Origin of the sequence: Moritella sp. (assembly GCF_013215705.1) — a bacterium.
GTDB lineage: Bacteria > Pseudomonadota > Gammaproteobacteria > Enterobacterales > Moritellaceae > Moritella.
Window position 1 is genome coordinate 1 of record NZ_JABSQR010000036.1, and the last position, 53,671, is coordinate 53,671.

Here is a 53,671-nt window from a genome sequence, read left to right on the forward strand (position 1 = left end):
GCTGGGACACCTCGAGTGTCACCGACATGAGTTGGATGTTTACTGATGCCGTCGCCTTTAATCAAGACATAGGCGGTTGGGACACTTCGAGTGTCACCGATATGAGCTCGATGTTTGCGGGTCATGAAAGTATGCCTAGCGCCTTTAATCAATACATTGGCGACTGGGACACCTCGAATGTCAGATCTATGAGTGGGATGTTTACTGATGCCGTCTTTAATCAAGATATTGGCAGCTGGGACACCTCTAGTGTCAACAGGATGGACGCCATGTTTAGGCGTGCAGTCGTCTTTAATCAAGACATCGGCGACTGGGACACCTCTAGGGTCGGCCTTATGCAACAAATGTTTTACGAAGCTCATTCATTTTCAAGAGACCTAACTGACTGGGATGTTAGTTGGGTCCGCCGCGTCTGGGACTTTGCAAACGACAGCGCATTGACAGAAGAACAACTACCGAATTTTATTCCTTCTAACCTTTGAGGATTAATAATCGGCTCCATGTCAGCTCATTAACTTTCGGTGCGCTAATACTGGGTATTGTCACGGAGATTGAGTGTCAATATGCCATTGTTGACGTGCTAATGCCAGCATGCTGACTTAGGGCTTGTTGTAGTGTACTGAGTTCTGTAATTCGTTCACTGACACTGCGTGTAGAGTAAATTTGTTTTTTATCAGCCCTGGCTGTATTCCAATTTTTACAAGGTAGCCCATTGAGTTCTCGTATTGTGCGTTCAACTTCAATACGAGAACTCTTTGCGCGCTAAACCCGCTAGGGAATTCGGCAAGGTCTAATGCATTATTCAGTCCCACTGGCTTCTTTTGCTTGTCTGTTTGCTGCAACGATACACCCGTCATTATTAGACAAAACCACAATGGGTTTATTACGCTAGTCTGGGCGAAACATGCATATCAACAATCAATAAGTCAGCATCAAAAATACCGACACCTTCCGTTGAATCACCACAGGCTTTACTAATAAAAGTGGAACTTGGATGCTCGATAAGAATTTCGTCTAAGGTACATATAAACTGGCTATATTCAGCTGTAGGGCTTCAAAACTAGTGATACTGGTACTTGCATAGATTGGAATTACACTCATAACAAACACTATTTTTTATACAGTTTCTGTTTTAGGTTGGTTATAAGGAAAACTCAAGAAGTGAGGTTTATTCCACCATTTGATTTGAACTCCTCCAGGGGAGAGAGAGATTAAATCTTACGGCTAAACTTCCGATAAATTCACTCCTCTTCGCCTACCGCGTTTTCGCAAATTTTTCACGTTTTGGACACAACGGTGGACACGCTACTATAGCTCAAGCCTTGCCAGTAAAGGATCGTGATGATCATTTAAAGATCGTTAATGTCAAAGTTGTGACACCTTTTGACACAAAGTGATAAACCCTTCTGATTTAATGAGGCGATAAATTGCAATTTACCCAAATCACCTTGGTTGAGCACCAATCCAAAGGCTTAACATATTTTATCATGCAAAATTTACCAACTGAGTTGATTATATTTATGCACTAAGAAAACGGCTAGACAGGGTGATTTTATACAGTGTTATTTGTATTTTGGTGAACGCAGTCTCGATTTGCCAAAAGGCAGTCAGGTTTATCTTGTAGTCTAAAATTAATGTCAATATAATCAGTTGTATAGATAGTCCTGTTATACAAATGTTAGGCACTAGGTGATATGAAATTAATACCGCACAGTAAATGTAGTTTCTTTGTTCAGTTGGATAAGTCTGAATGTAAAGAAAGGCTTAGTCGTCATATTGGAAAAGTGTCTTATAACAATTGGAAAAGAGAGCCGGTCTCTGCATTTAGTGGAAAACTGGATGTAGATGGCTTTAAAGTACGCAGAAATATTGATTACAAAAATGGTTTTATTCCAATATTATCAGGAATATTTGTACCAGAAAGTGATGGTACAAATATTGAAATTACTGCCAAAATGTCAACTGGTACAATCCTGTTAATGTCAGCTTTCTATAGTTTTATCTCGATTCCTTTGATGGGTGCTCTGTATACCGATTCTATTATGTTTAAAATTATTCCGATGTTTATGATGGTATTTGGGTGGGTTTTAATAAATACAGCCTTTTGGTATGAACAACCAAGATCAATATCTAAGCTAAAAGATCTTCTAAATGAAAAGTGCTAACAAGTTGCTGCATTCGGACTCGTCAACCTGTTACTTTTTTTGCCATAAACCCGGCAAAAACAGCGCCAGTTTAACTCACCGCTGAGCAAGGCGTTATACCTCACAGTTAAAAAGGAACTTTCGATGTTTAAGCTGGAAACTAGCCGTCTGATTCTTCGAGATATGATGCTCAGCGATGAAAGTAAATTTGTAGCTATGTCTCAAGATGCAAAGTTTCAGCGTTTTTATGATGAAAGTGACTGTGAACCAAATAAATATCGAGAACTCACCCAATTATTTGTTGCACAAGCTAATGAGCTTCCCCGTCAATCCTATCAATTGGCTGTCGAAAGCAAAGAAACAGGTATGTTTATTGGCACCGTTTGTTTACGATTAGAGGTAAATAAAGAAGCTTCTATGGGGTGTGCCTTTTCTAGAGAATCACAGGGAACTAAGCTTAGTTTTGAAGCAGCCCAAGCCCTAGCAAATTTTGGTTTTTTCGAATTAGGTGTACGTCGTATTTACGCAGAAACTATCAGCAAAAACTTCCCTGCTATAAAGTTATGTAAGTCACTAGGAATGAGACAAGAAGCTTACTTTAAAGAGCATCGCTTCTTCAAAGGTAAGTGGTGGGATACGACAACTTTAGCTGTTCTTAGTACTGAATGGGTCAAGGAATAATAAGCAATTCAAATCGCTGGTAACTCATTACTTATCAGTTATATGGTACATCGAAAACATAACAAGCAAATAAATCGGGACTAAAAACAGTTGGTTTTGCTCCTGCGTCGCTTATTTAGCCAACAATTATTTGTCTCTTAATGAGGCGTTGGTAGAACAAACAAGGTATGTCGTATGAATTGGTTATCCGCTCCTCAAATAAAGGGTAGGTACGTTACTCTAGAGCCACTGAGTATTGAACACATTGATGAGCTAAAAGAGGCTGTTTTGGATGGGGAGCCTTGGAAATTATGGTATGCAAATGTCCCGTCTCCTGAATTAATGAATGGATATGTAGATGAAGCAATTAAAGAATCACAAAAAGGTAATATTGCTTTTTCGGTAAGGTGTAATAAAACAAATAAAATTGTAGGGACAACCCGATTTTATAATGTTGATGCTAAAAATAAGCGAGCGATGTTGGGTTATACATGGTACTCATCATCTGTGAGACGCTCACCAGTTAATACAGAATGTAAATTACTTTTACTATTGCACATTTTTGAAAAGCATTCTGCAATAGCTGTTGAATTTAGAACTCACTTCTTTAACCACAATTCTAGAAAAGCCATAGAAAGGTTAGGAGCCAAACAAGATGGTATTATCCGCAACCATCAAATTTTAAAAGATGGATCGATTAGAGATACTGTTGTTTATTCAATCATTAACTCTGAGTGGCCAGCAGTAAAAAACAATTTGCAAAGCAAGTTCTGCTAACAATAAGAATAGGTGTTGCGCAGCCGACACCTTATTCGGGTGTTGAACAAGCCCGAGCCCTTCTTTATATAGTAAATTACGTGTTTGAGCTTGGTGGGTACTTCGCCTTTCGGCTAGCTCTTTCGTGTAATGTCAACGCACCTTATAAACCATCGCCACTTTGTCGCCATAAATTTAAATTTAACGTTTAACTCATTGATTTTAATTAACTTAAATTGTCGGTTATATATCCATTAGGTTACTTACGCTATATGGGATTGTATAATATTGTAAATAATCCATGGTTATTTAAGAGGACTGGCGCACGAAAATGTAAATTATGGTATGTGGTTGCGTTGTTAGTGTGAATTAAGGCTTTTTATCACTATAAATAGGACTATATATGCTAGATTAGGTCTTGTTAGGATTGAATGTTTATTTCAATAGCGATATTGCGAACAAGGTAGGTAGTGATGGACTGGATAATGTGCGTGCGAAGTTATATTAAGGTAGTGGAAGAGGGTAGTTTTAATGGCGCGGCTTATCAGCTTAATACTACAGGGTCTGCGATCAGTAAGCGTATAAACTGGTTAGAAGAGAAAGTGGGTGTGCAGTTACTTAAGCGAACCACGCGATCGCTTGATCAAACAGAAGCTGGTCAGCTATTTTACCAACGGTCACGATTGCAACTTGATCAGTGGATGTCGCTGGTGGATGAGGCGCGTTCGGTAAATCAAACGCCTACCGGGATATTAAAGATTGGTGCCACAACAGCCGTTGGCTCTAAGTTCATCATTAAATACCTCAATGATTTCTTACTGATGTATCCAAAAATCAAAATACAGCTGTTGACCACATCTCCGGGGCAAATGCCCGAGACTTATGTGGATGTTTTTATTAGTCGCGATTTGGAACAGTTAAATTCGCATAACTATAAAGCTATTGAACTGTTTAAAAACGACGCTAAGTTTTTTGCTTCGCCTGACTATATCGAGAAATATGGTAAGCCTGAAACCATTGATGATCTTGAATCTCATAACATGCTAATTTGGGGCGAAAGGCCAATACGAGAAGTGAAGCTATCGACGGGTAATCGCATTACTTTGCGGGGTAATTTTGCCACCACCAACCCTGAGGCTTTGTTCTATGGGGCTAAGTGCGGTATGGGTATCTTACTTGCCAGTCAGAAAATGCTTGAAGATTTAATTGAGGTGGGTGAATTGGTACAAGTATTACCTGATGTAACGGTCGATCATGGTTCGGTGTGTGCTTATTATCCAACCCTTGATTATGAACATACTCGTACGCAGTTATTTATCAAATATTTAAAAGAGCGAATACAGCTAAAGGGATAGAATTCGGTTGATCATACTGTTATGCAGTGTTAAAAGTTACATAAATATGTTTTCGTAGTTTTTTGATGTTAAGAATTTTTAGTTGTTAATGTTTCATGCTACTAATATTCCTTTTTGTATTAGGGAATATAAATTTATGTTAGATAATTCAGCACGTTATTCATCCATTGCTCTGGCTAAAGAAATTGAATCACCAGAAAATCCAGAAGGGTTAGAGAAGCGCGTTGCTTTGATACCGAGTGATGTAGGCCTGCTTGTTCAAGCGGGTATTAAAGTTTATGTTGAGTGCGGTGCTGGCGATGGCGTCGGTTTTAGTGATGACGAATATTTAAAAAATAATGCCATTATGCAAACGGCAGAAGACATTTATGTTAATAAATCACTGATCATTAAATTTAAAGGTCCAGCGCTTGCCTCTGTAGAGCAAATGAGTGAAGGCTGTACTTTATTCTGTATGGCTCATTTTCATTCCTACCCAGACCGCGCTAAATTGCTGCAAGATAAACGTATTAATGTGATTGCGATGGAAGAAATATGTGATTCACCTAAACATGAGCCTGATCATAAGATCCTTGCTCGTGTAGCGATGAATGCTGCATTAATACCTTTTATCAACGAGCAAAGTATAGGTGATTTACAAGTCAGAGTTATCGGTTGGAGTGAGCGACTACGCGGTGGTATCAAGCGCGCTGGAAACCGTTCAGCAGCTTCATTACAGGTCATTCAACCAACACTTGCATTTGACGAACTAGATGCTGTCGGCCCTAATGCGCTGTATTTCTATGACAGCCAGAGTTTTAACGATCAGCAAGACATATTGTTACAGCTACATAATGCGGGTACCCATATTTTTGATTTGAGTGAATTTGAACGTGAGCACGGACAACAAGCAATGTCAGCTTACCGTGACAGTCACCCGCCGCAAGAATTTGGTTTACGTCGTATCCAGTGTTTACACGAAACAGGTCAAGCTGGTGCTAGATATGGGCTGTCATTATTAAAAGAACGTAAACCGTCTGTGGATGTCGCCAATATTAAAGCGGTGATCCTTGGTTATGGTAATGTGGGGCAGGGTGCTTTAGATGAATTGCATCAACAAGGAGTCAAACATATCCATATATTAGGTCGTGCGCAGACCGCAAAAGAGAGTATTGGTTATTGGCTAAAAGATGTTGATATCGTGATTAATGGTGCCGAACAGCCTTCCGAGCTTAGAGGCAAAAATTTCTTAATCAGTAACCAGCATGTGAAAGAATTAATACCTGACAATTCTGTTATTATCGATTTAGTGGGTGGCAGCGCGACTAACCGTAGTCCGGTAGAACCTGTGATCGGTTGTAGCTTCTTGACTCAGCCTTATTTTATCCAAGACGGCGTGTTGATCTCATCGCTATGGGGTTGGCCAATGATGGGCATGATGCGTGAAACGGCGGTTCGCTATTCAGGGCAAATTACCGATGTATTGATTGGTCGTGAGAAATTGATTGATGGGCTTGATAAGTTAACGCCGGGTGTGAAACTCGCTCTGGTTTGTGGTCCTTTTTAATCACAAAGCCCCACACGTGGTGGGGCTGATTATTATTGTGAATAAAAATTGCGTATTGGCTCTAGTTCAACGTATTCAATAACGGTATTTTTAACCAGTTTCTGAATAGACTGCTTATCTGCAAATACAATCAGTATGTTACGTGTTGGTATCACATCAACGATAGCGAGATCATATTTCTTCACGAGTGCTGTCGCTGTACCTTTACCTCCCTTTTGATATTTTACATAATACCGATTCAACCTGTTGTCCTTTGTTATTTCGGTTATGTTTGTTGACTCTGTCACTGGCGTGGACTGATGTGAATAAGCCATCGGAACCACGAGTACCAGAGCCCAGAAAATACTGACATATCGAAGTTGAAAACGAACCCCTTGCTGTGCCATAGCTACTCCTTATTGGAAGTTTAATCCCCAGGTTTCTAAGCTCCCAGTATCTTGACTGTCCATATCGATGATCTTTAATTGCCAACGACCATTTGATTCATAGCCTGAGAAGTCGACATCATAAGTCGTATTCAGGTTTCTATCTGAACCACCGCTATTGTTGTGCAATATCGCTTTAGCACCTTCTGGTGACGTTAATATTACTTTTAAATCGCCAATGTAGCTGTGCTTGATATTTAGCTTAATACTCACCATTCCAGCATCGCCATTACGTTTAACATCTATGTTACTGACGACGCCGAAAAATGAATTATCTGGGATAACGACTCTTGTACTATTGGTATAATTTGTAGCACCGTCAGGGCCATCACAGCCTGCATCTAGATAGTCATTTGCCGCGGTCGCATTAATCAATCCATAGCCGGTTCTGTTGTCTCGACCTGCAACATCAATATCCGTTGCTGAAGCTTTTAATGCAGAGCGAATCTGTGCAGCACTACATTGAGGGTGATAACTCCAAACAAGACCCGCTACACCGACTGCATGTGGTGTCGCCATAGAGGTCCCGTTATAATATTGATAGTCTTCACCTGTCGTTGTGGACACTGTGACTTCTTGTTCTAGCATTGCTGATAGTTCAAGGCCAAGGGTTCTATCGACTGAAACTGAAACGATTGGATAACTATTGTTGTCATCTAATACAAACGGATTTTGCAAACCAGATAAGGCATCATTACTGTAGATTATTGCGGCTTGGGCGCCTGCATTATGACAAGCTTTTACAGGATCAATTTCTGGTCGATAACCAGTACGTTGATTCTCAATACGCTCAGTTAAACAAACTTTCCCTGTCATGTCGCCACAGTTATAATTGTTGTCTGAAATATCGCAGCGTGCGAGTTTCCCTGTATAAGAACCTGCAACAGGACTCGACTGATAATTGCCAGTGCCATCAAGCGTTTTGCGGTTGTGCGGAACAATGCCACGGTCAAAATAGCGTTGGCCGTTAATCACAATATCAGACAGGACACCTTCGCCAACGGTGACTGTTGAGAGAATTGCAACCCCTGGTGCTGCCACTTCAACTTGATCGGTGGCTTGGGAGAATGCGGCGTGGTGATTTTGATTATCTACCGCTGCAATTGACATAACAGAATCATATGAAGCTGGATAACTGTGTGCGGTGTTTCCAGAATTACCGGCAGCGGCAATAAGCAGGACACCATTATCAGATAGTTCTTGCAGCGCATCACGTTCTGTTCGGCTCGATTGACTGCCGCCTAAGCTCATATTAACGACATTGGCACTGTTCTGCGCGCAGGTATCAATTGCTTTGACTAGGCTGGATGAATAACCCCAACCAGATTCATTGAATACTTTCACAATATGTAAGTTTACATTTTGATTTGGCATTACACCGACAACACCGTCACCATTGGCTATCGCAGCGATGGTGCCAGCAACATGAGTGCCATGAGCATTATGATTACCTGGAGCGTTCCAACTGCCAGTGCCGCTATCATTGGTGCCTGAGACCTGATTTCCGCTTAGGTCGTTGTGAGTAAGGTCGTAGCCGGAATCAATAATACAAATGGTCCGATTTCCGGTATCACTATCGTTTAGACCTGCAGTATTAATCGCCCCTTGTCCCCAAGGAATGGACTCACTTAATAAAAAACGAGGCGGGTCGAATTCTACATATTCAACGTCAGTGTTGAGCTGTAAATTCGCAAGTGCTTGCGGTTCGATCTCGACACTATAAAGCGGTTTACTTCCGAGCTTCTCCACTTTTTTGGCGTTTACTCGTTCGAGAACTGATTCTTGAAGTCGCTTGGCGCCCCAAACGGGATTGAGTCCCATCATAGAAGGCGCATCAGCGTCGGTGTCTTTGAATTTAACGATGTATTTTATCGGTAAATCGAGTTCATCAAACTGAGGAAAAGCATTTGCATAGCTAATTCCTAAGGTTGAAATAGCTGTCGCTATTGCCATTGAGTTTAATAATTTATTTTTTTTATTGAGTTTGTTTTTCATGTTGCCCGGTTCCTTATTGAGCGAAAATTATTACCTGCTGTAAAATGGTCGTAATACTTTCCTATTCGACTTGCAGAACCTGAGTTATAGAATTATAAATTAAAATTATCAATGTTGGACATCATTTAAAGCGAACAGAATCGCATTAAATAATAATGAAAATGATTTTTATTGACATCTGGTGTACCTATTTAATAGTATCTATATTGTTTGTTCTTTGTGTGTTTATTGATCGCACTGGTCAGATGAGTTGTTGATTATGTTACTGATTTTAATAGTAAAATGTGAAGATTAATTAAAGGGGGTTGTGATCTTGGTTAAATATAAATCAGGGGGGGTGGTTGGTTATTTTAGTGGGACGTTAGAAGGCGAAGGGAGGAGGGGAAACCTGTTTAGAAGAGTGTACGTATCCCTTAGTATTGACAGGTGATACGTACTTATTTATTCGTTTATCTAGCAGTCACTACCATAGCGCTGCGTAATATAAGTCTCAAAATCATCGCATAATTGACCATCCGAAACGTGATTGTCAGCAATGGTCTCGGCACCATCAACAATACTGATTTTTGCGTTTAATGCTGCTGGTTTAATTCGAGTTCTGTTCTGCGCAGCCTCGATTTTTGCTTGTTCTTGTAGCCAAGCCTGCTCACTGGTTTTATTACAGGTTTCAGCAAGGTAAGCGGCAGAGAAACCTTCGCCAGTTAAGCTACGTAGGGTTGCATCGTGACTAATGCTGTTACCCGGTTTCCAGTAATGCTCAGCCAGTAACGGACCAATTGCTGGATTATCGGTTAGGTAGCCAAATTCTTTAATAAAGTAAGCGCGAGTTTGATACACAGCCATGTGCGCAAGTAGGTAACCTTGGTAAGAACAAGCGGCTTCTTGCGATAGCAAATGTGGAACCGCTAGTAATGGTCGCGGACTTGCTGCTAGGCCAAGAATACGTTGCTCAGTATCACGGGCTAGCGTCGTTAAGTATTCAGGCGTTAACAAGTCTTCATCAGCGCTATACACAGCCCATTCAAAATAAGGCACCACTAAGATACTGCGTTCTTGATAAGCTTTAAACGGCTGTTTTGCTGCAATTAATGCTTGGATTACCTCGTCTGGCACCACTTCACCATCGGTGTTATAAGCATATTGTTTAAGCCAGTCACCGTCGTTTAATAAGCTATCGCAGAACATAGATTGGGTTTCTGCATATGCCATTGATGTTGGTGCAAACTCTTGTGAGAAACACGGCGAGTTTAATTTAATATTGGCAAAGTGAGCTGCATGGCCACCTTCATGGAACAAGGTATTGATGCCATCATAACCACTGCCGATTTGATCGGGCTTCGCGTTACTGGTGAAATTTATTTTACCCGCTTGCCACTTATCTTCAGCATAAAACGACGGGATCGGACCGTGGCAGAAACCATTTTGGTATTTACCCGGTCGGTCTAACAAATCGAGGGTCAAATCAGCTTGTGAGTAATCGATATTTAGACGACCGAATGATTCCATCCAACGACGTAATGATTTTGAGAACGGCACATAAGGGTCAAGTTGACGTGCGGCATCACCAGCATACATAAAGCTAAAATTATGGCCTTGAATCGCGCTGTCGCCTTTAGTCTCGGCCAAATTTTGGATGCTACTTTGGTTTTGTTCACGTGTACGTAATTCAAAGTCATCTAAAACAGTGAACAGTTGCTCTGGTGTCATCTGCTCGGTTTTATTGACTTTGTAATCAAAGAAGTTACGGAAGCCTTGCTGACGAGCAAAGTCATTACGTTGTTTAACAAGGTCAATATAGCCGTTGTTAAGCACCCATTGTTCAAGGTCTAATAGCGCTTGGTGTGCTGATTGTCGAACTTCTTCATTATTACTGGTGCGAATATTCGCGGCTAGCACGGTTAAAGATGCTTGCTGCTTATCCCCGTTTTCATCATTGCAATACATCAGGTAATCTTGACGTTTGGTAAATAACGTCGATTCACTGCGAATGAGGGCGGCCATTTTATCTCTGCCTTCAGCGCTTTCAATTGCATTGGCATCAAAAAAGGCTAACCAGCCTTTGAGTCCTTGTACCAGTTCATCATCATCGGTTAGCTGTAATAGTACGTCAAGATTACAACGTGTTGCTTGAATGTGACTTGGGTCTGAGATGAATGCACTGAGCTGAGCTTCTGCAGCGGCAAAGCCTTCATGGTCATCACTGATGCCCATGTAGGTTTGCCAAAATAGATCTTCTTTGCGGCGGTGTAGTGCTAAATAATCATCATTGAGTTGATTAAAATAATCTTGTGGGTTCACAACGTCTCCTTGTTAAAACAGCGTATGATAGTGGCTACTGGTAATAGTGCGAAAGGCACTGGGTGAATGTATACGCTAATTTACTATTTATTTAAAATGAAGCTTATTAAAAGCTATAGTCATTAAAATGAAAGGGAATACAGTCAAATTTTAGAAAATTCTTGTCCCTTATAAGTAAAGTTAATACACTTTAGGTTTTTGCAAATCATATATATCATTAATAACACTTTTAGGACCACTATGTATACAGATGAAGACCTTAACAATGCAGTAGATAAAGGTATTTTACTGCTTCGTCCGTTGACGAGTTTCGACGTGACCAATTATTATCTAAGCACGTGACAATTGCAGATGAAGAACATATCCGTTTAATCGGTGGATTTAACGATATTTTTATTGTTATTGCTTGTGCGTTGCTATTGTTCTCATCACTGTGGGTGGTTAAATCGATAGATCCGCGCTTAGGTTTAGTCACTTTTGCCGCGCTATCGTGGGCGCTTGCGGAATTTTTTGTTCTGAAAAGAAAAATGGCCTTTCCTGCGATTATGTTATTACTCGCCTTTATTGGTGGTGTATTTAAGTTATCAATGGAAGTATTTTCATCGCTTGATGAGCAAGCTATTATTGCTGCGACTGGCGCATCGGTTATTGCCGCTTTCTGTCACTGGCGTCGCTTCAATGTACCTATTACGATTGCAGCGGGTACTGCTGCAATGATCGGCTTTATCGTGTCTTCTTTCATATCTGCATTTACGACGCCTGAAACGATCAATGTATTAACGGATTGGATACTGGTCGTTATATTTGCCTGTGGTATTTTAACTTTCTTGTTTGCTATGTATTGGGACTCTTCAGATCGCGAACGTATAACAAACCGAACTGATACCGCATTTTGGTTACATTTATTATCAGCACCATTGATTATTCATCCGGTATTTTTAAGTGTTGGTATTTTGAATGGTGATGAAAGCATCAGTAGTATCGTGATTATTATTACGTTGTACTTATTGATGTCGCTGATTTCGATTATTACCGACCGCCGTGCCTTTATGGTGTCATCATTGGTATATGTGCTGTATGCATTATCAAGCTTAATAAGCATGTATGGTGATGTCGGTACTAATTTTGCTATTACGGGTGTGGCGATTGGGGCTGCATTATTATTGTTGTCAGCATTATGGCATCCCGTTCGCGGTATGATTGTGACAGTATTGCCTAACGTGGTGAAACAATTAGTACCCGATGCAAGATAGGTAAATGATCCAATATTACTGTGGATTAAGTTGCTGACTTAATTCACAGTCTGTTAGTTGTTAGTCTCGATAATTAAGGGCACAAAAACATACCCAAAATGTTCGTGGCAATACTCAATCTCACCTTGTGCATTTTTTTGTAATTCAAAAATACTGTTGTTAACGGGGATAATCAGTTTACCGTTAGGCGCGAGTTGATTGACTAATTCGTCTGGGATCTTATCAGTCGCTGCAGCGCTAACTAAAATTCGGTCGAAAGGCGCATGTGTCGCAAGACCGAGTCTGTTTTCGGTGATGAAAAATTCAATATTGTCCCCACCAAAACGCTGGCAGTTGGTTTCCCCAAACCGTTTTAAAACGGGGATGCGTTCAACAGCAAATACAGATCCTGTCGGCCCAACTAAGTAAGCCAGCAGCGCGCTACTCCAACCTGAGCCAGAACCCACATCCAATATACGCTGACCCGTTTCTGGTGCTAACCATAACAGCATGTGCTTCACGGTCGTTGGTTGGCTGATTGTTTGCGCATGGCCGATAGAGAAGGGCGCATCATAGTCTGCCATATGCTGGTTATCAGTTGGCATAAAACAGTGCCGCTCGACGGCTACAAAAGCTTGGTTAACACGTTGCTCTAGCGTTGTATTATTCATTGCTGATATTACCTTTTTTCGAAAATAATAAACAAATTTGAATGTTCGAATCATATGCTCGTTATTTATCTTTTCTTCTATTTCTATTTCTATTTCTAATTCTAGCTCAGCGTTTATGATGATTTTTAGGTATTTATAAATTGTGTTCGATATGCGCTATTTGTACCACATTTAGAGGTATTCTTAACCTGTACATTTACGTCATTAAATCTTGATCTAGATCAATAAACCCGAATTCATAGCATTGGCCTGCATATACAGGTAGAATGCCCCCTCAAAAAATTACAATAAAAGCATTAAGTGGGTTATTTAGCATGAGTAGAAAAATAGAATTATTGGCACCGGGTGGTGATGTAGAAGCGATTAAAGCGGCGATTGTAGCTGGTGCAAATGCTGTCTACTGTGGTTTGGATATGTTCAATGCCCGTAACCGTGCGTCCAATCTTTCATTTGATGAGCTAAATGGCGTATTACGACTTGCACACGAACACAGCTGTGAAGTCTTTTTAACCCTGAACGTCGTGATCTTAGAGCACGAAGTTGTTAGCTTAGTACGCCTGCTTAATAAACTGGTTAACAGTGGTATTGATGGCATCATCGTACAAGACTTAGGTGTCTTCAACATTGTTAAAAAGCATTTCCCATCATTACATATCCATGCTTCTACTCAGTTAACAACGCACAACGAAGGTCAGGTTTTATTCTTACATAAAATTGGTGCAATGCGTGTCAATTTATCTCGTGAGCTAAACCTTGGTGAAATTAAGCAATTAACAACAGTTGCGCATGACCATGATGTACTGACCGAAGTATTCGTGCATGGCGCACTATGTATTGCATTCTCTGGCCAATGTTACTCAAGCTCAGTAAGTGTGGGTAACTCAGGTAACCGTGGTCGTTGTAGCCAAGCATGTCGTGATGAATACGAAGTGACAGCTGAAGGTCATCGTTTCCCACTTAACTTAAAAGACAACTCGGCTTATTTTGACTTACCGCAGCTAGTTGATGCTGGTGTTGATTCATTAAAAGTTGAAGGCCGTATTAAAGGCGCTCACTATGTTTACACAGTTGTAGATACATGGCGTAAGCAGATCAATAACTTTGTCGAGTCTGGCAAGTTATTAGCTGACGATGGCAATCTGCATAAAGTATTTAACCGTAGCTTTACTAACTCATTCTTGCAGGGCGACCTAAACAAGAAAATGTTTACTGATAATCCTCGTGATAACAGTGTGAACTACGCAGTTGAAAAAAGTGATGCGATCTCGGTTGTACAAATCCATGATGTAAAGCAAGACCTTTATACTGATAAAAATGCTTTAGGCGCAGAACTAGCAGAAAAGATTAAAGATCTAAGCATTGATAAAATCGGTCTCACATTAGCATTTACGGCGAAAGAAAATAGCCCATTAACGGTCAACATTATTGCTGGTAATACGTCGTTTGAAGTGACAAGTAATTCTGTATTGCGTATTGCAGATGAAATCTCAATCACACCAGAAACAGTTGAGAAACGTTTTCGTAGCTTCAACAATGCAACGTTTGATCTTGCGCCTATGAACTTTGATAATTTTGATGCAAATTTAACTGTACCGTTTAAAGAATTAACTGAACTGAAAAACCAAGTGGCGTTTTTATTGAATGGTTCGCGTGATGTGGTTAAACACGTTGATGTTCCCGCATTACCTAAACACCCTAAAATAGAAGATACGCCTAAGTTATCACTGCTTATTGCTAACGTAAAAGATTTACACCTTGCTGACGTAACAGATGCAGATATCTACTTCAAGATCCCAGAAAGCTTGAAAAAGAACTGCCCCAAACACATTAAACTATTACAAGAAAACCCACGTTTAATTCCTTGGTTTCCAGCAGTATTGATTGGTAAAGATTACCTCGAGTCAGTGAAGATCCTGGAACAAGTCAAACCTAAGCGTATCGTCACTAACAACACGGGTATTGCTTATAAAGCGTTTGAAATGGGTATCGAATGGGTTGCTGGGCCGTTCTTAAACACCACCAACTCACACGCATTGCTCACCCTACAAGAAGAGTTAAACTGTGCCGGTGCGTTTATTTCTAACGAGATAAATCGTGGTCAAATTAGAAACATCACCCGTCCAAAGAACTTTAAACTGTTCTACAGTATTTACCACCCAATCCTGATGATGACAAGTCGTCAATGTTTCTTCCAACAAACGGTTGGCTGTAAGAAACCGGCGATTGAAGATGGTTGCATGCTGAAATGTGAGAAAGCGACCACAATTACTAATGTTAAAGGTATTTCGTTTGCGGTTGATAAACAAAAAGGCGGTTACCCAAGCATTTACAATGACGAGCAGTTCTTAAACTTTGATGCAGTAAATGACTTCTCTCATCTGTTTGATGAATTCTTTATTGACCTTACTAACATTGGTGCAGGCTCTAAAAAAGAACAAGACAAAGTAGAGCTAATCAAACACTTTGAAGCGTTACTCGCGGGCGATGAAGCGTCAAAAGTAGCATTAATTAACCTAGTACCTGTGGCAACAAATGCGCAATATACTCAGGGTTTATAAGCGTTAGCGATAAGCTTTAAGCTCAATAACTCGAATATTTTAGTTAAGCCAAGTGTTGCTGATTGTAGTGAAAATACATGATGCGAAACTTGGCTTTATTTTTATGTACTTAGTCATATCCCATTTTCTATTTCATCGAAAATGTGGTCAGTATCAGAATGTAATGCCTATAATTACTATTTAGTAGTGGTTATCTGCTGGTTTATAGCGGATTGTGGTAGGTTATTATGATATGAATGTTTTACATATACACTCTGATTACCCTGACGGCCGTAATGATCTAAGTACGCCTGCTGTTAAATCCTTATTAGATGCCACCTCTGGTATTGTTAACACCGTATTTGTTATTCATCGTACCCCATGGCCTTGGCTAGTGCGTGTTATTCCGCATAACCCTAAATTGTATTCGATTTACTATTGGGGCTTACCGTTTGGCTTTGCGTTGACTTTATCACTGTTTCTTGCTCGACACCTTCTGTTTAATCTTATCCAAACGCAGCAGATCAACTGCCAGCTTATTCATGGTCATAAACTGGCGATTGATGGCACGTTAGGCGCTGCAATCGCCAATCAAATGGGTATACCGTATTTTCTATCGATTCGAGGGGGAACTGATGTGCGTATTCTGCAGCACAAAGCCTTGTTACGAAGTCGTTGGAAAAAGGTATTAGAAGAAGCTGAACATATATTCTGGGTGAGTTGTTGGGCGAAAAAACCGATAAACGAAATGCTGAAAACCACGATTAATACATCCACGGCTCAATCTAGTTTATTACCTAACCCCTGCGAAATGAGGCCGATAGAAAATATGAGCCCGGTTAATGATGCGGCGAATTTTGTTACTGTTTTTCGTTTCGAGCAGTATGAGCGAAAAGGTATCATGCCATTATTGGAGGCTATATCCAAACTAAGTGTTATATATCAAAATATTAGGCTGGATATATATGGTTCAGGGCCTGCAAGTAAGATTAAAACAGTACAAGATAAGATCGACGCATTATCGTTAAATGGAAAAGTTACAATTAAAGGGCGTATTGATAACACGCTTTTGCAACATAAGTTGAAACAATACTCGGCATTTTTATTGCCCAGTAACAATGAGTCTTTTGGAATGGTTTTTGTCGAAGCGCTATTTTCTGGGTTGCCCATTTTATATCATGCCAATACCGGCATTGATGGTTACCTGGATGATATTGATGTTGGCATTAAGGTGAACAATCAAGGTGTAGATGAGTTAGCAAACAAGGTTGAAGAGTTAATCGTTCGACATGATTTTTTCCAACAGCGTATTAAGTGTGCGTTAGAAACCCATGCATTAGATATTTTTGAGAAGAAAACCGTCGTTAATCATTATCAGTGTTTAGTTGATGGTCTTGATCTGGAGTATTCACATGTCGAATAGAAAAGTGCTTGTTATTGCATCGGCTGGAGGACACCTTACTCAAGCATTATGCGCTTGTAGCCATGTCAATGATATTGTATTAGTGACAACAATGTCACTCGTTAACGATGATAAAATTAAGAAAATTTACACTATGTGGTCAACACAAAAAAATGCGTTTATTCACTTCGTTAATATTTTTTATGCGTTGTATGTTCTGGTAAAAGAAAGGCCTCGGGCAGTATTTAGCACGGGGGGCCCCATCGTTTTACCCTTCGCGTTAGTGTGTAAGTTCTTACCGATAAGGTTTGTGTATTTGGACACATTATCACGGGTGGTTGAATTGTCTAATACTGGGAAAATGATCCATAAATATAAATTGTATGATGAATTTATGTCGCAATGGGAAGCGGTTGCTAACCAATATAACGTCGGCTATGCAGGGAAAACCTTTGATTTAGAAGGTCTCGTGAATAGGGTCATTACGCCGCTATCATCGCCAGATAAACCCTTGGTCTTAGTGATTACTGGCACTAATTCTTATCCTTTTCCACGTTTGATAGCGGCAATGGCAAAACTCGATATTTACCACGATCCAAACGTACGTTGGTTTATTCAAACCGGTGGTTTTGAGGTTGATGTGAAACCGGCCAATGGCGAAATTGTGACTATGGTTACGAAAGACAAAATGGATGCTTTGGTGAAAGAGAGCAGCCTCGTCATTAGTCATTGCGGTGTCGGCAGCATCAATCACATGCTGATTTATCAGAAGAAAGTGATATTTTTACCAAGGTTGGAGCGATTTGGTGAATTTTCTGATGATCATCAACTGCAAATAGCCAAACAGTTAAATAATCCCAATATGGCTGTTGTGTACCCAGATGAGTTATTGCCAGTTTATGCCGTGGCAGAGCTAATCGCTATACCTCGATACGATCAATCCATTGATATTACCAATCATGCTTTTGCAGCGGTTATCGATAAAAAATTATTCGTTGAGCAAAGGGAAGATTCTTATGGCTAAGAAAATATTAATTTCTGTTGTTATTGTTGATTTTTTTAAAGCGGAACGTGTTGTCCATAATGTCGAAAGAATACTGACTCAACAAGGTGACTTTGATACCGAAGTGATCATTATTGATAACTCGATGGATAGTGGTAATAAGAAAATACTGTCGCAATATCAAGATACCAATAATGTGACGTTAATTTTTAATCAGCAAAATAATGGTTATACCCGAGGCAGTAATCAGGGGGCGTATTTATGCAATGGTGATTACTTGTTGTTTGTTAATCCGGATATTGAGTGGAAGTCTGCAAGTACATTGGCGGATATTGTTGCTATTTATAACCGGGATCCTGACATCGGGATCGTCGGTACCCGACAATTAAATGATGATGGTTCGACACCTGATACCGTGCGCCGCTTTCCTAATTTTCTCGCGCAAGTAGTACGCAGAACGTCACTAAGAAACTGGCCTTTGTTAAAAGGCATTGCTGAGTACTACGAATACGTAGAGTTCGATTATTTCAAGTCGGCTAATGTGGACTGGTTACAATCGTCATTTATGGCTATAAGCCGTGAGGTTTGGGGTGAAATTGGCGGTTTTGACAATCGATATTTTATTTTTATGGCCGATCCCGATATTTGCTATAAATGTTGGGAACTGGGCTACAAAGTCCATTATGAGAGCGAGATAGTGGTAGGCGCTGATGGATTACGTTGTAGTGATGGTGGCTTTAAAGACGTATTCACTAACCGTATTTTACGCTTTCATATTCGCGATGCCTTCATCTATCATTTTCAGTATTTATTAAAACCTAATATACCCACAGCACGAAAGTTACAAGGCCGAAGGTCTGAAAACGTTAATTATGAGCAATAGTAAGTTGGTTATTAAGAATAGTAACGTTGGTTATTAATAATAGTAATACGTTAATTATGAGTACCGTAATATGAAGATATTAGTGACAGGTGGGGCAGGCTTTATTGGCAGCGCTGTTATTCGACATATATTGAGTGAGACGGACTATCAGGTGGTGAACCTAGATAGCTTAACTTACGCTGGCAATCTCGATTCAATTCCTGCGACTTTGCTTTCATCGCAGTATGCGTTTGAGTGTGTTGATATCTGTAACAAAGAACAAGTAGATCGTGTTTTTTCGCAGCATCAACCTGATATTGTCATGCATCTTGCTGCTGAATCGCATGTTGACCGATCAATCGAAAGCCCGAACTGTTTTGTGGAAACCAATATTATTGGTACGTATAACTTACTTGAATCGGCACGGGTTTATTGGTTGTCATTAGCCGATGAAAAAAAACGCGATTTTCGTTTTCATCATATTTCGACCGATGAGGTATTTGGTGATTTAGCTTGTCAAGGAAGTAAAGATAGCCAAGACGGACTGTTTGTTGAGACCACTGCTTACGATCCCAGTTCGCCTTATTCTGCCACCAAAGCGAGTGCTGATCATTTAGTACGGGCATGGTTTCGAACTTATGGTCTGCCGACATTAATCACTAACTGCTCGAATAACTATGGCCCTTATCATTTTCCTGAAAAACTCATTCCGCACATGATATTAAACGCGTTAAATGGCCAAGCGTTGCCCGTTTACGGTGATGGTTTGCAAGTCAGGGATTGGTTGTATGTTGATGATCATGCTCGCGCATTAGTGCTGGTGGCGACAAAAGGCCAAATTGGTGAGCGCTATAACATTGGTGGTCATAACGAGAAACGTAATATAGATGTGGTAAATAGCTTGTGCTGTGTATTAGAAGAGCTGGTACCCGACAAACCCGATGGCGTTGAACATTATCGTGATCTTATCCAATATGTGAATGACAGGCCTGGGCATGATCTGAGGTATGCGATTGATGCAAGTAAAATTCAACGTGAGTTAGGCTGGCAACCAGAGGAAACATTTACAACGGGTATTAGAAAAACAGTGCAGTGGTATTTAAATAATACAGCGTGGTGGCAGCGTGTCTTAAATGGTGATTATCAGTTAACAGGTCGAGGAGAAAGAGCTAATGGGCAATAAAAAATACAAAGGTATTGTGTTAGCGGGTGGTTCAGGCACTCGTTTACATCCCATTACCAAAGCTGTCTCCAAGCAGCTGTTACCTATTTACGATAAACCGATGATCTATTATCCACTTTCGGTACTGATGTTGGCGGACATTCAAGATATTTTAATCATTTCGACCCCGGATGATCTTCCTCATTTTAAGGTTTTGTTTGGGGATGGCACCACCTTTGGGCTTAATATTGAATACGCCGAACAGCCGAGCCCTGACGGTATCGCCCAAGCATTTATCATTGCGGAAGACTTTATTGGTGAGGATAATGTGTGCCTTATTTTAGGTGATAACGTTTTCTATGGGCAACACTTCAGCGGTAAATTATTGAACGCAACCAGTAAGGATACTGGCGCAACGGTATTTGGTTATCGGGTAACAGACCCAGGCCGTTTTGGTGTTGTCGAGTTTGATAAAGCAGGTAATGTGCTAAGTATTGAAGAAAAACCCGAGAAACCTAAGTCGAATAATGCCGTTACTGGTTTATATTTTTATGATAACAGGGTCGTTAACATGGCCAAGTCTTTAACGCCTTCAGCCCGTAATGAAGTCGAGATCACGGATATCACCAACATGTATTTAGCATTAGGTGAATTGTACGTTGAGCGCTTTGGTCGTGGTTTTGCTTGGTTTGATACCGGCACCCATTATTCCTTATTGAAAGCCGCAATGTTTGTGCAGACGATTGAGCATAATCAAGGCTTAAAAGTGGCTTGTTTAGAAGAGATCGCATTTTCAAAAGGTTGGATCACGCGCGGGCAATTAGAAGACCAGGCATGTCTGTTACAGAAAACGGAATATGGGCAATACCTCTATAGCTTGCTGCGCGAGGAATTGTAGATGAAAGTGTCCAAAACCTCGATTGATGGCGCCTTGGTTATCGAGCCTGATGTATTTGGAGATGATCGCGGTTTCTTTATGGAAACATTCCAAGCGGCGCGTTATCGCGATGTGCTTGGTGATGAGTTTGATTTCGTACAAGATAATTATTCACGCTCTGCAAAAAATGTGTTACGTGGGTTACATTTTCAAAAAACCAAACCGCAAGGCAAGTTAGTGCGTGTGGTATTGGGGGATGTGTACGATGTTGCCGTCGATATACGGTTAGCTTCACCTACCTATGGTCAGTGTCATGGGCTGCGATTAAACGCCGAAAATAAACTGCAATTTTGGTTACCGCCGGGATTAGCTCATGGTTTTGTGGTGTTATCTGATCTTGCTGATTTTGAATATAAATGTACCAACTATTATGACAATAGCGATGAAGGCTGTCTTATTTGGAATGATCCTGCATTAAATATCGATTGGCCTTGTGATAACCCGTTATTGTCAGATAAAGATAAAATGGGCCTTAAGTTTAACGACTTGTTTTAAGCAAGGGCGGCCTTTATGTTTCGATTATTACTGACTGGGCAAAAAGGCCAAATAGGTCAGTCGATTAAAGACCGTATAGATCATCGAGAATGGGATGTATTACTCACCGATATAGAGACATTGGACATCACCAATGCAGCGCAAGTCGCTAGGGTATTTAAGGCGTTTAAGCCCAATGTGGTGATTAATGCGGCTGCGTATACAGAGGTGGATAAAGCAGAAAACGAGGCGGGAGCCGCGGAGTCGGTTAATGCCTATGGACCTTATTTATTGGCTCTGCAATGTCATAACGTGGGGGCGTTATTAATCCACTTTTCGACCGAGTATATTTTTAGTGGCCACAGTCATTGCCGTTATGTCGAGACCGATACGCCAGCACCGTTAAATGTATATGGGCGAACTAAATTACAAGGTGAGCAATATATAAAGCTCTATTTGACTCATTACATCATTATTCGTACCTCGTGGGTGTTTAGTGAATACGCACGAAACTTTGTCACGACCATGCTTTCATTGCGCCATGGAACCGTGCCGCTCCGCATTGTGAACGATCAATTTGGTTGTCCGACTTATGCAGGAGATGTAGCTAATTTAGCGCTTGATATCGCTAAGGAACGTATGGCTGAAACGAATCGATATCAACTTGGTGAGTATAATTTTTGTGGTGATAGCGAGGTAAGCTGGTTCGATTTTGCTGGCGCTATTTTTGAAGAATTAGATAAATACCAACCCGGTGAACAGGGCCGTCATTTAGTCGGGGTGACAAGTGAAGAATATGCTTCAATTGCCGTACGGCCTAGAAATGGCATTTTAAACTGTCATAAAATTTCACCGATATTTAGACCTTCGGATTGGCGGCGTAAGTTACGTCATGTTATTGAAACAACAATGGCGTAACGGTTTACCGCTGGGGAAAATAAATGATTAATCGAAATTTGTTAGAAGCGTATAAAATAGAACATGGGAATATCAAGGTTGCTATCGCGGGTGCTGGCTATATTAGTAGAGGGTTGATACAGCAGATAACGCTGCTGGATTTCATTGATGTCGTTTCTATTTACTCCAAAACACGCGCGCCAATTATTGCCTTGCTGAAAGATGCTAATTTACCGTTATCGATTATTGCCGACAACGTTGAAGACTTTTGTGCCAGTGATGCTGACATTGTGGTTGAGTTGACGGGTGATACTGAATTTGGCTGCGAACTCGGACTTGCTACATTAGCCGCCAATAAACATTTTGTGGTTAGCGCCGAAACGGATGCGCTTGTTGGCCCTGTGCTTGCTGAGCTATTCCGTGAAAAGGATCTGATCTACAGTAATATGTGGGGCGATGAACCGGGGTTAATTAAGCACCTGTATAATTATGCCGATGTTTTGGGCTTTGGGATTGTTGCCGTTGGTAAATTCAAAGGTTTTCATGATTCTTTTGCTAACCCAGATTCGGTATTACCTTGGGCTAAAAAATCAGGGCAGAAACCAACCATGATCGCATCCTTTGCTGATGGTTCTAAAATGTCGATGGAAATGACGATTGTCTCTAATGCCACCGGTTTAGTTGCTGATGTGCCAGGTATGCATTTAGCCAAAGGTACACTTGAAGATATTGTTGGTTTGTTGACGCTTAAAAAAGACGGCGGTATTTTGAATCAAACGGGGGTGATTGAAGTTGTTTGTGGGGTCGAACCTAGTGGTGGGGTATTTGCCGTTATTTCCACGGATAAACCCGAAATATTAGATTCGCTTTCTTATTATAAAATGGGTGATGGTCCTAATTACCTGTTGTATTTACCTTACCATATGCCGGGTATTGAAGCCTTGTACGGTTTATACGTGAATGTTGTTGAACATCAATCTGTTGTATGTCCACTGGGGGGGCCGGTATCGGATGTGATCACGCGTGCCAAGCGCGACCTGAAAAAAGGCGACCATCTCGATTGCATTGGTGGTTATGATTATTACGGTGAAATGACCAGTGCTGAATTATCTGTAGAGCATAACGCATTACCTTTAGGTCTGGCGACAGGCGCTAGGTTATTAGTAGATATTCAGCAAGGTGAGCCGATCTTATTTCAAGATGTAGACATTCAAGGCCACATTGACGGCTGTAAATTACGTCAACGATTTAGTGAAATGGTGCTGGAAAACCAACCGTTAGAATCGAACAATATTAAACGTGTTAATTTAGGTTAGTCGTGTAAGGTAAATACGATTTGGCTAAATCTAAAGCGAGTCATTGTTATCAGTGACTCGCTTTTTCTTTGTTTTATTTAGTGGAAAATTCAGTGGGAATAAGTTATAGGCGGTCATAATAAGCTGGTTGCTGGTTGCTGGTTGCTGGTTGCTGGTTGTCAGTTGTCAGTTGTCAGTTGTCAGTTGTACAGTTTGACGGTTTTAGTGGTGAATAACGCTTTTATTTTTCCGTATTTATCAACTAATTGTAATAATGGTTTCGCATACTTAGATTGACCCAGAGGTAATTTAATTAGCACGATAAAGAGCAATATAATCAGTTTTATTAACACGTCGGTAAAGTAAGCTAATTTGTTGGTTAACGGCGCTTGTTGTATGCGATAACGGGTATAGGTTTCGCCTATGCGTATTGCCCGCCTTAATAGGTAGTTAATATTCAATCGGTTATTTGCCACTTCTTCACTGACATAGGCTTCATTTGAGCACACCAGTTTACCGCCATGCTGGTATAACCGATAAAAAAAATCTGCATCCTCACCTCCAGTTAAACCATAGTCGGAATCGAAGCTGAGTTGATATTTTTTAATGGCAGCTTGACTGACCAATGTTGAATTAGTCGCACCGCTGGTGACTTCTTGGCCGTTACTTACCGCTGGTCGTTCAAATACACCTGAATCAATGATCCACTGCGGAGTATGGCTAGGGTAGGTTGATTTTACTCGGCCGAAAACAGCATCAGCTTGGTAGGTTTGTGCGGTTGCTAACAGTTGCGCTAACCAATCGGGATCGGCAACCTCATCGTCATCAATAAATGCCAGCCATTCACCCTTGGTATTATTAATGGAGCAGTTACGTGCCAAGGCAATATTCTTTGCCGTTTCTTGGCGGTAATATACCGGTATATCCATGAGATTCGCTTGGCCTTTGACCTGCATTTCTGCATAAGCGTGCTCATCATTATCAACGACGATCACTTCAAGAGTAACGTGTTCTGGTAGTCGTAAGGCGGCAATACTCCTGAGGGTATCGACAACATGATCTCGTTGATATGTACACATACAAATAGATATCAGCATTTCTGTGTTCACTTATTAAATGACGGCCTTCTCATAATTGTAGTGACGGAAAATCGGGTTCGCTTCAAGTTTATTCGGTTATCCACCATCTTATATTCATTTATGATGTATTATATTGTAGTTTATAGCAACGATGGTAGTAGTATGTTCTATCTAACATATTGAATAATAGCTGCTACTTCCCAGTTTGAATCGTGGAGCGATAAAATTGTGTATTGTTAATATTCAACATTATTTTTAGTGCCCACTCTGTCATTATTAGGTTGATTATGTCGATAACACAGTTTAGATGTTCGATAAATAACGCGAGGCAAGCTGTTATTGCTACATTTATTGCTTTAGCACTGGTGATATTGAGTGTCGTTGCTATTGCAACGCCGATAACATATGACTTGGTATGGGATTCACTTTTTGATGTCGCGATGGAACAGAATGAACAACAAGCATTGAAGTTTGAGGCATTGGCTGATACGAGTATTAATCAAGGTATCACGCCTGAAGATGTGGTGAAGGAGTTTCAAGTTATTTTTCAAGGGAGCCGTTATGATCCGAGTAACTATGTTTGTTTAGTTGATGAACATGGTGAGGTGATTGCCCACCCAGAAATTACTCATGTAGGCAGTATTATCGACATCAGCTATCAACGTAAAGAACAAGCATTATCCACACTACTGTTATCGTACGTGAATGTTTCGCTAACGAGTCCTGAACTGGACAATGATTTTAGCGCAGATAACTTGCCTTCACGAAGTGTGGTTAAGTACACCGAAAATAATAATATGGACGCCATTTATCAATACCCGTTACATGATCTTGGTGCTACATTGTGGATCCATATTGATGTTGCGCTACTAGATAAAAAAACAGAAAAAGTGATGATGGCAATTGGTGCAGTGATCATTCCAGCGTTATTAATTATTATCGCGATTGGTACGTTTGCGGTGAGAATTGTAGAACGTTCATTTGAATCTAAATTAGAAAAGCAAGCGCATACCGATGGACTAACAGGGCTAGCCAATCGACGTTACTTTGATGTACAACTCGAAAAAGAATGGAAACGTGCGTTACGAAAAGGTGGTTCATTATCGCTGGCGATGCTCGATATTGATTACTTTAAATTGTATAACGATAATTATGGTCACCAAGCGGGTGATGAGGCCATTAAAAAAGTGGCCGATTGTTTAAAAATGAAAGTGCAACGGGCTTCTGACACTGTTGCTCGTTATGGCGGTGAAGAGTTTGCTATTATAATGGTGGACTGCACTGAGCAAGAGGCTGTCTTGTTTATGGAAAGGTTAATCACTTCGATTGAGGAATTGCATATCGTACATGCTTACTCAAGTTGCTCAAGTTATGTCACTTTCAGTATGGGCGTTGCGACCTTAAAAGCAGCTGATGATGTTGATTACTCTACGCTATTACGTTTAGCTGATAACGCGCTTTATCGCAGTAAGGCGAAAGGGCGTAATAATTTATGCAGTTAATTGTGTTATTACGCAGGATATAGACAATTCATGAATCTAGAATACAGGCTCGCTACCGAGCAAGATTATGATTTTACGTTTAACTTAAAAAAATCTGCAGAATATGGGCCGATTAAAGCTATTTTTGGTTGGGACGAAGCATTACAGCAACACATGCACGGACAGGAGTGGGCGGCAGGTAAACCTATGCTGATCTGTATTGATGGTATCGCTGTTGGCAGTTATAAGATTGAAATAAATGCTGACCATATTCATTTTTGTCGTTTTTTCTTATTACCTGAGCATCAGGGTAAAGGCATTGGTAGCAAGGTATTAAAACAGCTAATTATATTTGCCAAAGAGAAACAATTACCTTGTAAGTTAAGTCATTTACAAGGTAATCGAGTCGGTGAGTTATATGCGCGTTTTGGATTTGTTATTGACGGCAGTGATAGCCAGTTTGTTTATATGTCTCGCCACTAGATAACCCGTTTAGATTATTCCCCACACCGTTATAGATGGATTTATAAAATGATGAAAACCAATGTACTTGCCTATCATTTGGCGTATAGCTTAGCGATGACGTTGCCAATGGTAAGTGTTGCTGCACAGAATAACGTGACTGGTCTACAATCAGTATTTACTAATATAAATGTACCAAGAGCGTTTAGTGGCGTGGCGGTTATAGCAAAAGGTAATGACATTACTTTTAGTTATACGTCTGCATCTCAGTCTGCAAGTTCAGACTTAGCAGCGCCCGCATTTACATTACAAACACCCTTTGTAACCGCATCATTAAGTAAGCAAATGACTGCGGCATTAGTCATGCGAGAAGTCGACCAAGGGCGTGTCGATTTAGATGCGCCAATTACTCAGTACCTTCAATACCTAAAAGGGAAGTGGAATGCGGTTATAACGGTTAGGCAATTACTGAATCATTTATCCGGCATTGTGGCGATGGATAAACCACTTAAAACGGTCCCTGGTGACGTGTTTGCCTATTCAAATACCGGTTATAACCTGTTAGGTGAATTAGTTGCTACGACATCAGGAAAGGACTATGAAACGTTAACGTTAGACATGTTTGCATACTGTGGTATGGACAATACCAACCCATCAAGTAATACCCATAATGCGCTGCGTTATCATGAAAAATCACCGGGTGAGCTGGTGGCTATTACTAAGGACCTGCCTGCTAGTTCAGCGCCAAGTGCCGGAATCATCTCTACCGCCGAAGATTTGGTGGCATGGAATCAGTGTTTGCATAATAGCGATCTGATATCAGCTAAATCACATGTACAGATGGTCACTAAAGCGGCGACCAGAAAACATCGTTGGGGTGAGTTAGGTTATGGTTTTGGTCTGCAATTATCTGACAACACAGCGGTGCAAGAATGGAGTCACAGCGGCTATGTTCTCGGTTATATTTCGACATTAAGTTATTATCCAAAATCAGATACCAGCATGATCCTACTGGAAAATATATCTTGGTATCCGAAAGACATGACTCGGGTATTTTATTATCATGATCAATTGCGTAATCAGTTATTAAAACAACTGATTGATGAGTAGAGCTGTATTCTATAAGTATTTTATTCAGTTGTAATGCGAGTGATGACTGCCTCTGCCGCTTCTAGCGCACCTTCTATATAACCGCCGTGTTCTTCTGCGGCTTCAGTTCCCGCAAAGTACCAAGCTTGTTGATAAACAGGTGCTAGCGCTGATTGAATATCACGTAAACCATACTGCGGGTGGCCATTCGGTGCATTTTTATCTGCATCCGTTGCTGTCATGGATTCCTGGCTCCAGTCGATTAACTTCACATCAATCGGTTGGGCAGCTTGTTCACCATAAATTCGTACCAGCTGTTTTACTGCTAACGATTTTATTAACTCATTGCCTGCTGATCGGCGAGTATGTGCATCAACACCGACAAAACCAAACAATGCACCTGTACCATCAAAGGTACTAGCATCGTGTATTTCTGCTAATGGACCCAATTGGCTACTGGCCGAACCGGACAAACCGGTTTTACGCCAGAACGGTGTTTTGTAGATGGCAAAAAACTTGGCATGTGCTGCCATCCATGTCGCTGTCGATGCAAACTTCCTCTGTACTTTTATCGGTAAAGCAGGTGTAAATGTAATGCTATTCTCAAGTAAGCGTAACGGCATTGCAAAGATAACCTGACGCGTTTGTATCGTTTGCGTTGCACCGTCTATGTCGGCTGTAACGATAGAATGACTATCTTGTTTTTCAGCATTGTGTTCGACGTGAGATACCTTCGCGTTACAGATAAGTTGTTCTTTGGTTAGCTTCGCCTTGATACCATTAACAACCGTTTGCATACCACCAGCCACACGCATTGATTGCGGTGAACCAGCGTAACCCGATTCATAACGTAGCGGTGGTTTGTTCTCGTGTTTATCAAACAAGAACGCGCCTTTATCATGCTGTGGGAATACCGATAAATGCAGATCATCAATCAATTGGGTAATACGTGGGTGCATGTCAGGCCAAAACCAAGAAGGGCCCATATCAAACTTGTCTTCAGTATATATTCGACCACCGAATCGCGCTCGACCTTCGAGTAAAATATACTCTTTACCAAGCTGTTCTAATAAATAAGCGGTATATAAACCGCTTAGTCCACCGCCAATAATGACAAATTCTGTTTTCATATTTTTAAGTATCCAAGTTATCTTAATAAGTGCAGGTTAGAGGCGCTTCTTATAATCGATAGCTGTGATGACCTGTTTTGATCCAAACTGTGCAATCATCTGAAGTTGTGGTGACCTCTAACGCTGTACCAACAGGTAAACGCAGCCAATCAAACTTGCGATAAATGTCCCCTTGATGACCAAATTCACCGTTTACGACAAGCACTTCAATGCCACCAGTATTTTCTAGGGTGATACTTGAGTCATGTGCCCAGCGTTCTAAACGTACCATTTCTTGTTTGAATGTGTGTAGCGCTTGGTATTGCACTGCCGCGCGGTTTTCATCTTGGGTAAAAGCTTGATTCGCGGTATTGATTTCCACATTTTGATCGTCACCGTCTTGAAATTGACCGAGCTTAACAATGATCATGCAGCCGTCTTTGACTATCGGCGCATGCTCTGTACCGACTGGGTTTCGCTTATAGGTACCAACAGGATAGTCACCGTGTTCATCGGCGAACACCCCTTTTAACACCAAAAATTCTTCGCCGCCAGTATGTACATGGTTAGTGAAATAACTGTCTGCATCATAGGTAACTAGTGTTGTTGGCATCGCTGCAAATTCAGCTCCGTCACGCTCTAACATTTTACGTGATACACCTTTAAGCGGAGAGGGTACCCAAGTTGATTGATTAAATAATACTTTCGCTGGTTGGGTTAGATCGCTATTAATGTTCATATCGTCATTCCACAGATAAGAGTGTCTTTATGTTGTAATGATGGATTTATTCTTTGCATATGACAAAGCACTACTTCTATACTGACGATATAGTTTTTCTTTAATGGTTGATTGAAGGGAGGTTGCGCTATAAATGAAAAATATAGCCCATTTAAATGCAGTTCGAGCCTTTGAAGCGTCAGCAAGGCATCTTAGTTTTTCTTTGGCGGCAAAAGAACTCAATGTCACCCCTGCCGCAATCGGTCAGCAAGTGCGTTTATTGGAAGAGTGGCTAGGTGTCAGTTTGTTTATTCGTGCCACTAGCGGCATTTCACGTTTAACATTGACCGAACAAGCGAAGGTAGCACTGCCGGAAATTAGTCTCGGGTTAGAGCATATTTCTCAGGGTTTAGCGTTATTGCAAAAACCGATTATCAATAATGCCATCACAGTGTCGGTGAGCCCTGCGTTTGCAGCAAAATGGTTGTTAACACACATTGATGATTTCCAGCTAAAGTATCCTGATTATGACCTTCGTTTAAATACCAATTCTCGCTCTGTCGATTACTTTGCTGAGGACATAGATATTGGTGTGCGTTATGGCAAAGGCAATTGGCCGGGCTTGTCACAAATATTGCTGATGGATGAGGATATATTTCCGGTGTGCTCCCCCGATCTGGTTGAACAAGGCTTGACGTTACCGAGCGACTTAGCTAATTATCCGTTAATACACGATCATTCTATGCCGATCAGTTCGGGGTTTCCGACTTGGTCTAGTTGGTTAAGTGAACAGGGTATTGATAATGTTGAAGCTACTAAAGGATTAAAAATCAACAACTCGGCATCGGTGTTCCAAGCCGCTGTGGCTGGGCAGGGTGTAGCACTAGGCCGTAGTGTATTAGTCAAAGATGATCTTGCTTGTGGGCGATTAGTGAAGCCATTCCCAGTACTGAATAGTAGTACCGAATTGGCTTATTATATTGTCTGGCGACCTGAACATGATGGGGTAGAAAAAGTTCAGGCCTTTAAAAGCTGGCTATTAGATACGGCTGCCGTGATACAGCGTTACCGCTGATAGCAATCAGCACAGGTTAAAGTCCGGTTGGCGTTTTTCCATAAAAGCGCTAACCGCTTCACGGCATTCTGGTCGAGTGACTAAATATGCCAGACTTTTATTTTCATATTCAACGATATCTAATAGTTGCTGTCGAGATCCTCTCATCAACATAGCTTTACTGGTGCGCATGGCTATTGGTGCCAATTTTGCAAGTGTGATGGCTCTTTGCATTGCCGCATCATCTGGTGAGTCACATACTTCATTTGCAAACCCTAAAGTAACCGCTTCATTTGCCTGCATAGGGTCACCTGCTAATAACATAGCACGCGCTTTACGCACGCCGATTTGTTGCGCTAATAATTGACTAGAGCCGAGTTCCGGGCATAACCCCATCGCCACAAATGGTGTTTGAAATATTGCCGTTGGAGATAAATAGAGGAAGTCTACAAACTGTAACATGGTGGTGCCGATCCCCATTGCAGAGCCATTAACTGCTGCAACGATTGGTTTATCACAGTTGATTAATGCGCGCATAAAACGGGCGCCATATTGATCCGCTTGACCTTGCGACATGGCTTGAAAATCTTGCATATCATTGCCCGCGCAAAAAATATCGACCGAGCCCTTAATCATCACGACATGAATGGCATCATCCTGTTGTGCCGTTTCTAATCCTTGAGCGAGTAATAAGTACATGGCCTGATTTAAAGCATTACGTGCCTTAGGGCGATTTATTGTTAGCGTTAAAATATTATCCTGCACAACTGAAGTAATGAAATTTGCCATGTTATAAACCTTAAGTTAGAGCTGGGTATTTGCATAATGCCCATTAAGTTTTAACTCTAACATAACTTAAATTGCTGGATAATATCATTATTGATATGTGTTTTTCCTAACCGTGATGATGATTAACTCTGTGAACTCAAGCATCAATTATGTTGTTAATGTATACCTTAGATCACAAATGTATGCGATAGGCAGTTAGCCGCTGCGTTATAATGGGCTGCCATTTATGTCGGTTCCAATAAGCACTTGGTCATCGGGATTATCCGTTGTTTCATCTGCTATCCAAGGGGCAAGGCAATCACGGTCTTCGACACAAGGATCTGTAAGGCTATTGAGAAAATCCACCAATTGATTAACTTCCTCATTATTTAAGTTCATATTTGGTAATCGTGATGTTCCATTTTGGCGCTCTTGCTCTAGTTTAGCTAATGCAAGTTCGCCATTAGCTTCAACGTTTGGATATAAGCTTGTACAGTTTGCGACATTATTGAATTGTGCTAATTGACACCACTCATTGTTATTAACATAATCATCAATACTGCGGATTGGGTTGATATGATGGCGCAGTACTCTTTCTAATGAATCAAATGTACCAGCGTGGCCATAAGGCGATGTTACAGCAACGTTTAATAAGCTTGGTGTTCGGAAGTTATATCTGTCCTGAGCATTACCGGTTACGCGCTCACGACCAAAATCATCATCGCCATTACTGCCATCACCTTTACCTATGCCGATTTGTGGAAAGGCAATAATATTATGGCGTTCGTCACTTAACAGCGGACCACTATGGCATGCTGAGCAGCCTGCACCATTGTCTTTAGGTGTATTAAAGAATAACAACGCACCTTGTTTTTGCTGTTCTGTTAACGCGGTAACATCACCATCGAGATAAATACGCCATGGTGAGTTGATAAACACCATAGATCGTTCATATTCACCCATGGCTTTGCCGATGTTTGCGAAGGTGACAAGTTCCTCAGTATCGGCATTACTATTGAATGCCGTTTGGAATTCGATTAGCCATTGATTACGGGTTAATTCACCTGCGCCTTCGTCATAATCGCCCAGACGCGCGGCAAGGTGATGACGAATAACATCTCTGCTACTGCCATTTTCAAAATCTGCCGTTTTCATTTCGTGATTTGACGTAATGGGAAATCGAGTTTGTGCAACAACCAAATTAGATCCAGCATTGTTATCTGTTACGCCAAAGCCGCTGTCTGGTGTACTAATGCCCGATGCCGCACCATTTTGGTCAATTTCTTTCCCTAAACTCTCGACGCGAGAATCCCAGAATAAACTGCCGTCCCATAACGCGATATTAAATATGGTAGGACTATTGCGTGGCACAAAGGGTATACCTTCACTATTGTTACGTCCTTGACCAAGCACTTGTGTATTTATTGATTCGACCCCAATAGGGAGGCTTAATTCGTCTGCACCACCAAGTGTGGGGTGATGACAGCTAGCACAGGCGCTATCAAAATTACCGCCGAGGCTTTGACTAAAGAATAATTTTTTACCTAAATTAGCAAGCGGGGAGTCAATCGAAGGAATATCACGGTTTGCAGTCGCTGAGCGGTCAAGATTTTTTTCGGTGATGAGTGCTTGTAGCAATATGTCTAATTCAGTTGGCGGTGCACTGTCGCCATCGGAGTCACCAGCAAAATCCCAAGAATTGCGGTGACATCCTGATAATGTCAATACAAGAGATAGCATCAACATCAGCGCTAATGATTCTTTTATCTTAAATATCATATCAGACTCCATTCACTTGTAATTTGTTTTTGTAATTACTTAGTCTAATTAATGAGTATGGAAGAACAATGCGATAAATAAGAAATAAATGTCTAAAATAATGCTAATTTGTAAAATTTATGCCATTTAAAGGTATAACTTAGTTATATATGAAACTGTTAATTACCTTTTTTATATTCACTTATCTAGATAACCAGACTATGGTTTGAGCATGGTTATGTATTTTTGTGTGTTAATTACGACAGTTTTCAAGGCGGTAGTTACTATGCTAAGACACTATTATGTATCTGATGATCTTGATGAATTAGAGATTGTTGAAAAGGAGCTAGAAGCAGAAGGATTTACTGAACCTCAAATCCATGTATTAAGTCTTGATGATTGCCATGTTGAGCAGCACCATTTACATGAAGTTGAATCATTACTTAAGCAAGATGTTATTCGGGGAGGAGAAATAGGCGCCGGCGTTGGTGTCATTGTGGCTATGCTGGCGTTAGGACTGCCCTATATGATGGGGTGGACTGATGGTGCGGCAGGTTGGTTACCCTTTATATTTTTGTCTATGTTGAGTTTTGGATTTTGTATTTGGGAAGGCGGCTTTATTGGTTTTCAGAAGCCGAATGTACACTTTGTTCGCTTTCAAGAACTACTGATAAAAGGCAACCACATTTTATTTGTCGATGTGGATCCGGTACAAGAGCATAATTTTGGCATGATAATGAAGTCACACCCCGATGTTGAACCTATTTGTTGTGGGTCTGGAGCACCGCATTGGGTTGTTAGCTGTCAGGATGCCTATAATCGCGTGGTGAATGGCGCTCCTTAAACGAGTGCTTTTATTATCGGTCGAAGCAATTCAACATTTTTGAACTAAGCTTAGTTAATTGTACTAGCTTCATATCCTTGCTTGGTTTTATGTTTTGTAAAACTGACAGTTTTCGATGGTTAAATAACGGTTAAATTATGGTCATTGCGGTAGTGATTCTGTTACTGGTTATTAGCTCTTTGCTTTTTCATTTTTTAAGTCCATGGTGGTTTACGCCTATCGCCTCAAATTGGACTGCGATCGATCAAACTATCAATATTACCTTCTGGGTCACGGGTACAGTCTTTGTTGCCGTGAACCTGTTTCTCGCTTACGTGGTGTATCGGTACCGTTACAACAAAAATAGAAAAGCAGAATACGATCCTGAAAACCGAAAATTAGAAGGTTGGTTAACGGTATTAACCTCGATTGGTATTATCGCCATGCTAACACCCGGGTTGTTTGTTTGGGCTGACTTTGTCAATGTGCCAGCAGATGCCAATGAGGTCGAAGTGGTTGGTCAGCAATGGCATTGGAGTTTTCGCTTGCCCGGCGAGGATGGCCAACTGGGTCGTACGGCCATTGCGTTAATTAATCAGAATAATCCGTTTGGTATCGACCCCGACGATCCACATGGTCAAGATGATGTATTGATCAATAGTAATGTATTACACCTGCCTATCGAACGTCCGGTTAAAGTGTTGTTACGATCTAAAGACGTGTTACACAATTTCACCGTTCCTCAATTTAGAGTGAAAATGGACTTGGTGCCAGGCACGCAATCTTACCTCTGGTTTACACCTACTTTACTTGGTCGTTACGAGATCCTATGCCTTGAATTATGTGGCATTGCCCACTATACAATGCGTGGACATGTTGTTGTTGAATCTGAAGGTGATTATAAAATATGGCTTAATCAACAGCCAACATTTAAGCAAAGTCTTGCGCGTATTAGTCGTGATATTACCGCGGGTCAACAAAGCTATACCACATGTATCGCCTGCCATGGCGTTAATGGTGAGGGGAATAAAGCCATCGGTGCGCCAGTATTAGCGGGTCAGGAAAGTGATTACCTTAATCGGCAGTTACATTATTTCCGAAACAACATTCGCGGTGGTAGTGATGATGATATTTATGGTCGTCAAATGTTACCGTTTGCCGCGATGTTAGCGGACGACGCTGCGGTGGCTAATATCAGTCTTTACCTTCATTCATTGCCCGCGGTGACAGTTACCCAGCCAACTGAACGTCGCGGTAATGTGTCGGTTGGGCGAGAGATTTATAAAAATTGTGCCGTTTGTCATGGTGAGTCTGCTCAAGGACATTATGCCCAAAAAGCGCCTAAGTTAGCAGGACAATATACCGGCTACCTCAAACGTCAATTAGAGAACTATCAACAAGGTATTCGCGGTAAACACCCACAAGATATGTATGGTCCTCAGATGATCCTGATGTCTAAATTACTGCAAGACGATCACGCTATCGACGATGTGCTCGCGTATATCGCGACATTGCAGCCAGTTCAATAGGGCTTGTTTTCATCGGACTTGTTTTCATAAGAGTTGTTCAATAAGGTTTGGTAGGAGGTTTGAGTGAAAGAAATACAGCCTATAGCAGACGATCACCAACCATCGAGCTTCTTTGCTAAGTATGTGTGGAGTCTGGATCATAAAGTGATTGCTATTCAGTATTCGATCACGGCTATTTTTGTGGGTCTGATCGCTTTAGTATTATCAGCGCTAATGCGCTTACAACTCGGCTTTCCAGATCATTTCTCTTTTATTGACCCAAGCTCTTATCTGCAATATGTCACGATGCACGGCATTATTATGGTGATCTATTTACTTACCGCTTTATTACTTGGTGGCTTTGGTAATTACCTTATTCCATTGATGATTGGCGCACGGGACATGGTTTTTCCTTATCTTAACATGCTGAGTTTTTGGACTTATTTAGTATCGGTTATCGTGCTAATTTCCAGTTTTTTTGTTACCGGTGGGCCGACAGGTGCAGGGTGGACCTTGTATCCTCCACAGGCTATTTTGCAAGGTACGCCGGGGGCTGATAACGGTATATTGTTGATGTTATTATCGCTGGCTATTTTCATTGTCGCTTTTACCATGGGCGGGCTTAATTATGTCACCACGATATTGCAAGCGCGTACTCGTGGCATGACCCTGATGAGAATGCCGCTGACATTGTGGGGAATATTCATTGCCACTATTTTAGGGTTGTTGGCGTTTCCCGCATTGCTGGTCAGCGCTATCATGATGTTGTTTGATAAATTACTGGGTACCAGCTTCTTCATGCCGGCGATCTTATCCTTAGGTGAAAACTTAGACTACACCGGCGGCAGTCCCATCTTATTTCAACATCTATTTTGGTTTTTTGGTCATCCCGAGGTATACATTGTCGCTTTGCCCGCATTCGGCATGGTATCGGATGTGATCGCGACTCACGCTCGTAAAAATATTTTTGGCTATCGGATGATGGTATGGGCGATCGTTGCGATCGGTGGGCTTAGTTTTGTGGTGTGGGCGCATCATATGTATGTCAGTGGTATGAACCCTTATTTTGGTTTCTTCTTTGCGACCACCACCTTGATCATTGCGGTGCCGACTGCATTGAAAGTCTATAATTGGCTGCTAACGCTGTGGCGTGGCAATATTCATTTTACGGTGCCAATGTTCTTCGCCATTGGTTTTATTTTTACCTTTACGCACGGCGGTCTAACGGGCTTGTTCTTGGGTAATGTGGTGGTTGATTTACCGTTGTCGGACACCTTCTTTGTGGTTGCCCATTTTCATATGGTGATGGGAGTGTCGCCTATCATGGTGCTGTTTGCCGCGATCTATCATTGGTTCCCGTTAGTCACGGGGCGCATGCTGCATACGGGACTGGGTAAATTGCATTTCTGGGTTACCTTTCTCGGTACCTATGCGATTTATTTACCGATGCACTATCTTGGTTTTCTTGGTGTGCCGCGCCGTTATTTTGCGTTGGGTGATACTGCTTTCATTCCCGATTCAACACAAACACTCAATGCCGGTATTACTGTCGCGGCCTTGATTGTTGGTGTAGGTCAGCTGATCTTTATTTTCAATCTGATTTGGAGTGTTCGTCACGGTAAAGTATCCGTAGCTAATCCTTGGCAAGCGACGTCGTTGGAATGGCAGACACCGCAATGTCCACCTGTACATGGTAATTGGGGAGATAACGTGCCTGTCGTTTACCGGTGGGCTTATGATTACAGTGTGCCTGGGCACAAAACAGATTTTACCCCACAAAATAAAACGGATGCAGAGAGTTTATTAACAGATAAGGGGGGGCAGTGATAATGAGCATTATTCGCCAATTACTCAGTAAGCCTTGGTTGTCAGACGATGCTGATATTACCGGATCGTATAATCAGACACGGTGCTTAAGAGTGGTTCAGACTCAATCAACTAAAACAGCGCTGGTTTTCTTTTTGATGGTGGTGACCGTTGTCTTTTTCTTGATTTCAATCACCTTCTTATCACGCTCACAGTATCCCGATTTTACGGCGTTAGCGGGCCCGCCTTGGCTACCCTTTAGCAATCCCGTTACCCTTTGGGTAAATAGCGCGTTTTTATTACTCGCGTCCATTTCCATCCGCTTTGCAGCGACCACTAAGCCGATTAACGAGAACGTGGGTCATACACCTATGGTGTTGGCGTTATGCCTGACCGGATTGTTTAGTTGTTTGTTTTTAATCGGGCAATTATTGGTGTGGCAGCAGCTTACTGCATCGGGTTTTGCGGTAAATGGAAATCCAGCCAACAGTTATTTCTATTTGTTTACCGGTATTCATGGATTACATTTGGCTGGTGGTTTTATTGCATTAATTCGGGTTGTGGTTACCTTTGTTAAACATACTGATAGTGAACGATTGACGGCCAACTTACGCTTATGTGTTTGGTATTGGCATTATTTGTTTATTGTGTGGATGTTGTTGTTTGCATTGTTAACGGCAACACCAGATACCTACAAAACGATTGCATTGCTTTGTGGTTTTTAGGAGACGCTCATGAATAATAACAGCCACAATGATGATGACAAGAAAGGCTGGCAAAGCGCAGTAGCTGATTGGTCTAATGATCGCACCGTGTTTGATATGCCTTGGCCTAAGTTTATGATGTGGGTATTTTTACTCAGTGACACGTTCATTTTTGGCATTTTTCTAACCGCTTATATGAGCGTGCGAATGAGTACGGTCGATGTGTGGCCTAATTCGAGTGAAGTATTTGCGTTAACGATTGCGGGGGAGCATGTGCCCTTAGTGTTGATTGCGATTATGACGTTCATTCTTATTACCAGTAGCGGCACGATGGCGATGGCCGTTAATTTTGCCTATCAAGGCGATAAAGGCAAAGCCAGTTATCTGATATTTATTACCGCTTTATTCGGGATTTCTTTTGTTGGTATGCAAGCTTTTGAATGGAGCAAGTTGATCTTTGAAGAAGGGGTTCGGCCATGGAGTAACCCATTAGGCGCAGCACAATTTGGTGCCACCTTTTTTATGATCACTGGATTTCACGGTTTGCATGTGAGTATTGGCGTTATCTATTTGCTCGTCACTGCCAAACGTGTACGTGCGGGTGATTATGAAAATAAAGGTTATCAAGCGGTTGAAATATCGGGACTATATTGGCATTTTGTTGATTTGGTGTGGGTATTTATTTTTGCTTTTTTCTATCTTTGGTGAGGTGTGATCATGAAGTCCACACAAACACATAAAATTGGTCAAGTGCATCCCATTAGCCTTTATCTTAAAGCATGGTTATTGTTATTTACCTTAAGCGCTTGTTCTTATATGGTGGATTACTTGCAGGTTCAAGGCTATTTACGCTGGGCGCTTATCTTGATGTTCATGCTCATGAAAGCGGGGCTGATTTTAACTGTATTTATGCATCTAAAATGGGAACGATTTGCAGTGAAGCTACTGTTATTCATTCCCCCTATTGCGATATTGATATTTATTACCTTAATGAATATAGAAGCCAGTTATGTGTTTATAAATCGGTGTTTATTAATCGAAAGTTGCGAATGGAGTCTCCTTAATTGACCTTGAAGAAAACCGTTAATAAATTTTTATATATCGGCTTGGGCTTAAGCATCATAGTCATTTTTTTTATTGTGCTGAGGATCTTGTTTGGGTTATATCAATCTCAACCCGTAGCGAAAATTAAGGGGGTTGCCTTGAGTGACGCGATGCCGATTGCTGACTTTGTATTAGAAGATCAGCATGGCCAGACTTTTACTCAAGCTGACTTGTTAGGTAAGTGGCATATCGTTGCTGTTGGTTATACACATTGCGGCGATATTTGTCCGATGACGTTATTGGCGCTGAGTCAATTTCAGCGTTATTTAGCACAAAGCGAATTTGAGGATGATGTCGATATTATCTTTTATACTGTAGATCCTCGGCGGGATACAGCTCAAGTCTTGACTGACTATCTGGCATTTTTTTCCCCCGAGATAATAGGGCTAAGGCAAATTGAGGGGCTTACTTATTTAGGTTTTGTAAATAGCTTAAACATTATTGCTATTTATGAGTATGGAGCTACTAATGATAATTATAGCGTTAGCCACAGTGTCGATTTTATGGTGATTAACCCGGAAGGGCAATTACAAGCCATACTCGAACCTGAAACCAATCATTTCGGTGAAGCAACATTATCATCGAAACTCTTGTTTGAAGACTTCAAGCAAATACGCCAGCATTATGATGATGCTAAAGGCAGCTGACCTATCTGTACAAACTCGAGTTAAATATTGATTTTTAAGTTAATGTTACTCACCGCTTTAACCTTTTATTAATATAAATCCCACATAAACGCAAACTACCTATAAAGTATTAATATTTTACATTTTAACCCTTGTATTTTTAAGGTTTCTTGTTGTATGGTTAGCTTAAACATACAACAAAAAGGTAAAGCAATGAGTAAATTAAAAGGTATTCAAATCACTAAAGCTGACGATCAGCGTCTTAATAATTCAATTTGGCTCATTGATGAAAGTGCAGAGCAAGCAAGATGTATTGGTACTGTTGATGATGTGATCGCACAAGACGCCATTGTTAATTTAGCTGAGCTAGGTAACTTTGAGTCGCGTGACATTGCAATTGAAGAGCCTGCTAAAATAGAAGGTGGCCAACATCTAAACGTGAACGTATTAACACGTGAAACACTCGAAGATGCAATTAAAAATCCGAGTGCTTACCCACAGCTAACAATCGGTTACAATGGGTAATTAGTTTAGATCGAAACAAGGATTTAACCACTTATTTTAAAGTAAATACATGGGTTTACCTTTCTAAGTTGTAGATGAATATAGCGAGAAGTGCTTCAGTCTAAAAGTACAGAATTGAGACCGAAATCTTGACTGATCTTGATGATATTTCAGTCTAAATATCAGAAAAACTAAAAAGTTGAATCGAAATTTAAGGAATAATATTATGATTCAAGCTATACAAATCACTAAGATAGATAAGGATAATCTATTGAACTCTATCTGGCTGCTAGATACAGAAAATAATAAAGCTCGTTGCTTAGCTGCTCTAAAATCGCAATCTCTCGTTGAAGGTGGTCAGCACCTATAATATTGGAAAGCATTACTACTAAAAAGTTTGACTTACTACTTTTTTAACCAGTTATAACAAATGCTTGGTTGGTCATAAAAAGGAAGGTTCGCTCATATTTTTTATTAGTCATAGTTTTTATAAAATTAGACTTCAGAATATTATTAAGCCATAAAAATAAGAGTTAAGAGAGTATAATCATGATTTCAGCAATTCAAATTACAAAATCAACTAACAATGATCTACTAAATTCAATCTGGATATTAGATAGTGAAAAAAACGCAGCTCGTTGTCTTGGAGCTTTAAGTGGTTACGACACTGACCAAGTAATCCCAACCGAAGACTTAGGTGATTATGAGTCTCGTGAAGTAACTCTAGAAATGCAATCACAACCTAAAATTGAAGGTGGTCAGCATTTAAACGTGAACGTTTTAACACGTGAGACTCTTCTGGACGCTATTGAGCACCCAGAAAATCACCCACAACTGACCATTCGCGTAAGTGGTTACGCCGTAAGATTCAATTCTCTTACTCCAGAACAGCAAAAAGACGTTGTAGCTCGTACTTTTACAGAAACCATGTAAAAGTAAGATTATGAAAAAAGGCGCTTTATAGCGCCTTTTTGTTTTTATAGGCGTCTAAACGCTTTTCTTATTCCAGTCTCCAAAATTGCCAATAGTTACGTTACTTTCAAATTCTTTTAATTTAGCCTCTTTGACATCATCGGGGATCGCTTCAAACAGAGCCACCGTCAGAGAATGATGCAAAGCCAACTGATTCACCATTGATTCTTGTATGTCAGCGTGTTGAACCCTGTAACTGACAGAAGTCTCTTCCGATTTCTTAATATCGGTCTTTAACTCTTTGATTTTACTCTCAGCTTTATCTACAAGTACACCGCTTTGAATTGGCATCTTGGTTTCACTATCAATGAAGTCACCCTCATCAGCCCACTCCGCAGTAGGGTGACTCTGTTTGATTTGTATAAACTTCTTCACTCTGGGGTAGTGTTTGAGAGAACCATTCGCCTGATTAGCCTCAATAGCAACATTGCTGTCATTAAGGCGATGGGTTCTTAGCTTCTTTGATTTAGCTGTGCCGTTGACCAATCTGTCTATAGCATTCAATAACTTATTCTGTGTTTTAAGCTTCTGGTCTTCTCTTGAATTATTAGTCATTACACTACCACCGTCACAGGTATAATCAATTTTTCCATATCTTCTGGAACCGCAAATTTCTCAAATTTCATATCCATATCAGTCATTATTTTTTCAGCAGCACGAATCTGCACAACACACCTGGTTACAAGAGACACAGATACCTCATCGTATTCTTGTGCAAGGAGAAGGTCTCTCATCATTTCTTGTCGCACTTGCTCTGCATACGTTCCAAATTCGAAAAAGTCGAAGCCGCAATCGATACAGTCAGATAAATCAACTGAAATTCGGAGGGAGCAATTACCATTGGTGCAGTACATATTAGGAGCAATAGCATGCATGTGCGCATTACCAGAGTTGAGCATCTGCTTCCAGTACGCCTTGGAAAACACCCTGTCGCCATTACCCTCTTCGTAATAGCTCTTGCCGTTTTTAGCGAGGTTATCCATTACAGCTTTGGTTTTACCCCCGCCAAGTCGTTCTTTGTTGGCTATCTTATTGTAAATCCTAGCTATAATTTCCGATTTTTGGTCAGCTCGCTCATTCTCAATCTCTCGGTGCATCTTGGCAAACGATGATGCATTTCTGGCGTACCATCTTGTCATTGCAAGTGAAAAATGGGAAAACTGCTGTTTCAGCATTGGGTATGTCAACAGCTCGTATCCGATAAGATAGAAAGCGAGTGAGCGACGAAGCTGATGAGGATTAAACTTGTATTGCTCTCCTTCAGTAAGGTTTGTTGTACGGTCTGGATTGGATAGATCCAGTTGACGGATATCTTCTGAATCGAGCTTGTATTCATGTTTATCGAGTGTTTTTCTTACCCACTTATTGATATTGGCGGTATCTTTTTGCTGTGGTCGGTGCTTTAACAAGCTCTTAAATCCACCAAAGAATTTGTTTTTATCAGACTTAAACTGTTCGCGCAGAGGTGTGTGTATAGCGTTGAGCAACTGGTAGGCTCTTGCGCCCACTGCTGTTGTTACATATACATCATTGATGGTGTTTGTGCCTTTTTTTATCTTCGATTGCCGAGTTGTCAGCAGGTATATTTTTTGGCCTTTAATGGTTGCCGTTTGCAACCCATAAATAGGGTGTATACGGTAAAGTTCATCAGTCCGCATCCCAGAGTAAGCCTGGATTAAGAATCGGCAACCCCCATCTATCTTTGCTAAGACACCCTTAAATTCAGTTATAGACTTGTAATATTCAATGGATATTTCCAACTCATAGCTCTCATGTACAGTATTTTCTGTTGGGTGAGATTTGATATTGAATGCATGAAATGTGAGGTCTAGCTTATCAAACAACTCTATCCATTCCTTGCCATATCGGTGATTATCTGCAACCTCAATCCCAGCTTCTGCAAAGGATTCCTCTAAGGTTTGAACAGACCTTTTAGTAAGATACGCAGGAAACTGACCTTTTCCCGTTCTTATTGCATTAATCATTCTGGCTTGGGTGGATAACTGAAGTTTCTGTATCCGCCTGATTTTCGCAGCCAACTCATCCCTGACTTTATAATATTTATTTACCTCCGCTTCTGCTTCACTGATTAGCAATCTGTATACTTTCAGGGGGATAACAGCGTTCTGCTCACCATCTCTAATGTCATTAGCTTCTGGAAATAATGCAACGGTAAACTTACCTATATCTTTGAAATTAATTGGTAAATCTAACCTTGAAAACCTATTCAGTGATGATAAGGTCTTCTTCTTAAGTCCCATATGCCCCAAGTCGAGCATCATCCTTAATACATCAGTTGTCACCTCAGAAAAACTAGACATATTTAGCTCGACGGCAGCAATAATGACGAATTTAAGCGGGTTGATGGTGCCTACAATCGTGGCTAGGTTTTCCGTTGGTTTTCTCTGAAAGAACATATCTGATAAAGCAAAGCATTTCAGCTCATTTTTCATTCTACGAGGCAGAATGAACCCTGCATCTACTTGCCTGCCAGGTTTCTCATAGGCATAGAAGTGTATATTTGCCAGATGTTTATCTTCGATTTCTGACTTTGTAAGAATATCCTTCAGAGGCCAGATATCATCACTAAACCTAAGTAGCACTTCTCCATTTTCACCTATGATAATGGGTAGGTCTTCAATCGCATTCCAATCACCAGAAGCAATCACTGGCATCATGACTTCTTGAATGTATTTTTTTTGATTACGAGCGTACTTTTTCCAGCTTTTGTAACTAAGCGGAGATTCAAGCTGTAAAGCTGTATTTGAGTTCATCATTATCAATCCTCTAAATCATAATCTGTGCTATTTGCATACTTTGCGTGAGAGGATGTAACCCTTCCAGAATCAGCCTCTCTTCTGCTTTCGAAACTATCTCGTCATCAATATTCATCTGAACAAGCAATCTGAAGTATGTTGCTTTTTTCAGTAGCGCATCGTCATCATCAGGGCGTAGATCAGCCCTATCTTCTAAAATCTGAATGAAAGAGAGCGTCTTGTAGACTTGATTAACATCATTTACCAGCTTCGCGCTCTTGCAAAAACAACACTGGTCGAACTGGTAACAAGTAATATCGCCATCTCCTACACCTAAGTTTTTGGCTCGCTTAGCTGTGGAACGATGGGTGTCACTTGTTATATCTTTATTGATATCGCATTTACCGTTACAGGCCGTACCGTTCTGATTTATATGCAGGGTTTTGGATTTCTTGTACTCATCAAACTCCAGAACATCAATCTTAAGGCTCTCTTTTACTTTTTGGATAGCATCTTCTTTTGTATCCCCCTGGAATAGCCTACTGGCTATCTCAAGAGCCTGATAAGTTATGAGTTGGTTTTGCTCTGGGTCTCCGTTGGCGTAGGCCGCATCAAATGTGCCTATGGTGTTACCTAGTACCACTGATGCATTAAAGCCGAAATCTTCATCGTTATATTCTAGCTTTGCTGTCAGAGCGCGGAATCGCTTTGCTGTGAGGTCAAGGTAAAAAGAACCGGGAGGTATTGCTAATAGTCTGATAGTGGTGTGTATGGAGGGTATTCTTTTATCGTCCGTCCACTTATAAGATAGGAGCCCATTATCTTGCGGAAACGGCAGTAGGTATCGACTATCTGAAACACTGAAAGCCCAGGCTTCAAGCTCCTTTAGGAATGGTTTATATTCTGATGGCATGGTTATGCGACTAGCTGCGCCATCTTTCTTGTTAAATGTGGCGATTACGTTGCCATCATCATCAGAGCTATAAGATAATGGCAATAAAGCCCCATAAAAAACTTCAGGCTTGTTGTATGCGACCAGTAGCCCCGCAGCACAAGAAATAGCCTCTCTGTGCGCCTTATTTCTCTTTACGACGGATACCTTCTTACTTAAGTACACACCATCATCCCGCGAATTTCTTTTGATGGAAAGTGCTAGATTGTTGCTGGCATGGTGGAAGCCAGTATGAAGTATATGCGCAACGGGGGTCGTGTCGTTAACTCTGATATCCAAGAGTTGCGAGACCCTGATTAGAGATTCTGTTTTGAACTTTACTGGAGAGTTGTTGGTATCTAGGTGGAAAAACAACGGAGATCCTTTCTCTGTGCGCCCAAACATCTCCCCCAGACTTACCTGTTTTTCAATAAGGATTACGCCTGTCCGTTTCTCAATGTTTATGTCAAATTCGCTCTCGTTTACATCAACAAGACAGGTATCGTCAGTCAGAAAGGTTTCTACAAACTTTCCTGCTCGTGTCTTCCATAGCGATAAGTTTACGTATTTAACGGACTTTTCCTTTGCTAGCCGTTTTTCAAACTGGATTGGATGTGCAGCACGTAAAATAACGCCTCGGTTCATCGCTGTGTAATAAGCAAACAACGCGTAACCGATACTCATACAGAGATTGAATGGGTTATCAGTTTTGCCGAGCCCCTTAATGTGTAGGCTCCCTAGTTTATCGCTCAGATGCACAATTGTTGGCAGGGTTGGATTGAAGTCCGTTCTGGTTGAATTACCGTTTTTCAAGTAGTCATATAACTTATCAAATGCAGGCATTAATATGGTCAATGCATTATCTGTGTCATCGGTGTTATAGGGGATTGTTAGTTTTCTTTCTTCATCCGTAAATTGGTCATGCTCATCTTTCCATGACTCGATATAGCACCCTGACATTCGCAGGTACATTCTCACACAAGATTCACTTTTCTTGGCTGTTGACTCAGTTACACCGAGTCCTGCTCCGTCATCCATATCAAACAGAAACAGGGGTATCTCATCGTTTAATTTGATTTTTCGCCTAAGTTCGCCATCGTCCCCAGCATACGCCAAATAACCCTCTTTTGAGAAAGGTAATAACCCATTGAAGTCACAGAATTTTATATAGACTACAAAGGAAAAATAAGCAGAGGAAATGGTTGAAACAGCTCGACCATCTTTCATTTTGTTCTGCGCAGCTTTGGCTATTTTTCTTACATATGCCATTCGTTCTTCAATCTGATGATTATTCCTGTTACAACCGAAATAATAAAGTGTCGTTAGATCTACTTCAAGAGTATTCGCAAGATTATCTTTTGGTAATGTAAGCCATTCGGCACTAAACACATCATTTTGTCTTGATGAACGCTGTTTTATCGAACTACGTTTTAAATCTGAGAAAGGACTTTTCCTAGCCATATTTGTACCTTTAGTAAAGCAATGTTGCCGCAGCATTCTTTCTTGCTGCTGAATTAAATCTGATGATTTTTGTATCTAGGAACTGAGCGTATACGCGAGTCATCTCGATGTTTTTGTGACCCATTAAGTCTTTTAGCTCATCAAGTAGCATTTCGAACGGAAGCCCCGTTTTTTCATGTTGGGTAAGTAACCATCTGGTCGCAAAAGTTGAGCGCTGGTCATGGGGTCGGTAATACCAGAGTGGGATCGCTTTGTCTCTACGTCTGTTCAACTCATCATGAAATTCTGCCACTTCAGGGTTTATAGAGCTTGTTATGTCTGTAAATTTAATCTGCTCTTCAAGTTCAGCGATAATCTCAGCTCTGATTTCTCCGAAAAAATACTGCAATGAATTCTTGCTGTAACTGCCAGCCTCTCTGTTCGTTACAAATAATCTGCCGTGGTGCTCAATTTGATTAAAGTCTTTGTTTACTTCAACATCATGTTTTTCCAAGAAATTCATGCGCTCATCAGATAACTTGTACTCATAAAGCTCTTGCATTAAATCTGCTGGAACTTCAATGGCTCTCGTCTTGTTAAACTTAGTTTCGCAACCGTTCATTTCATTACCTATAGAGATAGTAATTACCTCTTCACCGAACTTAGGTTGCCTCACAACGAATTCAGGGAATGTTACAACTTCTTGTACCCGCAATCCTACTCTTGAGCATAATTTACACATCAAGCTTGTAGGCTTTTTCTCATACTTTTTAAGCTTTGATTCGAAAATAAGTCTGTCCGACGGGATCATAGGTTTTAATTTTTCATGAGCTTCTACACCTAGTTCATTTGCGTAATTTGTGAAGCGTAGAACTAAATCCGATGTGGCTATCATTGTCGTCTCTTCATCAGTGATGTCATCATCGTCGTCACGAGGCATGTTTCTCTTAGGAGAATTCAGCACATGAGCGAGAATTTTTTTATCAGTAATCTGTTGTTTTGATGTACCTTTCCAGCGTTTTTGGACTTGGAAAAACTCAGGCCGATAAGGTATATAGTCTTCTCGGATGATTAACATTTTATTAGTAATCAACCAGCCATAATATTCTGCCACTGTACGTATATTGAATATTGCTGTTGATGGTGCAATTCCTCGCTCTATAACTATTCCAGTTTGTGGGTCTCTGACGTGCATATTGTCAAACATCCAGTCCCCAAATAACCACGGAGCGCCATACTCTGGTTCCGCAGTGAGAGAGCGATATGTCATTGGTTCTTCGATACCTCTGTCGTTTTCCCAGTCACTCATATAGCAAAATCGTGAAAAAGCCAGCAGTGCATCAGCTTTGCGCTGCACCGTGGCATATTTCCTGGTCGTTTGCATTTTGTGATGTAAGAATAAGTTCTCAGCCAGAAGAGGAACACCCTGTAGGTTCAAAATCATTGAAAGTTTCTTTGTGAATACAACCTTCTTCCCATCGACCTTCTTTGCCTTGTGCCTTGCGATAAAGTTAGGCTTTACCTCACCATCTTCTGTGATTTCGAGTTTGAGTCTGGGGTACACAGGTACTTCAACAGAAATGACAACAAAGTTGTGTAACAATTGTCGGTTTGGAAATATTCCACGAGACTTGTTGAAGAGGCGTTCTTCTTCGTGAAATTTTGTTGATTCGTCAAAAAAGCCATCTTGCTCCTTAATATCAAAAGTCTCTGCTGTATCCATAACTTGCCCCTCCATAACCTATTGTAAGTATAATGCTAGAACAGGTTTAGTCTAAAATGCAGTCTAAAAATTATATTTACGTTTATTAATCAATCATTGTGACGCACTTTACACTTTACACTTTACGGGTTGCACTTTACGTGTCTGTAATCTGTAAAGGAGAATTTCAATGGATGATATAGTTAAGAACGACAAGCAAACCATAATTTTCGCAGCATGTGATGAGATGATAAGAGAGGCAAAACCTATCGATAAAATCACATCAAGAGAAGTAGCAACAAGAGTTGAATGGTCACACACTGTTGTTGCTCCTTACTTGAAAGGATGGCGTGAACAACGCGCCAAAAAAGAGCGGGAAGCTGTTCAGCAAACACAGATGAGTAAAAATTTTGTGAAAGCTCTACATCTTGAAGTGCAAGAGCGGATTACAAAGATACAAGATGTTGATGCCGAGCAGTATGCACTACTTGTCGCTAACAAGAGTGCCATTTCGGTGTTAAAGTCGGTTTCCAGATATGGTCGATTTAGGAACCAGTGTTATTCATATCCTTAATTTAGCTTTGGTCTGTTTTCTGTAAAGACAGCGCATGAGTGATGGTTGTTAATACAAAACTAGCCATACGAAATAGCATCGCTATTTTAGCGAAAGTGCTAAAACGTAACTAATTCAGCTAACAAAACCGAAAGAGCAAAAATTCTCACTTTTTGTACCCATGAACTAGGCGTTAATCTCCATTTCATCATACTTTCAGTAATGCGAACGATACCCTTTAGAGTATAAAATCTAAGCCACTTTTGTCCATCAATGGCTTAAGGTGATCGCTCTAAGCCGAAACTGCCCCAAACTGTGTTAGAGCAGTTACTCACTCATAATATGAGCATATCGGTTTGCGCATACATTTGTTCATATGAGGAATTTGTCATATCACAACAGCACTAGCGAACTCTATTGCGAGTTCAATTGTGGTCCAGTTTTGGTTAGATTAGTCTTTATGTTTAATAGCCCGCATATGGACGATTTTATTCTAAGATCAAGAAAACCTCCATCTAGGAGGCCAATTTCAATGAACCACTACAGCTACTTAAAATATAATTTTATGTTTTATTTGAAGTAGCCAATATTATTGATAAACCAATAAAGCAACCACCTGTAATTTTATTAAAAGCGTTTATATACTTTTTAATTGAAGGTGAAATAATTTGCGCGCCCATAGAGTAGAATAAAAGAGAAAATGTAGAGCACACAAGCAGTGTTAATAAAAGAATAGAAAATTGTAAAACCACATTGCCATCTGGATTAATGAAGGGAAGAAATAGCGCGGAAATAAATCCAATTGCCTTTGGATTTACTAATGAAACGCCAATCCCTTGAAAGTATAGTTTTACGAAACTAATTTGCTTCACCTCTGAACATGCTTTTATAGGTGACGATGCTTTTGACTTCCACATTCTAATTCCAAGTATAAGAAGGTAGGCGGCTCCCATATATTGTAACCAGATAAATAATGTTTGTGATGATTCAAGTAATATACCGAGGCCTAAAACAGACATAAGAGCAAGTAAAGTTAGTCCCGAAAGAATGCCCAATATTATAGGCCATGATTTTTTTGCTCCATAATAAACACTATGGGTTATGACAGATAAAATCCCGGGTCCTGGCGTAAGAGACGCAATCAAGCATATAGTGACAAAAACCAACCAACTTTCAATCGACATAAAATATCCTTATAAGTAACATTAATGAAATCCCAAACATCTACAATGGCGTAGTTTCTACTCTTGGTTTAAGAACTACAATATCAGCGTTCACCTTACTTTAACAAGTAACTGTGTAGTCTAGTCTCCATTAAGATATTATACGACTGCGCATACGGTAAGAGGCGAATGTTAAACCCCATTTAAAATGTCATGTCACCAATAGAAATGTCGCTTTTGGTATTCATTAAAGATATGTAACAAATGGCGACAAATCAATTTATCTATCACCTCTTTGAGGAGCTTGGTTTGAAGTGTGCTAGCGTAAAAACTTTTACAACTACCCCCTCTATGTAAGAAGCGAATTTGTGAATAAAAAATTAATATATTTATGTGAGTTATTAATCTATGTATATCGGTGAAGCATCAAAAAAAACAGGCTTATCTATAAAGGCTATTCGATTTTATGAGAAAATAGGACTGATCAGCCCGCCAGAAAGAGTTGGTCGATATAGGATATACAAAGATACAGAAATAGAACTTCTTCTACTAATTAAAGAGGCAAAAGAGTTAGGGGTAACACTGTCTCAACTTAAGGGCGTTATTGTTTACAATCATGGCAAGGTTGATTGGGCTAAGATAAAACTATTTTTGGCTGAATTAAGAAAACAGTTATATCATCAAATCGATGATATAAAGAAAAAAATAGCCAACCTTGACGCGTGTTATGACCAAATAAATCCTTAGCCAAGTGCTTGACTCTACCCTAATGAGGAGACTGTAGAATGTATCTCAGATAACCCATGTTGGAGAATGAGATGAAAGGTTTAGTCGTTAATAGTGAAAATAATATCGAGCTAAGAAACAGCTTGATAGGGCCTATAGCAGGACAAGGCGAAATACTAATTCAAATAAAAAGCGCGTCGGTTAATCCGTTTGATGTTGAAAGTGCGAAGGGAACTTATGACGGTTACTTTGCTGAATATGGTTTTGATAAAGAAGTAAAAACTGGACTGGAATTTTCAGGTGTCGTGATGAGTGACGGTGAGAAGTTTAGTAACGGTGATAATGTATTTGGCTATGTCCATATGTTAACTGGGTGGAAAACCCATGCAGAATATATAGCCATTGATGAAAACTATGTGGCTTTAATGCCAGATGAATTGAGCCACTCTCAAGCCGCGGCCATTCCACTGGGGGCATTGACAACCTTAGTTGCTTTGCAGGATTTAGGGCATCTAAAAGCGGGCATGAAATTATTGATTAATGGAGCTTCTGGTGGTCTTGGTATTCTGGGTATCCAAATCGGTAAGATTTTAGGAACACATGTATCTGCGATTGCCGGAAGCGAGCAAGAGGCGTTCTTACTCTCTTATGGTGCGGATCAAGTCTATGATTACAATCAAACCAAAATTGGCGATATTGCCGATACCTTCGACGTTATCCTTGATTTAACCAATGTGCAAAAACTAGAACACATGAAACCGCTGCTAACACCAACTGGTATTTTTATTCCAGGTGAACCGAATGATGAAAATGGTGGCTTGCTAGAGGATCCGCAAGTGGCTTATTTGATGGTTGCACATGGTGACGTTACCAAGCTAACGCGAATTGCAAACTGGGTGTCCGAGGGAAAATTAAAAGCCGTCATAGATAGCGAGTTTAGCTTTGCTGATTATCAGCAGGCCATTGCACGTGTGAAAGTAAAAGGCAAAAGAGGACGGATAATCATGAGCTGGTAACTATTTTTTATGGTCTTTATACTAAAGACCAAACATTATTCTACAGACGTTCCATTACACGAGTGTAATGGAACGTAATAAATTTGTAAGTAATAAGCTCCTATATTATTCCTAATTGTTATTTACCTTGTTGGAGTCATAACTCTAACAAGGTTTTGTCCATCAATGGCTTAGGGTGACGCTCTAAGCCTGTGACCGATCTAAGCCGAAATTGCCCCTAAGTGTGTTAGAGCTTTAACTCACTCACAATATGTACATATCAATTTACCATACATTTTATCATGCAAAATTTACCAACTAAGTTAATCCTACTTATGTGTAATGAAAAAGACTAGATAGGCTGATTTTATACAGTGTTATTGGTATTTCGGTGAACGCAGTCTCAATTTGTCAAAAGGCAGTCAGGTTTATCTTGTAGCCTAGAATTAATGTCAATATACTCAATTACATAGCTAGCCTTGTATATAATTTATAAGACTAAATAAATAATTTACAGGACGGCTCGTTTTCCCATAAACATGTAATTAATAAATTTGATGTATAATCTTATTTTTCAATTGATTAATCTACTTTTATTAAGGTGAATGAATTTGGGAAATCGAGAGTCCTGTTATACAAATGTTAGAAGCTAATTCGGGCAGTGCTAAACTAACACTGCCCTCAATTTGTTATTTGTTATTTGTTATTTGGGTTCTTCTGTTGCCCTTTGTTACCGTGAACTTTAGCGTACTGCTCGTTCACGCCTGCTTGACCTTTATTTGCGTTTTTCTGATTTGCATGGTTGTTCTGTGGTGTGATTTTCTTAGTCATGGTAATACCTCTTATATATGATTAAATAGATGAACTCATGGGGGCATCCACCCCGTAGAGTTCGAGTACACTTTACTCCACAGTGTGGGGACATTTGGGGACAGAATGGATAATTCTTTAGGCGTAACAAATAAACAACGGGAAATTAAACAGATACTTAAGCAAGTTGGGTGGAGCCAAAGGCAATTTTCTGGAAAATATAGTATCGATGAAAGTGATCGTGATATTGAAGAATACGAGATAAATAAATTCCAAGAGTCCTTTAAAAAACAATTAAACAGAAAGACAACAAAACTTGAAACTCTAGACAAGTATATTTCCTATATAAAGAATACCTGTGAGTTCAAAAAACTAATAAACTCTGGAGAAACTGAAAAATTTATACCTTTAACTGGGCTTTTTGAAGATTACAAAATAATTTTAAATGAAGAAAATGACACAACGTACCGAAAAGTTTTAGAGGTGGCAGCAGCTTATGCTTTAGCTATAGGTTCTGCTTGGAGCTTTAATATTGTCCAATTAGAGAAAGATGAGTTTCAAAGTAGCTTCTTAGTCATCTGGGAAGGCGATGTAGGTCATAATCATGGCTCTGGTACTTGGGGTCCTGCAATGTGCAAAGTGGTTACTAGTCATTTTGGTTACTATTTTGTCAGCTCAGGAGAGCATCACTTTGAAACAAGTTTGAGGTGTATTTCAGAAGTGATAGGTTACTCCAATAACGAATTAATTCTTATCGGATATAAGTATGGTGATAATGATGCCAATAACTATCCGTCTTTAAAGCATAAAGTTCGTATGGTACAAGACAATGAAGATAAATGGTCTGTAATAGACTGCAAGTTTATCGGAGATCGCTTCTAACATATAAGAATAGGTGTCGCGCAGCCGACACCTTATTCGAGTGTTGAGCAAGCCCAAGCCCTTCTTTATATAGTAAATAACGTGTTTGATCTTGGCGGATACTTCGTCTTGGGGTTAAACCCAAGACGAGCTAAATAGAGATAAACAACAGACCTGTTATTTATCAATTAACTAGCTAGTTGTACCATAAATTTAATATCTCCAACTGTAATGTTAATGCCATTATCCTTATTATGTTCGCCTTTCGGCTAGGTCGTTCGTGTGATACCAACGCACTTCATTTCATGCTGACAGCAAGGGCAAATTCTGATGGCTTTCGCAGTAAACGTTGCGACGAGTTTAGGCATGTTCCAATTGAACTGATGCAGCAATATAGCTTGAATTCGCACTCTCAGCCGTTTGGCATTACCATGTAAAAAACCATAATCCCGCACTCGCTGTAATCCTTTGGGAAGCACATGTTGCAAGATGAGCCAGAGAAATTGCAGCGTCGGTAA

49 protein-coding genes are annotated in these 53,671 nt (G+C 40.5%); 33 read left to right on the top strand and 16 right to left on the bottom strand.

Translation table 11 applies throughout. From position 1 onward, the window contains the following. The 6 genes from HRT96_RS19320 to HRT96_RS19350 all read left to right on the top strand — a co-directional run. Window positions 1-482 (top strand): BspA family leucine-rich repeat surface protein (locus HRT96_RS19320; protein ID WP_293159894.1); only part of this gene is annotated, 482 nt, incomplete at its 5' end. A 1,212-nt stretch (window positions 483-1,694) separates the two neighbouring features. Then, window positions 1,695-2,165, top strand: coding sequence for a hypothetical protein (locus HRT96_RS19330; RefSeq protein ID WP_293159896.1), 471 nt, complete (start codon window positions 1,695-1,697; stop codon window positions 2,163-2,165). A 123-nt stretch (window positions 2,166-2,288) separates the two neighbouring features. Then, window positions 2,289-2,825 (top strand): GNAT family protein, encoded by a 537-nt coding sequence (locus HRT96_RS19335; RefSeq protein ID WP_293159898.1) that lies wholly within the window; start codon window positions 2,289-2,291, stop codon window positions 2,823-2,825. Between the two features lie 174 nt (window positions 2,826-2,999). Then, on the top strand, window positions 3,000-3,581 hold the full coding sequence (locus HRT96_RS19340) for a GNAT family protein (RefSeq protein ID WP_293159900.1): 582 nt from the start codon (window positions 3,000-3,002) through the stop codon (window positions 3,579-3,581). Window positions 3,582-4,033: 452 nt separating this feature from the next. Then, complete coding sequence (locus HRT96_RS19345) at window positions 4,034-4,915, top strand: LysR family transcriptional regulator (RefSeq protein ID WP_293159902.1); 882 nt, start codon at window positions 4,034-4,036, stop codon at window positions 4,913-4,915. A 136-nt stretch (window positions 4,916-5,051) separates the two neighbouring features. Then, window positions 5,052-6,461 carry an alanine dehydrogenase gene (locus HRT96_RS19350; RefSeq protein WP_293159904.1) on the top strand — a complete coding sequence of 470 codons (1,410 nt, stop codon included), beginning with the start codon at window positions 5,052-5,054 and terminating at the stop codon, window positions 6,459-6,461. Between the two features lie 32 nt (window positions 6,462-6,493). Here the strand turns inward: HRT96_RS19350 and HRT96_RS19355 are convergent, their stop codons facing one another. The 3 genes from HRT96_RS19355 to HRT96_RS19365 all read right to left on the bottom strand — a co-directional run bounded on the left by HRT96_RS19355 (window position 6,494) and on the right by HRT96_RS19365 (window position 11,179). Beyond that, the gene (locus HRT96_RS19355; protein WP_293159906.1) at window positions 6,494-6,847 is read right to left on the bottom strand and encodes a hypothetical protein; all 354 of its coding nucleotides are present in this window, start codon (window positions 6,845-6,847) and stop codon (window positions 6,494-6,496) included. Window positions 6,848-6,856: 9 nt separating this feature from the next. Then, window positions 6,857-8,881, bottom strand: a complete 2,025-nt coding sequence (locus HRT96_RS19360) for a S8 family serine peptidase (protein ID WP_293159908.1) — start codon at window positions 8,879-8,881, stop codon at window positions 6,857-6,859. Window positions 8,882-9,334: 453 nt separating this feature from the next. Beyond that, window positions 9,335-11,179 (bottom strand): M3 family metallopeptidase, encoded by a 1,845-nt coding sequence (locus tag HRT96_RS19365; RefSeq protein WP_293159910.1) that lies wholly within the window; start codon window positions 11,177-11,179, stop codon window positions 9,335-9,337. Window positions 11,180-11,517: 338 nt separating this feature from the next. On the opposite strand from HRT96_RS19365, the gene HRT96_RS19370 reads away from it, so the two are divergent. Next, window positions 11,518-12,432, top strand: coding sequence for a hypothetical protein (locus tag HRT96_RS19370; protein WP_293159911.1), 915 nt, complete (start codon window positions 11,518-11,520; stop codon window positions 12,430-12,432). 53 nt (window positions 12,433-12,485) lie between these two features. Here the strand turns inward: HRT96_RS19370 and HRT96_RS19375 are convergent, their stop codons facing one another. After that, window positions 12,486-13,082 carry a protein-L-isoaspartate O-methyltransferase gene (locus HRT96_RS19375; protein WP_293159912.1) on the bottom strand — a complete coding sequence of 199 codons (597 nt, stop codon included), beginning with the start codon at window positions 13,080-13,082 and terminating at the stop codon, window positions 12,486-12,488. Between the two features lie 314 nt (window positions 13,083-13,396). On the opposite strand from HRT96_RS19375, the gene HRT96_RS19380 reads away from it, so the two are divergent. From HRT96_RS19380 to HRT96_RS19420, 9 genes are all read left to right on the top strand, one after another. Then, window positions 13,397-15,640 (top strand): peptidase U32 family protein, encoded by a 2,244-nt coding sequence (locus tag HRT96_RS19380; RefSeq protein ID WP_293159914.1) that lies wholly within the window; start codon window positions 13,397-13,399, stop codon window positions 15,638-15,640. 232 nt (window positions 15,641-15,872) lie between these two features. Next, complete coding sequence (locus HRT96_RS19385) at window positions 15,873-17,042, top strand: glycosyltransferase (RefSeq protein ID WP_293159916.1); 1,170 nt, start codon at window positions 15,873-15,875, stop codon at window positions 17,040-17,042. Then, window positions 17,032-18,045: a glycosyltransferase gene (locus HRT96_RS19390; RefSeq protein WP_293159918.1), complete on the top strand. Its 1,014-nt coding sequence runs from the start codon at window positions 17,032-17,034 to the stop codon at window positions 18,043-18,045. Before HRT96_RS19385 ends, HRT96_RS19390 begins: the two co-directional genes overlap by 11 nt. Further along, window positions 18,038-18,907 carry a glycosyltransferase family 2 protein gene (locus HRT96_RS19395; RefSeq protein WP_293159920.1) on the top strand — a complete coding sequence of 290 codons (870 nt, stop codon included), beginning with the start codon at window positions 18,038-18,040 and terminating at the stop codon, window positions 18,905-18,907. The genes HRT96_RS19390 and HRT96_RS19395 overlap by 8 nt, the downstream gene beginning before the upstream one ends. Before the next feature lie 70 nt (window positions 18,908-18,977). Continuing rightward, on the top strand, window positions 18,978-20,069 hold the full coding sequence (gene rfbB, locus HRT96_RS19400; RefSeq protein WP_293159922.1) for a dTDP-glucose 4,6-dehydratase: 1,092 nt from the start codon (window positions 18,978-18,980) through the stop codon (window positions 20,067-20,069). Then, complete coding sequence (gene rfbA, locus HRT96_RS19405) at window positions 20,059-20,946, top strand: glucose-1-phosphate thymidylyltransferase RfbA (protein WP_293159924.1); 888 nt, start codon at window positions 20,059-20,061, stop codon at window positions 20,944-20,946. The genes rfbB and rfbA overlap by 11 nt, the downstream gene beginning before the upstream one ends. Further along, window positions 20,947-21,480 carry a dTDP-4-dehydrorhamnose 3,5-epimerase gene (rfbC, locus tag HRT96_RS19410; RefSeq protein ID WP_293159926.1) on the top strand — a complete coding sequence of 178 codons (534 nt, stop codon included), beginning with the start codon at window positions 20,947-20,949 and terminating at the stop codon, window positions 21,478-21,480. Window positions 21,481-21,495: 15 nt separating this feature from the next. Continuing rightward, complete coding sequence (rfbD, locus tag HRT96_RS19415) at window positions 21,496-22,377, top strand: dTDP-4-dehydrorhamnose reductase (protein ID WP_293159928.1); 882 nt, start codon at window positions 21,496-21,498, stop codon at window positions 22,375-22,377. A 23-nt stretch (window positions 22,378-22,400) separates the two neighbouring features. Beyond that, window positions 22,401-23,672, top strand: a complete 1,272-nt coding sequence (locus tag HRT96_RS19420) for a hypothetical protein (RefSeq protein WP_293159930.1) — start codon at window positions 22,401-22,403, stop codon at window positions 23,670-23,672. A 179-nt stretch (window positions 23,673-23,851) separates the two neighbouring features. On the opposite strand, the gene HRT96_RS19425 is transcribed toward HRT96_RS19420, so the two are convergent. Beyond that, window positions 23,852-24,748, bottom strand: coding sequence for a glycosyltransferase family 2 protein (locus HRT96_RS19425; protein WP_293159932.1), 897 nt, complete (start codon window positions 24,746-24,748; stop codon window positions 23,852-23,854). A gap of 269 nt (window positions 24,749-25,017) precedes the next feature. Here HRT96_RS19425 and HRT96_RS19430 point away from each other — a divergent pair, with 269 nt between their 5' ends. The 3 genes from HRT96_RS19430 to HRT96_RS19440 are packed head-to-tail and all read left to right on the top strand — an operon-like array spanning window position 25,018 to window position 27,783. After that, window positions 25,018-26,232 carry a diguanylate cyclase gene (locus tag HRT96_RS19430; RefSeq protein ID WP_293159934.1) on the top strand — a complete coding sequence of 405 codons (1,215 nt, stop codon included), beginning with the start codon at window positions 25,018-25,020 and terminating at the stop codon, window positions 26,230-26,232. Between the two features lie 30 nt (window positions 26,233-26,262). After that, window positions 26,263-26,694, top strand: coding sequence for a GNAT family N-acetyltransferase (locus tag HRT96_RS19435; RefSeq protein ID WP_293159936.1), 432 nt, complete (start codon window positions 26,263-26,265; stop codon window positions 26,692-26,694). A 48-nt stretch (window positions 26,695-26,742) separates the two neighbouring features. Then, complete coding sequence (locus HRT96_RS19440) at window positions 26,743-27,783, top strand: serine hydrolase (protein WP_293159938.1); 1,041 nt, start codon at window positions 26,743-26,745, stop codon at window positions 27,781-27,783. Window positions 27,784-27,803: 20 nt separating this feature from the next. Here HRT96_RS19440 and HRT96_RS19445 read toward each other — a convergent pair whose 3' ends face one another. Then, the gene (locus HRT96_RS19445) at window positions 27,804-28,892 is read right to left on the bottom strand and encodes an FAD-dependent oxidoreductase (RefSeq protein ID WP_293159940.1); all 1,089 of its coding nucleotides are present in this window, start codon (window positions 28,890-28,892) and stop codon (window positions 27,804-27,806) included. Between the two features lie 49 nt (window positions 28,893-28,941). Next, entirely contained in the window at window positions 28,942-29,610 is a 669-nt protein-coding gene (locus tag HRT96_RS19450; protein ID WP_293159942.1) for a cupin domain-containing protein, read from the bottom strand. A 133-nt stretch (window positions 29,611-29,743) separates the two neighbouring features. Here HRT96_RS19450 and gcvA point away from each other — a divergent pair, with 133 nt between their 5' ends. Continuing rightward, window positions 29,744-30,664, top strand: a complete 921-nt coding sequence (gcvA, locus tag HRT96_RS19455; protein ID WP_293159944.1) for a transcriptional regulator GcvA — start codon at window positions 29,744-29,746, stop codon at window positions 30,662-30,664. Between the two features lie 6 nt (window positions 30,665-30,670). Here the strand turns inward: gcvA and HRT96_RS19460 are convergent, their stop codons facing one another. Beyond that, window positions 30,671-31,432 carry an enoyl-CoA hydratase-related protein gene (locus tag HRT96_RS19460; protein WP_293159946.1) on the bottom strand — a complete coding sequence of 254 codons (762 nt, stop codon included), beginning with the start codon at window positions 31,430-31,432 and terminating at the stop codon, window positions 30,671-30,673. A 207-nt stretch (window positions 31,433-31,639) separates the two neighbouring features. Continuing rightward, the gene (locus HRT96_RS19465; RefSeq protein ID WP_293159948.1) at window positions 31,640-33,190 is read right to left on the bottom strand and encodes a cytochrome c peroxidase; all 1,551 of its coding nucleotides are present in this window, start codon (window positions 33,188-33,190) and stop codon (window positions 31,640-31,642) included. Between the two features lie 265 nt (window positions 33,191-33,455). Between HRT96_RS19465 and HRT96_RS19470 the strand changes: the two genes are divergently transcribed. From HRT96_RS19470 to grcA, 9 genes are all read left to right on the top strand, one after another. After that, the gene (locus tag HRT96_RS19470; RefSeq protein WP_293159950.1) at window positions 33,456-34,013 is read left to right on the top strand and encodes an NAD/FAD-utilizing enzyme; all 558 of its coding nucleotides are present in this window, start codon (window positions 33,456-33,458) and stop codon (window positions 34,011-34,013) included. Window positions 34,014-34,150: 137 nt separating this feature from the next. Beyond that, entirely contained in the window at window positions 34,151-35,521 is a 1,371-nt protein-coding gene (locus HRT96_RS19475; protein WP_293159952.1) for a c-type cytochrome, read from the top strand. A gap of 63 nt (window positions 35,522-35,584) precedes the next feature. Then, complete coding sequence (locus HRT96_RS19480) at window positions 35,585-37,327, top strand: cbb3-type cytochrome c oxidase subunit I (RefSeq protein ID WP_293159954.1); 1,743 nt, start codon at window positions 35,585-35,587, stop codon at window positions 37,325-37,327. Window positions 37,328-37,329: 2 nt separating this feature from the next. Further along, window positions 37,330-38,031, top strand: coding sequence for a cytochrome c oxidase subunit 3 (locus tag HRT96_RS19485; RefSeq protein WP_293159956.1), 702 nt, complete (start codon window positions 37,330-37,332; stop codon window positions 38,029-38,031). A 9-nt stretch (window positions 38,032-38,040) separates the two neighbouring features. Then, window positions 38,041-38,718, top strand: a complete 678-nt coding sequence (locus HRT96_RS19490) for a heme-copper oxidase subunit III family protein (protein WP_293159958.1) — start codon at window positions 38,041-38,043, stop codon at window positions 38,716-38,718. A 9-nt stretch (window positions 38,719-38,727) separates the two neighbouring features. Further along, window positions 38,728-39,078, top strand: a complete 351-nt coding sequence (locus HRT96_RS19495; RefSeq protein WP_293159960.1) for a cytochrome C oxidase subunit IV family protein — start codon at window positions 38,728-38,730, stop codon at window positions 39,076-39,078. Continuing rightward, window positions 39,075-39,761: an SCO family protein gene (locus HRT96_RS19500; protein ID WP_293159962.1), complete on the top strand. Its 687-nt coding sequence runs from the start codon at window positions 39,075-39,077 to the stop codon at window positions 39,759-39,761. Before HRT96_RS19495 ends, HRT96_RS19500 begins: the two co-directional genes overlap by 4 nt. A 192-nt stretch (window positions 39,762-39,953) precedes the next feature. Further along, window positions 39,954-40,265 (top strand): glycine radical domain-containing protein, encoded by a 312-nt coding sequence (locus HRT96_RS19505; RefSeq protein WP_293159964.1) that lies wholly within the window; start codon window positions 39,954-39,956, stop codon window positions 40,263-40,265. A gap of 528 nt (window positions 40,266-40,793) precedes the next feature. After that, window positions 40,794-41,177, top strand: a complete 384-nt coding sequence (gene grcA / locus HRT96_RS19515) for an autonomous glycyl radical cofactor GrcA (RefSeq protein ID WP_293159966.1) — start codon at window positions 40,794-40,796, stop codon at window positions 41,175-41,177. A 54-nt stretch (window positions 41,178-41,231) separates the two neighbouring features. On the opposite strand, the gene HRT96_RS19520 is transcribed toward grcA, so the two are convergent. From HRT96_RS19520 to HRT96_RS19535, 4 genes are read right to left on the bottom strand one after another with little or no spacing between them, the layout of a single operon-like run. Continuing rightward, window positions 41,232-41,771: a hypothetical protein gene (locus HRT96_RS19520; protein ID WP_293159968.1), complete on the bottom strand. Its 540-nt coding sequence runs from the start codon at window positions 41,769-41,771 to the stop codon at window positions 41,232-41,234. Beyond that, the gene (locus HRT96_RS19525; protein WP_293159970.1) at window positions 41,771-43,993 is read right to left on the bottom strand and encodes a hypothetical protein; all 2,223 of its coding nucleotides are present in this window, start codon (window positions 43,991-43,993) and stop codon (window positions 41,771-41,773) included. The genes HRT96_RS19520 and HRT96_RS19525 overlap by 1 nt, the downstream gene beginning before the upstream one ends. Before the next feature lie 10 nt (window positions 43,994-44,003). After that, window positions 44,004-46,364, bottom strand: a complete 2,361-nt coding sequence (locus HRT96_RS19530; protein WP_293159971.1) for a hypothetical protein — start codon at window positions 46,362-46,364, stop codon at window positions 44,004-44,006. Between the two features lie 10 nt (window positions 46,365-46,374). Continuing rightward, window positions 46,375-48,066, bottom strand: coding sequence for a site-specific integrase (locus HRT96_RS19535; RefSeq protein WP_293159973.1), 1,692 nt, complete (start codon window positions 48,064-48,066; stop codon window positions 46,375-46,377). A 169-nt stretch (window positions 48,067-48,235) separates the two neighbouring features. On the opposite strand from HRT96_RS19535, the gene HRT96_RS19540 reads away from it, so the two are divergent. After that, the gene (locus HRT96_RS19540; RefSeq protein WP_293159975.1) at window positions 48,236-48,619 is read left to right on the top strand and encodes a hypothetical protein; all 384 of its coding nucleotides are present in this window, start codon (window positions 48,236-48,238) and stop codon (window positions 48,617-48,619) included. A gap of 542 nt (window positions 48,620-49,161) precedes the next feature. On the opposite strand, the gene HRT96_RS19545 is transcribed toward HRT96_RS19540, so the two are convergent. Further along, the gene (locus HRT96_RS19545) at window positions 49,162-49,782 is read right to left on the bottom strand and encodes a LysE family translocator (RefSeq protein ID WP_293159977.1); all 621 of its coding nucleotides are present in this window, start codon (window positions 49,780-49,782) and stop codon (window positions 49,162-49,164) included. A gap of 387 nt (window positions 49,783-50,169) precedes the next feature. On the opposite strand from HRT96_RS19545, the gene HRT96_RS19550 reads away from it, so the two are divergent. Together HRT96_RS19550 and HRT96_RS19555 are read left to right on the top strand one after the other, a co-directional pair. Continuing rightward, window positions 50,170-50,508, top strand: a complete 339-nt coding sequence (locus tag HRT96_RS19550; RefSeq protein WP_293159979.1) for a MerR family transcriptional regulator — start codon at window positions 50,170-50,172, stop codon at window positions 50,506-50,508. A 71-nt stretch (window positions 50,509-50,579) separates the two neighbouring features. Then, on the top strand, window positions 50,580-51,503 hold the full coding sequence (locus tag HRT96_RS19555) for an NAD(P)-dependent alcohol dehydrogenase (RefSeq protein WP_293159981.1): 924 nt from the start codon (window positions 50,580-50,582) through the stop codon (window positions 51,501-51,503). Between the two features lie 675 nt (window positions 51,504-52,178). Here HRT96_RS19555 and HRT96_RS19560 read toward each other — a convergent pair. Next, window positions 52,179-52,313: a hypothetical protein gene (locus HRT96_RS19560; RefSeq protein ID WP_293159983.1), complete on the bottom strand. Its 135-nt coding sequence runs from the start codon at window positions 52,311-52,313 to the stop codon at window positions 52,179-52,181. Between the two features lie 105 nt (window positions 52,314-52,418). Between HRT96_RS19560 and HRT96_RS19565 the strand changes: the two genes are divergently transcribed. Beyond that, entirely contained in the window at window positions 52,419-53,174 is a 756-nt protein-coding gene (locus HRT96_RS19565; protein WP_293159985.1) for a hypothetical protein, read from the top strand. A gap of 248 nt (window positions 53,175-53,422) precedes the next feature. Here the strand turns inward: HRT96_RS19565 and HRT96_RS19570 are convergent. Further along, window positions 53,423-53,671 (bottom strand): transposase (locus HRT96_RS19570; RefSeq protein ID WP_293159987.1); only part of this gene is annotated, 249 nt, incomplete at its 5' end.

Coding starts and splice junctions, on each gene's coding strand:
- HRT96_RS19330 (WP_293159896.1), top strand. CDS start 1,695: ATGAAATTAATACCGCACAGTAAATGTAGTTTCTTTGTTCAGTTGGAT.
- HRT96_RS19335 (WP_293159898.1), top strand. CDS start 2,289: ATGTTTAAGCTGGAAACTAGCCGTCTGATTCTTCGAGATATGATGCTC.
- HRT96_RS19340 (WP_293159900.1), top strand. CDS start 3,000: ATGAATTGGTTATCCGCTCCTCAAATAAAGGGTAGGTACGTTACTCTA.
- HRT96_RS19345 (WP_293159902.1), top strand. CDS start 4,034: ATGGACTGGATAATGTGCGTGCGAAGTTATATTAAGGTAGTGGAAGAG.
- HRT96_RS19350 (WP_293159904.1), top strand. CDS start 5,052: ATGTTAGATAATTCAGCACGTTATTCATCCATTGCTCTGGCTAAAGAA.
- HRT96_RS19355 (WP_293159906.1), bottom strand. CDS start 6,847: ATGGCACAGCAAGGGGTTCGTTTTCAACTTCGATATGTCAGTATTTTC.
- HRT96_RS19360 (WP_293159908.1), bottom strand. CDS start 8,881: ATGAAAAACAAACTCAATAAAAAAAATAAATTATTAAACTCAATGGCA.
- HRT96_RS19375 (WP_293159912.1), bottom strand. CDS start 13,082: ATGAATAATACAACGCTAGAGCAACGTGTTAACCAAGCTTTTGTAGCC.
- HRT96_RS19380 (WP_293159914.1), top strand. CDS start 13,397: ATGAGTAGAAAAATAGAATTATTGGCACCGGGTGGTGATGTAGAAGCG.
- HRT96_RS19385 (WP_293159916.1), top strand. CDS start 15,873: ATGAATGTTTTACATATACACTCTGATTACCCTGACGGCCGTAATGAT.
- HRT96_RS19390 (WP_293159918.1), top strand. CDS start 17,032: ATGTCGAATAGAAAAGTGCTTGTTATTGCATCGGCTGGAGGACACCTT.
- HRT96_RS19395 (WP_293159920.1), top strand. CDS start 18,038: ATGGCTAAGAAAATATTAATTTCTGTTGTTATTGTTGATTTTTTTAAA.
- rfbB (WP_293159922.1), top strand. CDS start 18,978: ATGAAGATATTAGTGACAGGTGGGGCAGGCTTTATTGGCAGCGCTGTT.
- rfbA (WP_293159924.1), top strand. CDS start 20,059: ATGGGCAATAAAAAATACAAAGGTATTGTGTTAGCGGGTGGTTCAGGC.
- rfbC (WP_293159926.1), top strand. CDS start 20,947: ATGAAAGTGTCCAAAACCTCGATTGATGGCGCCTTGGTTATCGAGCCT.
- rfbD (WP_293159928.1), top strand. CDS start 21,496: ATGTTTCGATTATTACTGACTGGGCAAAAAGGCCAAATAGGTCAGTCG.
- HRT96_RS19420 (WP_293159930.1), top strand. CDS start 22,401: ATGATTAATCGAAATTTGTTAGAAGCGTATAAAATAGAACATGGGAAT.
- HRT96_RS19425 (WP_293159932.1), bottom strand. CDS start 24,748: ATGCTGATATCTATTTGTATGTGTACATATCAACGAGATCATGTTGTC.
- HRT96_RS19430 (WP_293159934.1), top strand. CDS start 25,018: ATGTCGATAACACAGTTTAGATGTTCGATAAATAACGCGAGGCAAGCT.
- HRT96_RS19435 (WP_293159936.1), top strand. CDS start 26,263: ATGAATCTAGAATACAGGCTCGCTACCGAGCAAGATTATGATTTTACG.
- HRT96_RS19440 (WP_293159938.1), top strand. CDS start 26,743: ATGATGAAAACCAATGTACTTGCCTATCATTTGGCGTATAGCTTAGCG.
- HRT96_RS19445 (WP_293159940.1), bottom strand. CDS start 28,892: ATGAAAACAGAATTTGTCATTATTGGCGGTGGACTAAGCGGTTTATAT.
- HRT96_RS19450 (WP_293159942.1), bottom strand. CDS start 29,610: ATGAACATTAATAGCGATCTAACCCAACCAGCGAAAGTATTATTTAAT.
- gcvA (WP_293159944.1), top strand. CDS start 29,744: ATGAAAAATATAGCCCATTTAAATGCAGTTCGAGCCTTTGAAGCGTCA.
- HRT96_RS19460 (WP_293159946.1), bottom strand. CDS start 31,432: ATGGCAAATTTCATTACTTCAGTTGTGCAGGATAATATTTTAACGCTA.
- HRT96_RS19465 (WP_293159948.1), bottom strand. CDS start 33,190: ATGATATTTAAGATAAAAGAATCATTAGCGCTGATGTTGATGCTATCT.
- HRT96_RS19470 (WP_293159950.1), top strand. CDS start 33,456: ATGCTAAGACACTATTATGTATCTGATGATCTTGATGAATTAGAGATT.
- HRT96_RS19475 (WP_293159952.1), top strand. CDS start 34,151: ATGGTCATTGCGGTAGTGATTCTGTTACTGGTTATTAGCTCTTTGCTT.
- HRT96_RS19485 (WP_293159956.1), top strand. CDS start 37,330: ATGAGCATTATTCGCCAATTACTCAGTAAGCCTTGGTTGTCAGACGAT.
- HRT96_RS19490 (WP_293159958.1), top strand. CDS start 38,041: ATGAATAATAACAGCCACAATGATGATGACAAGAAAGGCTGGCAAAGC.
- HRT96_RS19495 (WP_293159960.1), top strand. CDS start 38,728: ATGAAGTCCACACAAACACATAAAATTGGTCAAGTGCATCCCATTAGC.
- HRT96_RS19505 (WP_293159964.1), top strand. CDS start 39,954: ATGAGTAAATTAAAAGGTATTCAAATCACTAAAGCTGACGATCAGCGT.
- grcA (WP_293159966.1), top strand. CDS start 40,794: ATGATTTCAGCAATTCAAATTACAAAATCAACTAACAATGATCTACTA.
- HRT96_RS19520 (WP_293159968.1), bottom strand. CDS start 41,771: ATGACTAATAATTCAAGAGAAGACCAGAAGCTTAAAACACAGAATAAG.
- HRT96_RS19525 (WP_293159970.1), bottom strand. CDS start 43,993: ATGATGAACTCAAATACAGCTTTACAGCTTGAATCTCCGCTTAGTTAC.
- HRT96_RS19530 (WP_293159971.1), bottom strand. CDS start 46,364: ATGGCTAGGAAAAGTCCTTTCTCAGATTTAAAACGTAGTTCGATAAAA.
- HRT96_RS19535 (WP_293159973.1), bottom strand. CDS start 48,066: ATGGATACAGCAGAGACTTTTGATATTAAGGAGCAAGATGGCTTTTTT.
- HRT96_RS19540 (WP_293159975.1), top strand. CDS start 48,236: ATGGATGATATAGTTAAGAACGACAAGCAAACCATAATTTTCGCAGCA.
- HRT96_RS19545 (WP_293159977.1), bottom strand. CDS start 49,782: ATGTCGATTGAAAGTTGGTTGGTTTTTGTCACTATATGCTTGATTGCG.
- HRT96_RS19550 (WP_293159979.1), top strand. CDS start 50,170: ATGTATATCGGTGAAGCATCAAAAAAAACAGGCTTATCTATAAAGGCT.
- HRT96_RS19555 (WP_293159981.1), top strand. CDS start 50,580: ATGAAAGGTTTAGTCGTTAATAGTGAAAATAATATCGAGCTAAGAAAC.
- HRT96_RS19560 (WP_293159983.1), bottom strand. CDS start 52,313: ATGACTAAGAAAATCACACCACAGAACAACCATGCAAATCAGAAAAAC.
- HRT96_RS19565 (WP_293159985.1), top strand. CDS start 52,419: ATGGATAATTCTTTAGGCGTAACAAATAAACAACGGGAAATTAAACAG.